The following is a 57671-nucleotide window of genomic DNA, read 5'->3' on the forward strand; positions in this document are numbered from 1 at the left end:
GGCCGCGGACGGCGGCTCCTCCCAGGAGGGGCGGTTCGGATTGCGCCGGCGGGCGGCCACCCGCGCGGGGGGTGCGGTGAGAGTGGTCATTTCCGGTACAGTCCGTCCTCGCCGAAGCGGTGGGCCAGCTTGTTGGCGCCCCAGATCAGCAGCAGCGAGATGACGCTCTTGAAGATGCCCGCGGCAGCGCCGTAGCTGTAGTTCTGGGTCCCGATGCCGTAGTAGAAGGAGAAGGTGTCGAGGACGTCGGCGGCGTCGTGGCCCACGGCGAAGCGCTGGACGAGCAGCTGCTCGAAGCCGACCGACAGCGTGTTGCCGAGCCGCAGGACGAGCATCAGCACGATGACGCTGCGCATGCCGGGCAGCGTGATGTGCCACATCCGCCGCCAGCGGCCCGCGCCGTCGGACGCGGCGGCCTCGTACAGGTTCTGGTCGATGGCCGACAGCGCCGCGAGGAAGACGATGATGCCCCAGCCCGCGTCCTTCCACACCACCTGCGAGGTGACCAGCAGGGAGAAGGTGTGCGGGTTGGTCATCACGTCCCACGTGCCCATGTCGTGCTGGCGCAGGAAGTGGTTGAGCAGGCCCGCGCCGCCCAGCATCTGCTGGAAGAGCGTGACGACCAGCACCCACGAGTAGAAGTGCGGCAGGAAGGTGATGGCCTGGATGACCGACCGCAGGCGGGAGTTGAGGACGGAGTTGAGCAGCAACGCCAGCAGGATCGGGATCGGGAAGAACAGCACGAGCTGCACGGCGCTGATGTAGAGGGTGTTCTCCAGCGCGTGCCAGAACAGCGGGTCGCCGAAGAGCTGGCGGAACTGGTACAGCCCCACCCACTCGCTGTTGCGGATGCCGTCCAGCGGGTCGTAGTACTGGAAGGCGGTGATGGTGCCGAACAGCGGCAGGTAGCTGAAGACGATCAGCAGCGCGATCGCCGGCAGCGTCATCAGGATCAGCGACTTGTCGCGACGCAGCCGGATGCGCCAGGTCAGCCGGTTCTGGTTGGGCAGGGCCGCGAGGGCCTGCCGGGCCTGCCTCCGGGCGGCGCGCCGGGAGGGCTTCCCGGCGCCGCCGCCCTCGGGACCGCCGCCCGGGTGCTGCTGTTCGTCCTCGCCCTGGTCGGCGACGGTCGAGGCCATGGTCGGATTCCCCTTACTGGCCCGTGCCGAGCTTGTCGAGGACGTTCGACTGGTACCAGGCGACCATCGCGTCGCCGCCGCCGCTGCCCTTCCACGTGCTGACCGCGTCCTGGAAGGCCGAGACCGGCTTGATGCCGTGGTAGACGTCCTTGATGGTGTCCTCGACGGCCTGCCCGGCGTCCGCGGTGGCGTAGCGCTGCGGCACGGTGATGTTCATGTTCCAGAACACCGGCTTGTAGGCGTACTTGGCCGCCTCCGCGTTCCAGGCGCAGCGGTCCTTGGTGAGCTGCGGGAAGTCCGGGTTGTTGATGACGTTGACCCCGGTCGCGAGGAAGGGGAACGTCTGCGCCTGGACGTTGGCCAGGCCGGACTTGGTCGGCGTCGGGCCGTTGGCGCCCATCGTGAAGTCGGTGCCCTCGACGCCGAAGTTGACCAGCTGGTATTCCAGCGAGCCGAAGGGCGCCGCGAGGTAGTCGGCGATCCGCAGGCACTCCTCGATCTGCGCCGGCTTGAGCTTGATGTTGAGGTAGCTGAACTCGCCGGCCGAGGCGCTGAGGAAGAGCCGCGGCGCCTTGGTGCCGTCCGCCGAGAAGGGCTTGAACGACCCGCGCCGGTAGTTCTTGTCGGCTGCGACGCCCGCCTGCGCGTCCCCCTCGTTCCAGGCGCCCGTGCCGTCACCGTTGATGAGGGCCTTGCCGGCGTAGAAGCGGGTCTTGGCGTCGTTGTTGTTGCCGGCCAGGGCGTCCGGGTGCATGTAGCCCGACTTGGCGAGCTTGTAGCACCAGTTGAGCGCCTCCAGCAGCTCCGGCTGCTCGTACTTGTGCACCAGCTTGCCGTCGGTGACGACGAACTTCTGCGCGAAGTCGAAGATCTGGAACATGTACGCCCACACGTCGTCGAAGGCCCACACGTTGCCCTTGGCGTTGGTGAGCTCCTTGCCGAGGCTCATGAAGTCGTCGGCCGACTTGACGTCGTCGGGGTTGATGCCCTTGGCCTCGAAGATGTCGGCCCGGTAGAAGAACTGGCCGGGCAGGCCGAAGCCGGTGGAGAAGCTCGGTATGCCGTACAGCTTGTCCTGCCACATGCCGGCCGTCCACGCGCCGGTCGGCAGCGCCGCGAGGTTCGGGTACTTCTTGACCTTGTCGCCCGCGAGGTAGGGCGTGAGGTCCGCGAGCTGGGTGCCGCACAGCTCGCCGACCTTGAAGTTGGAGTTCCACCAGCCAGGCAGCTGAACCCAGTCGGGCAGCTTGCCCGCGGCGGTGAGCGTCGTGATCGTCGTGTCGTACGTGACGCCGTTGGCCGGCTTCATCGTGAGCTTGGCGCCCAGCGCCTCGTTCACGGCCTTGTAGAAGGAGTTGTCCGCCGACGGGATGGTGCCCCACAGCGGGGTCAGCGTGGTGTACTCGCCGCCCGCGCCGGGCTTCACGGCGACGGACTTCGCCGGGCTGGACGGGTACTTGAGGAAGCCCGGGTCCGTGACCGCCCCGGCCGCGCCGGTCGCCGACGGGATGTCGGCCTGGACGGCGTTGTTCGGCACGTACGTCGGAAGGGCCGCGGCGGCGCCCTTCTTGCTGTTCGTGCCGCCCTTGCGCTTGGTCTCGCTGTTCTTGCCCCCGCCACCGCACGCGGCGAGCAGCGGGGACAGCGCGGCGGTTCCGGCGACGGCGACCGCGCCGTTCACAAAGGATCTGCGGTTCAACTCGATGCTCATGATGGGGCGGCCCTTCGCCTGAGAGGTTCCGTGACGAGCGTCGTGCAAGGCAGGTGGGAGAAATCCTGGGCGTCGCAGCGAGAGGGGATGCCGTCCGCATCAATCGAAGCGCTTCGACGTTGCGGCGAGAGTAACGACGGCCTACACGTTCGACAAGTGGTTGTGCAAAAACTTTTTCGCGTTCGCCTCTTCGTCCACGTCAGGACGATTGCGGCTGGTCAAAGCCGGTGAAGCGGGCACAGTAAGGGGTTTCAGAGACTTCGGTGATCAATCCTCGTGACATGGTTGACACGGTCCCGATCCGCATGTCAGCGTCGAAGCGTTTCACTTCGGGTGTGTGTCCGCGTGCTGCCCGGCGCGTGCGCGACGCCCGGCGGTCCGCCCGTCCCGGAGCCGCCCCGGACCGCACACCCGCACGTTCCCTCCCGGTGCTGCCCGCACCCGCACTGCCCACGTACGGCCTGCCCTGTCCTTCTCCAGTCGCGGCCCAACGCCGCACACCGCAAGGGGTTTTCCGCTGTGAGTACCGTCTCCGTGCCCGCCGAGCTGCCCGCCGAGCCGCCCGCGGACCCCGCCGTGCGGCAACTGCCCTTCCGTGACGTGTCGTTGCCGCTCGCCGAGCGGATCGACGACCTGCTCGGCCGGCTCACCCCCGGCGAGCGCATCGCGATGCTGCACCAGTACGCCCCCGGCATCCCGCGGCTGGGCGTGGCCGCCTTCCGCACCGGCACCGAGGCGCTGCACGGCGTGGGCTGGCTCGGCCCCGCGACCGTCTTCCCGCAGTCCGTCGGCCTCGGCGCCACGTGGGACGACGAACTGCTGCACGCGATCGCCACCGCGACCGGCACCGAGCTGCGCGCGTACCACCACCACCGGGCCCCGGCCATCGGCGAGGGCCGTATCAGCCTCCAGGCGTGGGCGCCGGTCGTGAACCTGCTGCGCGACCCCCGCTGGGGCCGCAACGAGGAGGGCTACTCCGAGGACCCGCTGCTCTCCGCGCGGCTCGGCCACGCCTTCTGCCGCGGCCTGGCCGGCGACGACCCGGAGCGGCTGCGCACCGCGCCGGTCCTCAAGCACTTCCTCGCCTACAACAACGAGGACGGCCGCACCACCACCTCCTCCGGCGTACGCCCGCGCGTGCTGCACGAGTACGACCTCGCGGCCTTCCGGCAGCCGGTCGCCGAGGGCTCCGCGACCGGCGTCATGGCCGCGTACAACCTGCTCAACGGCCGCCCCTGCCACGTCACTCCGCTGCTGGAGAGCGAGCTGCGGCGGTGGGCCGAGCCCACGGGGAATGAGCTGTACGTCGTCAGTGACGCCGAGGCGCCGTCCAACCTCGTCGAGGACGAGCACTACTTCGACGACCACGCCGTCTCGCACGCCGCCGCGCTGCTCGCCGGCATCGACAGCTTCACCGACCACGGCGACGACTCCTCCGTGACCGTCGCCCGCGTCACCGAGGCCGTCGACCGCGGGCTGCTCACCGCCGCCGACATCGACCGCGCGGTGCGCCGGCAGCTGTCGATCCGCTTCCGGCTCGGCGAGTTCGACCCGGACGGCGGCCCGTACGCGGACACGCCCTGGTCGGCCGTCGACTCCGCCGAGCACCGCGCGCTCGCCCTGCGGGCCGCGACGGAGGCGGTCGTGCTGCTCAAGAACGCTGCGGGAGAAAGCGGGTCGGGCCCACTGCTGCCGCTGGCGGCGGACGGGAAGCGCGTCGCGGTCGTCGGGCCGCTCGCGGACAGCCTCTTCGAGGACTGGTACAGCGGCACGATGCCGTACCGCGTGACCGCGGCGGACGGGCTGCGCGAGGCCGTCGAGGCGGTCGGCGGCAGCACCGAGGCGATCGAGGGCGTGGACCGCGTCGTGCTGCGGGCGGGCTCGACCGGCGGACTGCTCGGGGCCTTCGGGGCGGATGCCCGGCTGTCGGTCTCTGCCGCCGCCGGAAACGATGACGAGGCGGACGGCGCCGGTGCTTCCGGGGCTGCCGTCGACGCCGCCGGGCCGGACGCGGCGGTGGCCGATGGCGTCGGCGGCGTCTCCGGTGCCGCGCTGTTCGACCTCTTCGACTGGGACCTCGGGGTGCTCACCCTGCGCAACGTGCGCACCGGGCGCTACGCCGGGCTCGTCGACGCGGACGCCTCACTCGCGGCCGACCGCGTCCAGCCCGCGGGGTGGGACGTGCACGAGACCTTCCGCCTGGAACCGGTCGGCGACGGCGGGGCGGTGGCGCTGCGCGCGATCCACGGCGGGCGGTACGCGGTCGTCGACGCGGCGACCGGGGCGGTCGCGATGACCGCCGAACGCGCTGAGGACGCCGAGCACTTCACGCTCACCGTCGTCCGGGACGGGATCGCCCAGGCGGTGGAGGCCGCGGCGCGGGCGGACGTGGCCGTCGTCGTCCTCGGCAACGACCCCATCATCAACGGCCGCGAGACCCAGGACCGCGCCGGGATCACCCTCCCGCCCACGCAGGAGCGGCTGTTGGAGGCCGTCGCCGCCGTGCGGCCGGAGACCGTGCTCGTCGTCATGAGCAGCTACCCGTACGCCGTCGACCGGGCCGAGGCGCACGTCCCGGCCGTGGTGTGGACCTCGCACGCCGGGCAGGAGACGGGGCACGCGCTGGCCGCCGTGCTGCTCGGCGCCGCCGACCCCGCGGGCCGCCTCCCGCAGACCTGGTACCGCTCGGACGACCCGCTGCCCGAACGGCTGGACTACGACATCATCAAGGCGGGCTGGACGTACCAGTACCACCGGGCCGCGCCGCTCCACCCGTTCGGGCACGGGCTGTCCTACACGGACTTCACGCTCTCCGACCTGAGCCTCTCCGCCGACTCCGTCGAGCGCGACGGCACCCTCTCGGCGAGCGTCACCGTCACCAACTCCGGTACGCGCGCGGGCGTCGAGACCGTGCAGCTGTACGTACGGGCGTGCGCCGCCGGGACGTACGAGGCACCGCTCCTGAAGCTCGCCGCGTACGGCAAGGCCCGCCTCGCCGCGGGCGAGTCCGCGCGGCTCACCTTCCCGCTGGCGGCGGCGGAGGCGCTCGCGCACTGGTCCGTACGGGAGGGCGCCTTCGCCGTCGAGCCCGGCGCGTACGAGGTGCTTGCGGGGCGGTCGGCGGGGGTGCTCCCGCTGGGGGCGCCGCTGACCGTCGTCGGGCCGCCGCCCGCACCGCGCACCGTCGTCGGCCGGCGGGTCGCGGCGGTGGACTTCGACGACCACGAGGGGGCTCAGCTCGTGGACGCGACGCGCTCGGCGGGGGACGCGGTCGCGTCCGCGGGGGAGGCCACGCTCGTCTACCGCGCCGCGGACCTGGACGGGGCCCTGACCTTCACCGCGGAGGTCGCGCTGGCCTCCGGCGAGGGGGCCCTGGAGGTGCGGGCTTCCGGGTCGCTCCTGGGGACGCTCACGATCCCCGCGACGGGATCCCGCTACACCTGGACCTCGGTGAGCGTGCCCCTCACCCCGCCGCCGGGCGTCCACGACCTGACCCTCACGATCCGGGGCGGGGCCGGTCTCCGGGGCTTCACCTTCGAGCGGTAACCGCTCGGGGGCCGCGCGTTGCGTGTGCCGCGCGGGTGAGCGTTTTCAGGGGCGCGTGGGAGGTACCCCCACGCGCCCCTGAAGACGCTTGCCCCGCGGTCCAGCCGCACCCTGAAAACGCTCGCCCGGCGGCGCGGGCGCAAGGCCGCTTCCCCCGGCGTGGGGGAAACCGACCGCACCTGGTCAGGACGTGTTCACGTCATGGCCAGCGAGTGCCATGATGCTGGCGCACGGAAATTACCCGCCGGTAGGCGGGGGGTGAGGACGATCCCCGACCGCGTCAGGAGAGTTCGGCATGGCCTCTTACAGCAGGCGCAAGTTCCTCGGTGGTGCCGCGGCGGTCGCCGCGGGGCTGAGCCTCGCGGACAGCCCGTACGCGTCCGCCGCCGCGTACGACCGCGCGCAGGCCACGACCGCCGCACGGGCCGTGCGGGTGGCGGGCACCACGCTGGAGCAGGTCGCGACCCCGGCGGGCGCGGGCCCGTACGTGCGACTGGCGGCAGGGCCGGGGTGGCCGGTCGTGGTGCGGACGGAGCTGGCCGCGGGCGCGGCGGGGCGCGACGACCGCCGCACCGGCCTCGCCTCCTTCGTGCAGTTCACCGACCTGCACCTCGCGGACACCGAGTCCCCCGTGCGGTTCGAGTACCTCGCGCCCTTCATCGACTCGGCGTACCGCCCGCACGAGACCCTGACCGTACGCGGCGCGGCCTCCCTCGTGGACCGGGTCAACGCGCTGGCGGGCGGCCCGTACACAGGTCAGCCCTTCTCGCTCGTGATGGCCACCGGCGACAACACCGACAACCACGAACTGGTCGAGCTGGACTGGTACTTGTCGGTGATGAGCGGCGGCGCGATCACCCCGTCGACCGGCGACACCAGCCGCTACGAGGGTGTGCAGAACTCCAACTCGTCGAACTACTGGAACCCGGAGTCGTCCCTCCAGGACGACTACAAGGCCAAGGGCTTCCCGCAGGTCCCCGGTTTCCTGAGCGCCGCGGGCCGCCCGTTCACCGCGACCGGCCTGCGCACCCCGTGGTACACGACGGTCGGCAACCACGACGACAGCATCGAGGGCACCCTCCCCGACCTCGGCCTGCTGAACTCGCTCTACACCGGCGGCAACAAGATCGAGGGCCTGGACTCCGCGACCGCGGCCAAGCTCGCGGACGCCATCCAGCACGACCCGGCGAGCGCGATCGTGCTGCTCGGCCAGCTCCTCGCGTCCGGCCCGGTCCGCAAGGTCACCCCGGACGCGCGCCGGGCGCCCTTCACTCCCAGGCAGTTCGCTGCCGCGCACCTCAACTCCGCCTACACCGGCTCGGGTCCGTACGGCCACGGCTTCACGCAGTCGGCCGCAGACAGCGGCAAGCTCTACTACACCTTCCCGGTCGCCCCCGGTGTGCTCGGCATCAGCCTGGACACCACCAACCGGGCGGGCTGGGCGGACGGCTCGATCGGCACCGCGCAGCTGAAGTGGCTGGAGTCGGTGCTGCAGGGCAACAGCACGCACTGGTACGACACCGACGGCAACGTGGTGCGGCGCGGCTCGCAGGACCAGTACGTGCTGGTCTTCAGCCACCACACGAGCACGACGATGGGCAACACGCTGCCCGACCCCTACAACCTCTTCGAAGCGCGTCACAGCGGCGCCGAGTTGGTCACCCTGCTCCAGCGCTACCCGAACGTGCTCGGCTGGGTCAACGGCCACACGCACGCCAACCTCATCACCCCGCACGCGCACGCGGTCGCGGAGCGGTCCTTCTGGGAGATCAACACGGCCTCGCACGTGGACTTCCCGCAGCACGCCCGCGTCATCGAGGTGGCCGACAACGGCGACGGGACGCTGTCGCTCTTCACCACGCTCATCGAGTCCGCCGCGCCCTACGCGACCGACTTCGGCGACACCTCCGAGCGGGGCCTCGCGGCGCTCTACCGCGAGCTGTCCTACAACGACCCCTACGCCACGCCCGCCGCCAAGACCGGCGCGGCCGGGGACCACAACACCGAGCTGCTGCTGGCGCGTCCGGGCGCCTGAGCAGCGCGTCGACGTGATCCCGGCGGGGGTTCCGCCATGGCCCCCGCCGGGATCACGGGGGTAGGCTCGCCGCGGCTGGGGAGCTGATGTGGGCAGGGGTTTGCCGTGTACGTGACGCCGGAGCCGTCCTCGCCGGTCTGGTACGACCGCCCGGCCGCGCGCTGGGTCGACGGGCTCCCCGTCGGCAACGGGCGGCTGGGCGCGATGATCTGGGGCCCGCTGCACGACCAGCGGCTCTCCCTCAACGAGGACACCTTCTGGTCCGGTCCGCCGCCCGCCGGCCACCCCGCCGTGCCCGCGGGCCTGCTCGACGACGTCCGCGCCGACCTGCGCGCCGGGCGGCACACCGCCGCGGGGGAGCGGCTCAAGGCGGCGCAGGGCCGCGGCGCGGAGGCGTACCAGCCCGTCGGCGACCTGGTGCTGCGCGTCGCCCGGCAGGGCGGGGGCGGATCAGGGGCCTTCCGCTTCCGCGAGCTGGACCTCGGCCTGGGCGTGGCGCGGCATGTCGCGGACGGGGTCGAACAGACCGTCTTCGCCGACGCCGCCACCGGGCTCCTCGTCATCGGCCTGCACGCCCCCGGCGGCCGCCTCACGGCGGAGCTGAGCTGGCGTACCCCACAACTCCGGCATGACGTACGGGCGGTGGACGGCTGCGGGCTCGCGCTGCTGCTGCACGCCCCCTCGCACGTCGGCGACGACGCCGATCACCGCCCGGTCGTCGAGCACGGCGACGGCGGCATGGCCGCGGCCGCGCTCGCCCACGTGTACTGCCACCCGGGCGAAGGCGACGCGGGCGATGGCGACCCCGGCGACGACGCCGCGGACGGCGGCGGACCAGTTGCCGGCGCGGCGGTCGGCGGCGGGACGGTCGGCGGCGCGGCGGTCGGCGGCGGACCAGTTGCCGGCGCGGCGGTCGGCGGCGGGACGGTCGAGGTCGCGGACGGGAGCCTGCGGGTGCGTGACGCCGCGCGGTGCACGATCCTCGTCGACGTCCGCACGGGCTTCACCGCCTGGAACCGCGCCCCGCGCACCGACCCGGAGGAGTGCCTCGCGCGCGCCGCCGAAGCCGTCGCCCTGGCCCGCGGCCGGGCCGACCTGCTGCCCGCGCACGCGGCCGCGCACGCCGCCGTGATGGGCCGGGTACGGCTGCGGCTCGGCGCCGGCCGGGGAGGCGCGGAGCCGCTCGACGTACGGCTGCGTGCCTCGCAGGCCGGGCCGCGCGACGAGCAACTGGCCGCTGTCCTCTTCGACTTCGGCCGCTACCTGCTGCTGGCGAGTTCACGCCCCGGCACGCAGGCCGCCCATCTCCAGGGGCTGTGGAACGACTCCGTCACCCCGCCCTGGCACTGCGACTACACCGTCAACATCAACACCCAGATGAACTACTGGCCCGCCGAGTCCACGGCGCTGCCCGAATGCCACGGCCCGCTGCTCGACCTGGTCGCCGACCTCGCCGACGCCGGGCGCGGGGTCGCCCGGGAGCTGTACGGGGCGGACGGCTGGACCTGCCACCACAACACCGACCTGTGGCGGGCGACATGGCCCGTCGGTGAGGGCAACGACGACCCTGTGTGGTCCAGTTGGCCGCTCGGCGGAGCGTGGCTCAGCCTCCACCTCGCCGAGCACTGGCGCTACGGCCGCGACCGCCGCTTCCTGCGCGACCGCGCCTGGCCCGCCGCGGCCGAGGCCGCCCGCTTCCTGCTCGGGCTGCTGCACGAGGACCCCGACGACCCCGCGGGCCACCTGATCACCGCCCCCGCCACCTCGCCGGAGAACCGCTTCGCGACCCCGGACGGGCCCGCGTCCGTGGACCGCTCCACCACGATGGACCTCACCCTCGCCCGTGAACTCTTCGGCTTCCTCGCCGAATCCGCCGCCGAGGCCGGCCCCGCCGCCGACCCGGAGCTGGTCGCCGCGGTCACCGCCGCCCTGCGCCGGCTCCGGCCGCCGGGCGTCGGCAGCCGCGGCGAGCTGCTGGAATGGCACACCGAGCACCCCGAGACCGAGCCGCACCACCGGCATGTCTCGCACCTGGTCGGCCTGCACCCCGGCCGCACCCTCACCGACCCGAGGCTGCGCGCCGCCGCCCGCCGCAGCCTGGAGCTGCGCGGCGACGAGGGCACCGGCTGGTCCACCGCCTGGAAGACCGCCCTGTGGGCGCGGCTCGGCGACGGGGCCGCCGCGCACCGGCTGCTCGGGGTGATGCTGCGGCCCGTCGAGGCCGAAAGCGACGGCGGCGGGGTCTACCCCTCGCTGCTGTGCGCCCACCCGCCCTTCCAGATCGACGGCAACTTCGGGGCGACGGCGGCGATCGCCGAGATGCTCGTCCAGTCCCGCGGCTCCGAGCTGCTGCTGCTCCCCGCCGTGCCGCCCGCCTGGCCGGACGGCACGGTCAGCGGGCTACGTGCCCATGGCGCCGTCACCGTGGAGCGGCTGGCCTGGGCGGGCGGCGCCCTGTCGGCGGCGACACTGCGGGCCGCGCGCGACACCACCCTCACCGTCCGCTGGCCCGGCGCCCACCGCACCCTCAGCCTGCGCGCGGGCACCCCGTACGACATCCGCCCGTGAACGCATCACCACGGACGCGGCCTCGGCCACCCGGTCCGAATCGCGGCGACAACTCGCGTACGGTGGGCCCGATGTGACGGATCGGCAGTGACAACGGCGCCGCTGTTCAGCGCGGCCCACCCGGGACAGGCCGGGAGGGGCGGGCGGCGCCCCGCAGCGAAGGGATGCACGCATGTCCGAGGACCTGGCCCGCCCCGACGTCGACGGCGCGGACGGCGAACCGCCCCTGATAGACACGAGCATCGCGCACTCCGCGCGCGTCTACGACTTCATCCTCGGCGGCAAGGACAACTACCAGGTCGACCGCGAGGCGGCCGAGCAGATGCTCGCCGGCTGGCCGAACCTGCGCACCTCCATGCGCGAGAACCGCAAGTTCATGCACCGCGCGGTGCGTTACGCCGCCGAGCAGGGCATCGACCAGTTCCTGGACATCGGCACCGGCATCCCGACGTCGCCCAACCTGCACGAGATCGCACAGGAGGTGAACCCCGCGGCGCGCGTCGTCTACGTCGACAACGACCCGATCGTCTTCGTGCACGCAGCCGCCCGGCTCACCGGCACCCCCGAGGGCAGGATCGCCTACCTGCGCGCGGACATGCACGACCCCGAGGCGATCGTCGCCTCGCCCGAGGTGACCGGGACGCTGGACCTGAGCCGTCCGGTGTCGCTGTCGCTCATCGCCGTCCTCCAGTTCGTCCTGGACAAGGAGGAGGCGTACGCGCTCGTCCGCGGCTACCTCGACCGGCTCGCCCCCGGCAGCATGCTCACCATCACGACGGTGACCACCAACACCGACCCGGACGACGCGAGGACCGTCACCGCCGAATACACCAAGCGCGGCCTGCCGGTCCGCGACAGCACCCGCGCGGACGTAGAACCCTTCTTCGCCGGGCTGGAGTTGACCGAGCCCGGTGTCACCCTCATCCACCGCTGGCTCCCCGAGCCCGGCACGGAGGACTCCGTCCGTGACGACGAGGTGGCGATGTACGCGGGCGTGGCCCGCAAGCCGTAACCGAGCCCGTCCGGCTGCCGTCCGCCCCGCGCCGCACCCCCTGTGCGCGGGGCGTTCGCGCCCCTACCTCTGCGGGATCAGCTCGGCGCCGACGATCCGACCCCCGCACGGGGCCTCGGCGACGTCCCACCGCGCGCAGAGCGCGTCCACGAGCAGCAGCCCGCGCCCGTCCACGTCCCCCGGCCCGGGCTCGCGCCGCTCCGGCCTGTCCGGCGTCCCGCCGTGGTCCTCGACCTCCAGCCGCACGCGTACGCCGTCGAAATGCACCCGGCACTCGAAGACCGGACTCGCGGTGTGCCGCACGGCGTTGGTCGTCAGCTCGCTCACCAGCAGCGCCGCGGTCTCCACGGTGTCGGGGTCGCACCCCGCCCCACCCAGATACGCCCGCACCCGCCGCCGCGCCACGGAAACGGCCTCCCCCCGCGCGGGCAGAGCGAACCCCAGCCCGGCGGTCATCCCGCCCCCCGGCCGGAAAGCGGACGCCGTGGCCGTGCCGGACGATCCGACACCGGACCGCCGCGGGTAGTCGTTGCTCGGTAAGGCCACGGTGTGCGTTCCTCTCAACGGGAGGCGTGCGTGCCAGGCGTTCGGGCGGCGCGCGGTGACGCCACGTCACTATATGCCCACGGGCAACGCAAGTTGGCAAGGAACACTGTGTAATTTGCAGATCCGGAAGTCCACAGACTGTTGCGAGCGGGCCGCTGCGCGGGGATTTCGACGGGGGTGGCCGGAATGCCCGCAGGGACGACCTGCGCTGCGAGCCCGCTGGGGCTGAACTCGGTGCCGTGCCTGATGCGTTGCCGTGCCTTCGGGGTGCGGTCGGGCTGCGTACCCGCCCCGGTCCGGCTGTGCCCGGCCGGTGGTCAGAGGGGTCGGCCGCCGAGCATGATGCACTCGTCCTCGTGCATCCCGGACGAGGTGTCCGAGGCGTCCTTGACCGCGAGGCTCGCGGTGTGCAGCGCAATGGCCGCCGAATGTGCCGCAGGCGCTTGACTTGCCGCTGGCATATGCCTGAGACTTACCACTGTCGGAGTTGAAGGCTCGGGGTTTGCCGCTGTGGCGGCATGGGTCGTGGCGATGGACGCCAGGATGCCGATGGACGCTGCGACGACGATTTTTCTGCGTGCCTTTTGCATGACGTTCCTGGGGTGCTCGTGATCACTTGCGAGTGGATCAATGTACCCCTGTTCTAATCTGCGCGCAAAGCAGTCGAACCCCGATGCTCGTTTGCGGGGTATTGCCCATTTTTGGCGTCGTCGGAAACGCTTCCGTCATGCATGGGTCAATGGGGCAGTCGGTCGCGCAGCTCCATTAATCGATGGCCAATGGCGCTCGTCTCCCGGTGCTTCCTTGCCTGCGCGACATCGAATGCGTGTTGCAATAACGCGTAGGCGTCGGGCAGTGCCCCGGAAGTGCGCCGGACTTCCGCGAGCAGAACATGGGTCTCGACGACCTCGTCCGAATCCTGGGTCCGGGAGGCCAGGGCCAGGGCTGCCTGTGCATGGAAGGCTGCGCCGCCGAGCCGGCCTGCGTCGCAGTCGAGTTGGGCGAGTCCCCGCAGGGCTTGAATTTCCTGGCGTGCTGCGCCGATTTCCTGGGCCAGTCCGAGTGCTTCGGTGAAGTTCGTTTCGGCTTGACGGCTGTCGCCATGAGCCCGGAATGCTCTGCCCATACTGATGAGCGTGCCCGCCCGGCCCTTGCTGTCGGCAAGGGATTCGAATACCGTAAGCGCCGCCCTGCACAGGTCAAGAGCCGCATCCGATTCGCCGAGTTCGGTGAGAACGTCTGCCAGGCCACTGCGGGCGGTCGCTTGTGCGTGCCTGTTCCCGGAACGGTCGAGCCGGGAGACGGCCTCTTCGAATACTTCGCGGGCGTGGTCGAGCTCGCCTTTTCTGCGCAGAAGGTCGCCGATATTGTTGAGCGTCACAGCGTCGTATCCGGTGTTTCCGGTTTCCGCGAATCCCCGTCGAGCCTCCTGGAGGTGGTCGAGCGCGCGGTCGTTGTCGCCCAGGTGCAGCAGTGCAACGCCGAGGTTGTTGTGCAGCCGGGGCATCAGCCACTTGTCGCCGGAGCTCTGTGCGATCGCGTACGCGCGCTGAAGGTGCTCCAGGGCGGTCGTGTGCTCCCCGCGGTACCAGCACAGCGTTCCCACCGCCCGAAGGGCCTCCGCCTCCGCGGCCGTGTCCGCCAGCTCCACCGCCAGGTCGAGTGCACTGCGGGCGGCGTCGGCGGCGCGGTCGTACTGGGCCGTGCTGGCCAGCGCGTCGGACAGGCGCAGGTGCGCGCGGCACAGGTGTGGGGTGGAGGCGTCCGCGGGCCAGTGGGCCACCGCGCAGGTGAGGAGTTCCACGGCGATCGGCCAGTAGCACTCGGCGTTCAGGTATCCCGAGAGGGAGAAGGCGAGTTGGGCTGCAAGGGCGGTATAGCCGCGCGCCAGCGCCATACGCTCGACCGCGAGCACGTTTTCCCGCTCCGCCGCCAGCCAGGCTATTGCTGCGGCGGCGTCGGCGAATCGCGGCAGCGATCCCGCGGCCTCGCCGGATATCCGCGGCTCGCGGCGGTACGCGACCCGGTCCGCCTCGTCCACCGCCTGGACGTAGTAATGGGCCAGACGCAGAACGATGTGCTCGCGCAGCGGCTCGTCGTCCTCGCTCGTCACTAATTGCACGGCGTATTCGTGCAGAAGATCATGAAACGTGCACCGATCTGCCACGGGTTCGCGCAGCATGTGCGCCGAGAGCAGCCCCTCGATCAGGTTTTCCGCCGCCCCCGGTGCGACGTTCAGGATCGCCGCCGCCACCGGGACGGTGATGTCCGGGCCCGGGTGGAGGCTCAGGCGGCGGAAGGCCTGGCGTTGGGGGAGGGGGAGGCCCAGGTAGGAGAGCTGGAAGGCGGGGCGCAGGGCGGTGCCGTCCGTGTCGTGGATCTGGTCGAGGCGGTCGGGGCCGGTGAGGCGGTCGTGGAGGGTGGCCAGGGTCCAGGCGGTGCGGGCCTGGAAGCGGTTGGCCACCAGCTCGATCGCGAGGGGGAGGTAGCCGACGAGGTGGACGATGCGGGCCACCGCGTCGTCGTCGGCCGTGCGGTCGTCGCCCGCGAATCGGCGGAAGAGGGCGGTCGCGTCCGCCGGCGGGAGGACGTCGAGGTGGAGGGCGCGTGCGGCCGGCAGGCCGGTGAGGTGGCGGCGGCTGGTCAGGATGATGAGGGAGGGCGTGCCGTGCGGCAGCAGCGGGCGGACCTGTGCCGCGTCGGCGACGTCGTCGAGGACGATGACTGCCCGCCGCTCCGCCAGCGTCGTACGCCACAACTCGGCCAACTCCCCGACGTCGAGGGGCAGCTCGGCGGACGGTGTGCCGAACTCCCGCAGCAGCCGGGTGAGCGCGTCCGCGGCGGTCATGGGCTCCTGGACGGCGGAGTGGCCGCGCAGGTCGAGGCACACGCAGCCGTCCGGGTAGCTCGCGGCGAGCGCCGCCGCGCTCTGCACCGCGACCGCGGTCTTGCCGATGCCGCCCATGCCGCTCACCGACTCCAGGGCCACCACGGCGCCCGCCGCCGAATTCGCCGGTGTGCCGAACGCGGCGGTGAGCAGCCGGAGTTCGGTCTGCCGTCCGATGAGCGGCGGCTGGTTCGGCAGGCTGCGCGGGACGTGCCGTACCGCGGGCTCGGCGGGTGGCGCGGATGGTCCGGAGGGCGTGGCGGGCGGCGCGGACGCTCCGGAGGGCGTGGTGGCCGGCGGCGCGGGCCGGGGCGCGACCGCCTCCCGTATCAGCTCCTCCACCGGCTTCTGGCGCAGCACGCCCACGTAGATGCGCTTCAGCGCGTCCCCGGGCCGCGTCCCGTACTGCTCCATCAGCACCTGCCGGGCCCGGTCGTAGACGCGGAGGGCGTCGGTGTACCGCTCGCTGCCGTAGTAGGCGAGGGTGAGGAGGCCGAGGAGCGTCTCGTCGTCCGGGTGCTCGGCGACGAGCAGGTCGAGGTCCGGGACGAGGTCGCGGTAGTGCCCCAGGCGCAGGCCCAGGGAGATGCGGGAGGTCGCGGCGGCCAGCCGGCGTTCGCCGAGCGAGCGGCGTACGGTCTCGGCCCAGTGCCCGGTCAGGCCGGTCAGGGCCTCGCCCTGCCAGAGGTCGTCGGCCTCGCGCAGGAGGCGGATCGCGGCGGTGTCGTCGGCCTGGGCGGCGAGGCGCAGCAGGTGCTGGAAGCGGTGCCGGTCGACGGCGCCGGGATCGGCCTCCAGGACGTACGCGTGGTCCCGGCGGGTGATGCGCGGGGCGTCCGGGGTGCGGGCGGCCTTGCCCAGCCGGCCGCGCAGCCGGGACACGTACGAGTGCGTGCTCTCCCGCGCGTGGGCGGGGGCGGCGCCGTCCCAGAGGCGGCCGATGAGGGTGTCTATCGGGACCGGGCGGCCGACGTCGAGGGCCAGCGCGGCGAGGACGGTGCGCTCCTTCGGCGAGCCGAGCGCGAGGCGTTGGCCGCCGGTGTGCACCGCCACCGGACCGAGCAGTCGGAAATCCACCAGCGCCCGCCTTCCCCCGGCTGGCCGTCCTTCAATCCCCGCTGGTCTTCCTTGATGATGAGCATGACACGAACGTGCGAATGGTCACCAGAGACCGTGGACGGGCTGGCCGAATAGCTGCTGCCGGCGGCCCGGGTGTCCGTCTCTTGTGCGCCGCGCGCGCGTTGGGCATATGCGGGACGCACGTGCGTCACGCGGGCCGGATCGCCGGCGGGCCGACAAGGGGGCGCACATGGACCGTTCGCCGTACGAGACCCACCGCAACAGCATCGCGGGAGACGCCCAGCTCGGCGGCCCCGTGGTGCAGGCCAGGGACATCCACGGCGGAGTGCATCTGCACGCACCGGCGCCGCGCGCGGTGCCCCGGCAACTACCGCCTGTTCCCGGCCATTTCGTCAATCGGCGGGCCGAACTCGCCGACCTGGACGCGCTGGTGACCAGGCAGGCCGACGACGCCGCGCCGGCGGTCGCGCTGATCGTGGTCAACGGGCCCGCGGGCGTGGGCAAGACCACGCTCGTCTCCCGCTGGCTCGGCGGCCGGGCCGCCGACTTCCCGGACGGGCTGCTCTACGCCGACCTGCGCGGCCACACCACGGAAGGGGCGGCGGCGCCCGGTGAGGTCCTGGGGCGCTTCCTGCGCGCGCTGGGCGCCGCGGCCGTACCGGCGGACCTCGCCGAGCAGACGACGGAGTGGCGTACCCGCTCCGCGGGCCTGAAGGTCGCCGTACTGCTCGACAACGCCTTCACAGCGGCCCAGATACGCCCGCTGCTGCCGGTGGGCCCCGGCAGTGTCGCCGTCGTCACCAGCCGCAGCCGGCTCACCGGACTCGGCCTGGACGGCGCCGCCTTCCACCGCCTGCACGGCATCGGCCCCGCCGACGGGGTGGAGTTGCTCTCCCGCGGGATCGGCGCCGCGCGTGTCCGCGGGGAACTCGCCGACGTCCGGCGCATCGTGGACCTGTGCGCGGGGCTCCCGCTCGCCGTCTGCCTGGCCGCCGCGCGGCTCGCCTCCCGCCCGCGGCAGCGCGTCGCGGCTCTCGCCGACGCGCTCGCCCCCGACGCGGAAGGGCTCGCCGCCCTGGACATCGAAGGGGAGACCACCGTGCGCAAGGCCCTGGACGCGACCTACGCCACCCTCGGCCCCGAGGCCGCGCTCCTCTACCGCCGGCTCGGCCAGCTCCCGCTCGCCGCCTTCGACCCGCCCACCGCCGCGGCCGCCTGCGCCCGCCCGCAGCGCTGGGCCGAGGACCGCCTCGACCAGCTCACCGAGGCCAATCTGCTGGAGGCGACCGGCTCCGACCACGCCGGGCAGAGCCCCGGCTACCGCTTCCACGACCTCGTGCGGGTCCACGCCGGCGCGCTGGGCGCCGCCGACACCGCGGACGGCGGGCCGGACACCACGCTGCGCCGGGTCTGCGACTGGTACCTGCACTGCGCCAGCGCTGCCGAGGCCCGGGTGAAACCGGCCTACCTGCTCCTGCGGCGCGACTACCTCCACCCGCCCGTCGATCTGCCGCCGCCCTTCACCGACGACCCCGGCTCGATCCGCTGGCTCGACACGCACCGCCACGACCTCATGACCCTGCTGCGGACGGCCGCCGACCGCGGCTGGCACGCCCTCGCCTGGCAGACCGCCGACGCGATGTGGCCGCTGTTCGTCCGCATGCGCCACTACGACCTGTGGATCGAGGCGTACGACATCGGGCTCGCCGCGGCCCGCGCCGACGGGGACCCGCGGGCCGAGCGCCAGATGCTCAACTCCGGTGCCATCGGCCTGAACGCCGCCCGCCGCTTCGACGCCGCCATCGCCCGCTACGAGGAGTCGCGGCGGGCCGCGCACGCCGCGGGCGACCCCCGGGACGAGGGCCAGGCGCTGCTCGGTATCGGCCGCGGCCACCGGGAGGCGGGGCGCCCCGCTGAGGCCGTCCCGTACCTGGAGCGGGCCATCGCGGTGTGGGACGCCTGCGGCTACCTGCGGGGTACGGCGCTGGCCCGTACCGTCCTCGGCGAGATCGCTCTCGCGGCGGGGGACGCGGAGGGCGCCGCGGAGCATTTCGCGCAGGCCCGCGCGGTGCAGACGGCGGTGGGCGACACGCACGAGTGCGCCCGCAACCAGGCGCTGCTGGGCCGGGCCCGCGCGATGGGCGGCGACCACGAGGGCGGCGCGGCCGCGATGGGCGCCGCGCTCGCCGTCTTCACCGCGTCCGGCGCGGCGCACTGGCAGGCGCGCACCCTGGAGATGCTCGGCGACAGCGCCCGCGAGCGCGGCGACCACCGGTCGGCGGCCGATCTGCACGCGCGGGCGCTGGCCTGCTACGAGCTCACCAGCCCGGCGGACGCCGGCCGGCTGCGGGACGCCACGGCCACGGGGCCGCGGCCCGCGGGACCGGACGCGCCCGCGGACGCGACTCCGGACGTGCGCCCGGACGCGGAGCCGGACATCCCGTGACGGTGATCGCCGCCGCCGCGAGGCCGCGCAGCGTCGCACCGGGTACGAGGACGAGGCAGGCGTGCAGGCACGACGGCAGCAGCGGGTGCTGACCGGCGCCCGGCGAGGGGCCGGGCGACGGCGCGCCCAGGACGAGCACGTCCGGGTGGGCCGCCCCCGCTACCGCCCAGCCGCCGCCCGCCAGCGGGACGGCGGCGAGCGCGGCGCCCGGGTACCGCACCAGCGCCTCCGCGAGCCACCCGCGCGCCTCGTCCGCCGCCCGGACCCGGCTGCCGGTGAGCACGTCGGCGTACGCGGCCGCGCACCCGCCGGGGCAGAGGTCGGTGTCGACGGTGAAGTGCTCGTCGAGCACGGCGGGTTGGGGCCATGGGACGCTGCGGCCGCCAGGGGGTGCGCCCACCGCCGGGCGTACGTACGCGGGGGCGCACCCGTCGGGGCTGAGGTCGGTGCCGACGGTGAAGTGCTCATCGGGCAAAGCGGGTTGGGGCCATGGGACGCTGTGCTCGCCGGGAGGTGCGCCCACCGCCGGGCGTACGTACGCGGGGGCGCACCCGCCGCGGCAGAGGTCGGTGTCGACGGTGAAGTGCTCGCCGGGCACGGCGGGTGGGGGGAGTGTGCTGCGGCGCCCGCCGGGGGGTGCGCCCACCGCCGGGCGTACGTACGCGGGGGCGCACCCGCCGCGGCAGAGGTCGGTGCCGATGGTGAAGTGCTCATCGGGCACGGGGGGTTGGGGCCATGGGACGCTGTGCTCGCCGGGGGGCGCCCCCACCGCCGGGTGTACGTACGCGGGCGCGGCCGGACGCTCGTGGGAGGCGGCGGGGCACTCGTCCGGAGCGGCCCTTCCGCCGGGCACCGCCCCGAGCGGACCCGCGGTCCCCGGTACGGCGGTGAGCGAGACCCGTCGCACCCCCCACCGCAGAGTCACCGTCACTCCGGCCGCGTCCGGCGGGAGCGCACCCGGCGGGTGGCGGCGCACCGTCACGAGGCCGGTCATGCCGACCGCCGGCCCGGCCCCACCAGCGCCTGCCACGAGGGCGGCGCCGGCAGCGGCTCGGTCAACGCCGCGTGGGCGGGCTCGCCGAGGCCCAGCAGCCGGTAGAGCAGCGACCGCATGTTGCGGACGAAGCGCCCCGGCTCGGACGTGATCCGTGCCGCGATCGCCGCCCGCTCGGTGCCCCGCCGCTCGGCGGCGGCGTAGGCGATCTGGTCGACGAGCGGGTGGCCCGGCGACAGCGCGGGTACGGTCCGCGCGAGCGCCGCTGCGGGCGAGGCCGGGTTGATCTCCTCGGCGGCGGGCCCGGCGAGCAGCAGTGCCGCCTTCGTCAGGGTTCCGTACAAAGTGACCGATCCGTGGTCGCCGATGATGCAGTCGGCCGCGACGAGCACGCTGCGCCAGTCCGCGTCGGGCGGCACGAGCGCGATGCCCGCCTGCCGGCAGCGGGCCATCCACGAACGCACCTGGTAGGCGCCATGGCCCGAGTACACGTTGGGGTGCACGAGGATCGCCACCCGGTGCGACTCGCGCGGCAGTTCGCCGAGCAGCCGGGGCAGCAGCGCCTCGAAGCGGCTGAAGGAGGACCACGGTCCCCACGTCGACGCGGCCACCACGAGCTTGCGCCCGCCGCTGAGCCCGAGCGCGCGGCGGAAACGCCGGCGCAGCGGCAGGCTCGCGACGATCCGGTCGTGCACCGGGTCGCCGACCACCCGCGCGAGCGGCAGCGCCTCCGGGCACTGCCGCCGCAGGTCGCGCAGGTCGGCGCGGTGCGGAAGGACGACGGCCGCGGGCGGCGTCCCTGCGGCCATCAGGTCCACCCGGCGCAGCCCGGCCACCCCGGGATCGCTCGTCCCGAGCACGCGTTTGAGGTACGCGGCGCCGTGCGGCATCGTCACCAGCGGCGCGCGTATCCCCTCGACACCGATCCGCCCCGCGGCCAGCGCGAGGTCGAACTCCATCTGCAGGGCCTCTTCCCACGGGATGACCGCGCATCCCATGCGGGCGAGCAAGGCCGGTACCTCGTCCCCGAACGGGTGCGGCGGCACGGTGAAGACCACCTGCACCCGGAAGTCCCCGTCGACCACGGACAGCACGTCCATGAGCCGATCGACGTAGGTGACGGTCTGGGCCACCACCAGAATCCTCTTGCACCCGACAACCGTCAGATACTGGCGCGTTGACGCGCCCGGTATCCTCCCGACCGGTCGTAACGCTGACACGAAATCCCCCAGGATTTTGTCTGCCTGTTGCGGGCGGTCCGCCGCCCGCACCTGGTGACGGGATGCCCGGGCGCGTGGACGGAAGTCTGGCGGGAGCCTTGCAGGAAGCTTGCAGAAGCCTGGACGTGCGGCCGGAGTTCCCGTTCGGCGAGCGGCGACCCGCCCGTCGGCCGGATTCGTACGTCTGAACCCCCTATACCTCGTCGGTGAGTTCCGTCCCCGGAGCCCGGTACGCCGGGGTGACGCTCGTGAGGGCGGCATCTGGCATGTGCCGTAAGGAAGTTGCGAGCCCATGGGGGTTGCGATGACGGAACGGTCGGCAATGCGGGCGGGGTTGGACGGACAGGCCGTGCTGGTGGCCGCCGGGGTCGCCGATGTGGCGCTCGGGGCGCTGGGCGCGGCCGTCGGGACGCTGCGGGATCTGCTCGGGCGGGCGGACGGGCCCGAGCTCGCCGAGCAGGCGGGACAGGACCTCGCCGCGCGGGGGCGGCTGGCGCTGGACCGGCACGTGCACGTGCCGCCCGCGCATCTGGAGGTGCTGGCCCGGCAGTCGCGGGCGGCGGCGCGGGGGGCCGGTGGGGGCGGTGCCTGAGCGCGGGCCGGGAGGCGGGCCGGGGCACGGGCCCTGGTCGCAGCGGTGGGAGCCCGCGGCGTTCAAGGCCCGGGTGGACGAGGTGCTGCACGACTTCGTGGGGCCGGAGGCGAGCCAACTGGCCGCCATCGACCCGCAGCTGGCGCCCGTCGCCGAGCAGGTCGCGGCCGCCGCGGTGGACGGCAAGCGGCTGCGCGCCGCCTTCTGCTACTGGGGCTGGCGCGCCGCCGGGCAGCCGGAGAGCGACGCGCTGCTGCGCGCCGCGGCGTCCATGGAACTCGTGCACGCCGCCGCCGTCGTGCACGACGACCTCATCGACGACAGCCCGCTGCGGCACGGCCGCCCCACCGCGCACCTCGCGCTGCGCGGCGCCGTCCGCGGCCGGCCCGGCGCGCCGGCTGCCGCTCGCTCGCTCGCGATGCTGGTCGGTGACCTGCTCATGGCGCTGGCCGGGCAGATGTTCGCCACCAGCGGGCTGCCCGCCGCCTACCTCGCGCGGGCCCGCCCGCTGTGGTCGGTGATGGCGCGCGAGCTGATCGCCGGCGAGTGCCTGGAGATCCTGCGCACCGGCGCCGCAGCCGACACCGAGGCGTCGCTGAAGGTCGTGCGCTACAAGACCGCCAAGTACACCGTCGAGCACCCGCTGCTGATCGGCGGCGCCCTCGCCGGCGCGGGCGGCCGGCTGCGCGCGGGCTACTCCGCGTACGCGCTGCCGCTCGGCGAGGCCTTCCAGCTGCGCGACGACCTGCTCGGCATCTTCGGCGACCCGGACCGTACGGGCAAGAACGGCGCCGACGACATACGCGGCCGCCGCCCCACCGCGCTGCTCGCCCAGACCTGGCAGCTCGCGGGCACCACCGACCGGGCCACCCTGCGCGCCGCACTCGGCCGCCGCGGGCGCGACGCGGGCGCCGCCGCGCTGGAGGCCGTCCGCGAGGTCATGCGGCGGCTCCGGGCACCCGAACGCGTCGAGGACATGATCACCGCGCGGGTCGCCGCGTCGCTGGAGGCGCTGCACGGCCTGGACGTCCCGGCGTACGCGGCGGGCGCGCTGACCGCGCTGGCCCGCTCGGCGACCGTACGCACGGCCTGACCGCCCGCCGGGCGCCCGGAGGCACGGCCTGACCACCCGTGTGGCGGCTGGACGCACCGTCCGACCGCCCGCCGAGCGCCCGGACGCACGGACCGACCGTGCGCCGAGCGCCCGTACACACGGCCTGACCACCCGTGTGGTGACTGGACGCACCGTCCGACCGCCCGCCGGGCGACCGGACGCACGGCCTGACCGCGGCGCTCGGCGCACGCCCGTCCGCGTATCGGCCCCGCCCGCCTGCGCGGGGCCCGCCGCCGTACCCGACCACGACGACTCCGCCGCGTAGGACCCGCGCGTGCGATCCGCGCGCCAAGCCGAGGAGCCCCGCCATGACCGCCAACGACGACGACACCTCCATGGACGCCCTGCTGCACGCCGGCGACGAGCTGGCCGACGCCACCGTCGCCGCACTTTTCGAACGCGGCGAGGTCGGCACCTTCAACACCCTCATGCGGTACGTCTCCACCGCCGGGTCACCGCTGCCCGACGGGCTCCCGGACGTCGCGCGCGACTACCTGGAGGCCACCCGCGTACCGCCGTCGTGGGTGGACTGGGGCGAGATGGAGCGGGCGCGGCTCTTCTTCATCGACAACAACGTCCACATCTCCACCGCCCTCTCCTTCGCCTCCATGCCCGCGTGCTACGTCGTGCCGCGCGTCGCCCGGCTGCTGTCCATGACGCACGGGCTCAGTTACCCGTCCAAACGCATGGCGGAGACCGGGCAGTTCACCGTCCACCTGATGCAGCCCGACGCCTTCGAGGCGGGCGGCAGGTTCGTCCCCGCCGCGCAGAAGGTGCGGCTGCTGCACGCGTCCATCCGGCACCACCTCAGGCGGGACGGCCACTGGGACGCCGCCGAACTCGGCACGCCCATCTGCCAGCTGGACATGATCGGCGGGCAGATGTTCTTCTCGCTGCTCGTGCTCGACAGCCTGCACCGGCTCGGCGTCCACATGACGCAGGAGGGCGCGGAGGCGTACTACTACGCATGGCGCGTCGTCGGCGCGATGCTCGGCGTCGACCAGGAGGCGGTGCCCAAGTCCCTTGACGACGCGCGGCTGTTCCTCGACCGCTACATGGTCGCGAACATGGGCCCTTCCGAGCAGGGCGCCCATCTCACCCGGCAACTGATCGACCTGTACGAGGAAGTGGTGCCCGGCACCCTCTTCGACCCGCTCGTCTCCGCCCTCATCCGCTACCTCGTCGGCGACACCTGCGGCGACTGGCTGCACGTCCCGCGCACCGCCTGGGACACCGTCGTGCGCACCGTCCCGCACCTGCTGAACGTCCTGGAGACGATCGAGGACCGCTCGCCGCTCGGCGCCTGGGCGCTGGACCGGCTCGGCCACCTCACCACCGCCCTGGAGCTGTCCTCCCTCACCCGCGGCCGCGTCATGCACTACGCCATCCCCGAGCAGCTCCGGAAGGACTACGGCGTGTCCGACGCCGTCCCCCGCACCCGCCGCTGGACGCCGCCGCCCGCATCGGTGGGGTGAACGGGTCAGGAGCCGGTGGAACGGCGGGGTGCGGGCCCGGCACCGGCCCCGCTCCCCGCCCCGCGCGCTCACGCCCCCGTACGGTCCCGGCGCAGCAGTGCGGTGGCGGCGGCCGCGCCCACCAGGCCGATGGCCGCGGCGGTCGCGATTCCCGCGCGGTAGCCGTGGATCAGGCCCGCCGTGCCCGGACCGGTCGCGGCAGCGGCGACCGTGGCAAGGATCGCGGTGCCGAGGCCCGAACCGATCTGCTGCGCCGTGATGTTGACCGCGCCGGCGACCCCGTGACGGGCGGGCTCGACGCCGGTCAGGGCGGCCGACATCATCGCGGTGTACGCGAGGGTCTGGCCGAAGGACATGACGACCAGCCCGGGCAGCAGCACGGTGAAGTAGCTCGTGCCGGTGCCGATGAGGGTCCACGCGGCGAGACCGGCGGCCATGACCGCGAAGCCCGCGGCGAGCGTGCGGCGCTGCCCGAAGCGGCTGACGGCGGCGGCCGCGACCGGCGTGCTCGCCGCGACGGTCAGCCCCATCGGCGCGACGGCGAGCCCGCTCAGCAGCGGGCTGTAGCCGCGGACGCCCTGGAGGTACAGCGGCGCGAAGAAGAGCAGGCCGACCATGGTGGTGTAGAAGACCACGCCGGACACGGTCGCGGCCCGCACCGTACGCAGCCGCAACAGCCCCAGCGGCAGCAGCGGTTCGGCCGCGAGGCGCTCGCGTACGACGAAGGCGGCGAGCAGCGCGGCCGCGGCGGTGACCGGCCCCAGCACCGACAGGCTCCCGAACGGGGCGTGTTCGGCCTGGCTCACCCCGTAGACCAGGGCCATGAGCCCGGCGGTGATGAGCGCGGCGCCCGGCAGGTCGAGGCTGCCCGGCGTGCGGGCGCTGTCGCGCGGCAGCACCTTCGCGCCGACCAGGCCCACCGACGAGGCCACCGCCAGCAGTGCGAGGAAGGGCGTGCGCCATCCGGCCGCGGAGGTCAGGACGCCGCCGACGACCAGGGCGCCCGCGAAGCTGGAGGCGCTGATCGCGACGAACACCCCCATCGCGCGCGCCCGTTCGCGGGTGTCCGTGAAGATCGCCGCGACCAGCGCGAGCGCGGGGGGCCCGCTCAGCGCCGCCCCGACGCCCTGCAGCGCCCGGCCCGCGACGAGCACGCCCCCGGCGGGGGCGAAGGCGGCGACGGCCGCGCCCGCCGCGTAGACCGCGACGCCGCCGAGCAGCATCCGGCGGCGGCCCAGGACGTCGGCGGCACGCCCGCCGAAGAGCAGGAAGCCGGCGAAGGCGAGCGCGTACGCCGTCATGACCCACGGCAGCAGCGCCGGGCCCATGCGCAGCGAGCGGTCGAGGTCGGGCAGCGCGGTGTTGGCGATGGCGAACCCGGCGGAGTCGAGGGCGTTGACGGCGGAGACGACCGCGAGGGCCACCCACCGCGCGCGTCCCGGCCGTGGCACGCCGGTATCGCCCTCCCGCCGCCGGGCGTGCACGAGCGGAGAGCGGGCGGCGGGGGCGGCGGTGTGAGGCGTGGCGGTGCGGGTGCCGGTGTCGGGTTCGGATCCGGTCCCGGGTTCGGATCCGGTTCCGGGCATGGCGAGGCCGAGAGGCATGAGGTGTCCTTACGGGAGTGGTGGTTCGGGCCGACGCCCAGCTGCCGTGCCCGGCAGCGGAGTTGGACGGTCCCGGCGGAAGGAGGAGCTGCGCGGCCCCTCGCCCGAAAGCCTCGCCCCGCACGCCCGGCGGCGTCCAAGACCGGCCGCTCATCGCCCCATAGACCGCGTCTATCGGCCCACGTAGAGTGGCTTTCATGGAGCTGCGGGAGCTGCGCTACTTCGTCGCCGTCGCGGACGAGCGGCACATGGGCCGGGCCGCAGGGAAGCTCTTCATCAGCCAGCCCTCCCTCAGCCACACCGTCCGCCGCCTCGAACACGACCTGGGCGTCGCGCTGTTCACCCGCCATCCGCAGGGCATGGAGCCCACCGCCGCCGGGCTCGCGCTGCTGGAGCACGCCCGCCGGGTGCTGCGCGCGGCGGAGGCCTTCGGCGAGGTCGCCCGCGCGTACGCGACCGGCGACGCGGGCCGCCTGCGGCTCGGCTTCGAGGCCAGCGGCGCCGGGACACTCGGCCCCCGGATCCGCGCCCGCTTCGCGGCCCTGCGCCCCGGCGCCGAGCTGGAGCTCAAGCGCTACAACTGGGGCGGTGAGGTGCCCGCCCTGCGCGCGGGCGAGGTGGACGTCGCGTACGTGTGGCTGCCGGGCGACCTGACGGGCCTTGCCCGGCTGCCGCTCGCCGAGGAGGGCCGGGTCATCGCGCTGCCCGTCGGCCACCCGCTCGCCGGGCGGGCCGCGTTGACGCTCGCCGAGATCCGTGACGTGCCGCTCGCCTGGACGCGGGCGGCGCCGCGCGGCTGGGTGCGGTGGTGGGCGGTCGACCCGCGGCCGGACGGCAGCGCGGTCCGCTGGGGTGCGGAGAACCGCAACGCGGAGGAGATGCTGGAGAACGTCGCCGCGGGCCAGGGCGCGTCGATCGCCCCGGCCTCGATGGCCGCGTTCTACGCCCGCCCGGACATCGTGTGGGTGCCGCTGACCGACACCGAGCCGCTGCGCATCGAACTCGCCTGGGACCCGTCGACCGCGGGCCCGCTCGTCACCGCCTTCGTCGGCGCCGCCCGCGACGTGCTCGCCGCGCGGGGCTGAACGTCCGCTCCGGGCCGCGACGTGCACGCCGCCCGCGGCTGAACGGGCGCTCCGGACACGGAGTTGCCCGCCGGGCGGGGCCGAACACCGCTGCCCGAAAGCCGGTTTCAGCAGCCGTCGTGGTCCGGCACGAAGGTCATCCGGTCGCCGCTGTCGAGGCCCTGGGCGTCGATGTAGACGTTCCTCTTGACGCGGTACCAGACGTCGTCCCGCGACTCCTTGCCGCCGACGTCGTCCAGCCTGACGCACCACCGTTCCGGGCTGTCGACGTGCCGGTAGGACTCCGTACCGTGCTGCACGCTGGAGCACACGCTGGTGTCCTCGTCGGTGTACCAGGTGCGCTTGCTGCTGCCGCGGCCCGAGGTGTGCTTGACCCGCTTGGTGCCGGGGTGGCAGCTCTTCACCATGTGCGGGCGCTTGCGGAGGCTGGTCGCCTCCGCGACGTGCCGGGTGGTGTCGAGCCGGCCCGACACCTTGCGCGGCCCGTCGCAGGCCGCGAGCCCCGCCGCGACCGCGAGGAATGCCACCGCGAGCGCGGCCCGGCGTATGTGGTGCTGCATGTCTCCCCCTCGTTCCCCGTACCCGTCCCCCAACGGGCGCTCGAATCCCGTGAATTATGGCGGAGGGGAAGTGCGCTTCCTCGCACGGGTGTACGCGTGGGCGCGGGTGGTGCGCGGGCCCGGAGCCGGTCGGGATCCGGGCCCGCGACGACCGCCGGCCCGCGGGGGTCAGCGGACGGGCGGGGTTTCGGCGGACGGGCGGGGCCGCGGCGGCGGGGATCAGCCCGCCGGCTGCCGCCCGGGGACGTTGACGCAGCAGCCGCTGCCCTGGGTGTCCTCGCTGAACGCGACGTCCACCGGCGGGGCTTCGGTCAGGAACTCGCGGGCCGCGTTCTGCCCGAGCACGCCGACGTCGAGCGTGCACGCCTCCAGCAGGGTGACGTCCTTCACCCCGACCTGGCGGCAGATCGTGAGGGCCTTGTCGTGCAGCTCCTGCGGGAGTTGCTTCTCCCAGAACGGCGCCGCCGGGTCGGCCGCCTGCGTCTTGTCGCCGCAGACCGCGACCAGCGACTGCCCGTCGGGTACCCGCCAGCTGTCCCCGTACAGGCTGTAGAGCGTCTTGAAGTCGAGCGGGATGGGCAGCACCGTGCCCGTGCTCGTCCGCAACTTGTCATTCGTGCCAGGGGCGTTGGCCAGCAGGCCGACGACCGGTTGCGGATACGAGCCGAGGCCGACGTGGACGTCCACGTAACCGGGGTTGACGGTCGCCGCCATCGAGTCGCCCTGCGGGTCGGTCACGACGTACTGGCTGCCGGTGCGCACGATCCGGTCGCCGGAGGGCAGGGTGATCGAGGCGCCGTCGGCGAGGGAGGTGCCGGAACCGTTCACGACCAGGCCCTTGGCCGCGCACACCGCGACCGTGTCCGCCCCCATCTGCGTCGCGACACCGCTGTTGACGGACGCGCCGGGCCAGCCGAGCGGGGCGCCGGAGACCTGGTTGGACTGCACGGTCATCGCCGAGGAGCGGGCGAGCGTGAAGGTGCCCTCGGCCTGGAAGTCGTAGTAGGTCCCGCCGAAGGTCTGCAGGTGCGTGTCGCCGGTGCCCTGCGCCGAGGCGCACGAGGGCGGCGAGACCGTGAGGTTGCTCTGGTTGCTGCGCAGCGAGGGCGAGGCGCCGATCCCGTAGGCGGGCGTGCCGACGAGGTTGAGGTTGTTGGTCTCGCCGGTGTAACCGGTCATCAGGCAACTGGGCGCGTTCGTCGTGCCGTTGTGGGTGACCGTCTGCACGGTGAGTGAGGAGCCGGCGTTGAAGTTCGCCGACGAGCCGCCGCCGTTGCCGCCGACCATGAACTCCACGGCGTTCCAGCCCGCCGACAGGCTCAGCATGCTGTCGGCCGTCGACGCGCTCAGGGTGCCGGCGCCGGTGTCCATGACCACGGTGTCCAGCGCGCTCGTGACGTTGCCGGACAGCTTCAGGCTGCCGAGGTGGGTGATCGGCTGCGAAGGGACCGCGACCGCGGAGCCGTTGGTGTAGCAGTGCACGGAGTACGTCCACCAGCCGGCCGGGCAGGTGGCGGCGTAGTTCAGGATCCAGAACTGGATGAAGGCCGAACCCGATCCGGCGCCGGGGTTGGCGAAGATGAACTGCTCCCAGCCCTGGCAGCCCGGGTGCCCGGCGCACACCGGGCTGGTGAAGGGCGCGCTGTTGAGCTGCAGCGAGTACGCGTTGGCGACGCCGCCGCTGCTCTCGCTCGTCACACCGCTCACGGTCGGGAAGGAGCCGGTCGCCCCGTTGAGCAGGCCGCTCACCCCGGCGGAGAAGTCGATGCCGTTGCCGACGGTGTACGGGGTGCCGCCCGTGCCGACGGCTCCGGCGGGCGCGTTCGCGGCGGCGGGCAGGTGCGGCCCGGCGTTGCCCGCGGCGGCCGGCACGTTCGGGACGTACGGCCGCGGCGGGGCCGTCGTGCAGCCGGTGCTGTGCCACGACAGCGTCGGGTAGTCCGCGGTGTAGCAGCCCCTGGACGGCGTCGTGAGCTGCGCCATGGCACTGTGCCACTGCTGCGCGGTCAGCGGCCCGGGGGACGCGGAGCCCGCGGCCGTACCGGACGGGACGAGGAACACCGCGACGAGCGTGGCGATCGCGGTGACGACGGCCCCGGCGATCCGCCGGAGCCGTCTGTGCGCGGGTAAGGAAGGCCTCTCGGTCGAGGGTCTGGCAACGGGCATGTGTACGCCTCACCTTCTTGCGGGGTGGCCCCCGCATTTCGGCGCATCGTAAGCACTTGCCCATGAGTCGTCGATGTCGTAAACAAGGCATTCTCGGGTGTGAATGTCTGAAATCTGACTACTCGCCGGACTCGCACGAAGGGTTCACAAGTCACTCGCCGTTGCCGGCCACCACAGGCCCGACGTAGGTCCCGGGGTGCGTGGCACCGCTCTGGTCCATGACGTCGGCGAAGCCGTCCCACTTCAGCGTGGTGGAGTGGGTCTCGTCGGGCGGGGTCACCAGGATGCTCGCGGCGTGGAACGCCACGGAGCCGCCGGAGTTGCCGGCGTCGAAGGGCAGGTAGGTGATCTCGAAGGAGGCCGCCGAGCCGGGCTTGAGCGTCACCTTGCCCGTGCTCTTGGCCTGCCGGGTCAGCGACCAGTGCGTGCCGCTCGCGCTGACGATGTCGACCCCCGGGAAGCCCTTCAGGGAGCAGGTGCCGCTGCCCTTGTTGGTCATCACCACGCCGATCCCACCCGGGCTGCCCACCGCCTGGGCCCCGCTGTCGGGACCGAAGGAGAACCCGAGGTCCGCGGTCCGGCAGCGCGCCGCGGCGTCGGACGAGCCTGCGCTGTCGCCGGTCCCGCCGTTGCCGGCCTTCGTGGCAGGGGCGGACGCGGGAGCCGACGTCGGGGTGGCGGCGGTGTCGCTGCCGGCGGTCGGGGTGGCCCCCGCGTCCGCGCTCGTCACCGTGGCGGACGGCGCCGCGTCGCTCTTGTCCCCGTCCTTCCCCGACGAGCAACCGGTGAGGGCGACACCCGCCGCCAGCACCACGCCCACGGCCGCCGCCATCCGTACGTTGCGCAGCTGCGAGATCATCAGAAGTCCTCCCGAGGGGCCGATGCGGTACTTCCGCCGCTTTGACCGGCCCTACATGATCTCCTCACGACTCCCTCGGGCGTCCGGTTGCCCCAGTGTCACGCCTGTGACACTGGTGACCGAACGGTTGCCCCGGAGGACCGTTCCCGGCCGGGTGCGGCCCGTACCGGTCCCCGGAGACGTTCGGCGAAACGCAGACGTGCGACGGCCCGCAGCGTCATGCGGGAGGAGTGGCCGTGGTGGGGGTGGTCGGGCCCGCGGCGAGGGTGGCCGCCACGTCGGCACGTACCGCCTCCATGTCCATGGTCTTGTCGGGGGCAGCACGACCCGGGTCCCATTTGTCCTTGGACCACTCGGCGTGTGCGATGACCGACCGGGCCGTCCAGCCGTGGTGGGCGAGGATCCCCCCGCTCACCCGCAACGCCGTCCGGTACTGCTCCGGCGACATGGGCTGGGACCCGGAGTACTGGATCTCCATGCCGTAGAAGGGCGCGTTGCCGTCGACCCCGGTCTTGTTGCCGAAGAGCGGGTGGAGCTGGCTGGTGTAGTCCTCGGCGACGACATGGGCGAGCGTGGCCGGATCCCCGCCGCCCGCATGGTTCGTCCGGCCCCAGCCGACGAGGTACACCATGCCGTCGAGGCCGACGGACAGGTGGCACAGCGGCCCGGGCAGGTCCGGCCTGCCGTTGTAGAGGGTGCCCTTGGCGTAGGCGGCGCCGTCCGCGGCGGAGAGCGTGACACCGGTGTGGTGCCAGACGAATCCGTGCACCGGTCCCCAGGCGCCGACGGAGTTGCGGTTGTGCGTGCGCCAGTGGGACACCTCCGTGTACGTGAGACCCCACTCCTCCAGTCCCGCGACCAACTGGTCGGCTGTCATCGGAGCGGCCATGACGCCTCCATGGTGTGAACGGCCCCGGACCGCTGGGCCGCGGGGCCTGCGAGGGGTGATCAGAGGGCGGGGCGGCGTCGCCCCGGTCCACAGGGGCGGATCCCCCTGTCCGGACCGGGCTCCGACGTCCCGCCGACGGGGTGAGGCGTGGGGCCCGGGGGAGGGCCTGCGGTGCCTCGCCTGCCCGTACCACCTGAATTGTTCCCATTCATAACACTTGGCATGCCTGCGCGCCCGGCGATCAGCCGGTGCCACGCGCTGCCGGCCGGGGCAGCCCGGATGCCGCCGCCGGCTCTCCCCGGCTCTCCCTCTCCCCGGCTCTGACGCGGCCTGACGTGCCGGTCACCGGTCGGACGTCCCTCGGCGTCCGCAGGGTCGGCGTCGGCCCCGCAGGATTGGGCCGAACGGGTGAAGATCGCGCGCTCGGCCGACCCCGCCACGTCGTGCCCTTCGTCGGCATCCGCTCGGGTTGTGCGGGGTCACGTCTGCAGGCGTCGGCGATCTCGTCGACGGGCGCGGGGTGACGGCGGAGACGGTGCCGGCGGCGGCGCGCGTCGAATCGGCTGCGGAAGCCATGCAACGATCCACCGGCAAGTGGTGCTCTCCAGCGGTATGAGTATCCGTGGCGAAGGAGAACGATGAGCGCCGAGGCCGACGGCCACGACGCCGAGTTCCGGGAGTTCATGCTGGGCCGCTGGCCGTCCCTGGTCCGGTTCGCCTACGGGCTGACCGGTGACCGCGGCCACGCCGAGGATCTGGCGCAGACAGCACTGGCAAAGGCGTACGCCAGCTGGTCCCGGGTCCGTAGGGCCGACGATCCGGACGCCTACGTGCGCCGGATCCTGATCAACGCCAACCACGGCCGCTTCCGCAAGCGCCGCGTCACCGAGCACGACTGGGACCAGCTCCCGGAGCCCGCGGTCGCCGACGCGACCGGCGACCTCGACCAGCGCACGGCACTGGTGGCGGCCCTGATGGAGCTGCCGCCCAAGCAGCGCGCGGTCGTCGTGCTGCGCTACTGGGACGGCCTGACCGAGAACCAGGCCGCGGCGATTCTCGGCTGCTCGGTCGGCAACGTGAAGAGCCAGGCGTCGCGGGCGATGGCGAAGCTTCGGACCAGCGCACAGTTTCAGGACGGGAGCCTGTCATGGTGAACGACGAGGACATCATCACTGAGCATCTCGGCACGGACATCGGCCGCGTCGAGCCCGGCCCCGCGCCGGTGGACGCGGTGATCGGACAGGGCAAGGCGATCAAGGCCAGGCGGCGGGCGATGGCCGGGAGCGGGCTCGCTGTCGCCGCGGTGCTGGGGGTCGGCCTCCCGCTCGCGCTCAGCGGTCACCAGGCCGGGGTGCCGTCAGCCGGGACCGGCCACCGGGTGACCGTCGACGCTCCGCACAAGGACGCCAAGGGCACGACCGTCTTCTCCGGCAGCATCGACGGCCACGCATGGAACGCCCCGGTCGAGGTACTCCACCGGGGCGGAGGGGCAGCCTGCATCATGTCGTTCGGCAACTGCGCTTCCGGCTTCCCGGTGACGACCGATCCGGCGGCCCTTTCGGCGAGCAGCGGCACCGGGCAGCCCGATCAGTACACCGTGGACTTCCGCGCGGACGTGAAGCGGGTGGAGATCGCCCTGCAGAACGGCCAGACGCTGCCCCTGGACCCCATGCCGGTCAGCGACCACCGGCTCGCCCTCTTCGAACTCCCGAGCGGTCTGCGCATCAGCCGGGTCACCGCCTACGGGGCCGATGGCAACGGGGTCGGATTCGCGATCCCGTTCCAGCAGCCTGGCGGGGCGAGCACCACCGTCACCTGGAACGCCCCCGACGCGACGCCCGACCTGTCGGAAGCCTCGGCGCGGATCGCGTCCGGTGTGACGCCCGGCATGACGGGCGAGGAGAAGTGGTCCGTCACCGCTTACGTCGGCCCGTACGGCCAGTGCGTCGTCCAGTCGGCGAGCCGGAGCGGCACGGTGTCACGGTGCGTCAACCGCGATACGAAGCCGCCCACGTCGCTTGCGTTTACCCGCGTCAAGGCGAACGGCATGCCGTACTGGCTGCAATCGGAGATCGACACTTCCGTGGATCACCTGGACGTCGCCTACTCCGACGGCTCCACCAAGCGCCTCACCCCGACCCGCCTCGCGGGCCACGCCTTCGTCGGGCTCGTCGTTCCGGTCGGCCTGGAAGTGGAAAGCGTGACCACCTTCGACAGCGCGGGCCGACAACTCGGCCTCGACACCGGCGACGCTGCCCCGACCAAGTAGGCGGTGCCTCGGCTCCCCGCGGGCCGAGGACACCGAGATCTTCGAGGCTCTGCCGTTCCTGTCCCTGGACCTTGCCCGGTCAGGCCATGTCCCCGCGGCGCGGGGGCCTGGCCCGGGGCGTCCGCTCCGGCGCCCCGCCGCTCGCGCCCTTCGGCTTCTGCCGCAACTGCTGCCCGAGCGGGCGCCCTTCGGCGGAGCCGTCAGGTCCGGTCGGTGACGCACGGTCACGAACCGCGGCGGGCATCCTGCACGGGCGCCCACGCCGGCGCGGCGCTGCGGCCGTCAGCCGGACGGGGTGCTCTCGCCCTGGGTGCAGACGACCCACATCGTGAGGTCCGCCGGGCCGCCGTGGCCCGCGTGGCGGTCCCGCCGGTCAGGGGCGAGGTCTTTGCGCACGGCGATGACCCACCCGGTGGCGTCCTCGGTGGGGCGGCTCTGCACCAGGTCCGCGGGGACAGTGCCGAGGCGGCGGCCTGCGGGGGCCGACAGGGCGAATCCGCCGCTGAGGACGTTCTCCTCCGGAGGGCACATCAACGTCCGCGGGCTGCCGTCGGCGCCGCCTGTGACGACGCCGCCCTGCACCGCCTGCGGCTGAACCGTGGTCTGCGCCACGGCTGTCGCTCCGCCGCCGGCCGTGACGACGAGCATCGAGACGCCCACGGCCGCAGCGGCGCGATTGAGGGTCCTGCTGAACACTGAACGTGCTCCTTCCAGCCGTCCTCGCGCTTCCACAGAAGCGGTTTCGGTCATTGCAGCACGCCCGCGGACGGATCCTGCGCCGGACACTCGCAGTGACCACGATCGAGTGATCGTGCGGGATTCGATGCTGTGTCCACCCTCAGGAAGCAACTTATCGTGCTGAAATCGCGACTGTCCGTTACCATGCGCGCGGCGTCACGGCCCCGCGTATGTCGCACGCCGTCCGTCCCGACCGCCCCTGCGGCGGGGCCGAGGAGTCCGATGTCACCGAACAGATCACGTATGCGGCCGCGCGCCGGGCGGCCGGGAGCGCGGGCGGCCTGGGGGGCCGTGCTCGCGCTGGGCACGACCGCCGCCCTGACCGCACCTCTGACCACGGCGTCGGCCGCGTCCGGCCCGGGGACCGGGGACCGCGACGTGCGCGCCGTCCAGACCGAGTACCCGCAGACCACCCGCACCCTGCGCCTGAAGATGCTCACCGAGACGCAGGCGCGGGACAATGCGAAGTTCGACCCGGCGAAGTTCGGAAAGTTCACCGACTACTTCTCCAGCCCCGACTTCGCCGCCCATGTGGCGCTGCTGCCGACCGGCAAGGTCCTGCTGTTCTCCTTCGAGAGCGTCGAGGACAACCCGCAGAAGGAGCCGGCGCCCACCGACGTCATCGGCAGCCGCAACGCGGGCCGCGCCTACGTCTGGGACCCGGCCGCCGGCGAGGGACCGGGGGCCTTCAAGGCCGTGCCGCCGCCGGTGGTGGACATGCCGGACGGGACGAACCAGCCGCGCCCCGCCCCGTTCTTCTGCGCGGGCCACTCCTACCTGCCCAACGGCATGGTCGGCGTCTTCGGCGGCAACCTGGGCGGCAACGGCGGCACCGGCGCCAAGCTCGCGCTGGTCTTCGACCCGTGGACCGAGACCTGGCACCAGCAGAAGGACCTCTCGGTCGGCCGCTGGTACCCGACCGTGGTCACCGACGCCGAGGGCCGCCAGGTCATCATGTCCGGCCAGTCCGAGCTGGGCTGGGGCACCCCCACCCCGGTCATCGAGCAGTTCCCGGCGAAGGGCACCCCCGTCCCGCTGGACAAGGGGCAGGTGCCCGACGGCGTCGCCGCCGAACAGTGGAACACCGAGGCGCCCTACCGGATGGACTACCCGCACCTGTTCTCGCTGAACGACGGAAAGATCTACGGCTTCGGCCGCGACGCCGACCAGGAGTGGCGCTTCGACCCGGCCACCCAGGCCCGCACGCAGCTGCCCGACCGTCCCGACGGCGGCCTGCGCAACTACGGTTCCGCCATCGCGCTGCCCAACGGCACCCATGGCCCCGACTCGGTCCTGATCCTCGGCGGCAACCGCAACGACCCCAACACCTACCGCTTCTCCGGCGGCGCCTGGCACAAGGACACCCCGCGCGCGTTCGGCCGTACCCAGGACGACACGCTGATCCTCCCCGACGGCACCCTGCTGACGGTCAACGGCTCGTACGACATCCGCAACTACGGCAACGGCGACTACAACCCCAACGCCGACCTGAAGTACCGCCAGATCGAGCTGCGCGACGCCAGTGGCAAGTGGACGCTCGGACCCTCCCAGCGGCTGCCTCGCGGCTACCACTCCAACGCCGTCATCCTCCCCGACGGCCGCATCATGGTCACCGGCGACGAACTCCAGCAGATCGCGAACAATCCGGACATCACGTCCGGCATGAACGGCACCATCGAGATCTACGAGCCCGCCTACCTGCACCAGGGCGCGCGTCCCACCCTCACCCGGGTGCCCACGGGGCCGGTCCGCTACGACAGCTCGATGAGGGTCACCACCACCACGCCCGGCCGGGTCAGCCGGGCCGTCCTGGTGGCACCGATCACCTCGACCCACGCGGTGGACACCAGCCAACGGCACCTGGACCTCCAGATCACCGGCCGTTCGGGCAACCAGCTCACCTTGAAGGCCCCGCCGTCCGCCAATGCCGCTCCCCCCGGCTATTACATGCTCTTCCTGCTCGACGACAAGGGCGTTCCCAGCGTCGCCAAGTGGGTCCAGCTGACCCCCGGTTCCTGACCGGGGGCCGCCGCGTCCCCGAGGACGACACGTCCGCTGGGGGACGCGGCGGCCCGTCAACGAGGCGCCGGCGCCATCGTCGGCGCCGCAGTGGCCGCGGGTTGTGTGTCCGCGCGAGGGCCCATGCTCCGGCGGGGGGTGCCGGGCGTGCAGGGTTTTGTGGTGCCCCGACGGGACGCCGCGGAACCCTACACGTCGGCTGCGCCTTTCGGCGACGGTCGAGGTGCCTCGTCGGCGCAGGGGCGGGGCGAGCGGCTCGGGGGAGGGCTTGCGGTGAGCGCGTCCGACCTCTGGGTGCGGTGTGCGTGCGTGCGCGGTCGTCGTTGCGGGGGTTGCGGCGGTTGCGGCGGTTGCGGCGGTCGCGGCGTACGCCTCGTACGAGCACCGGCGGACCTTGGCGCTTCACGGCGGCGCGGACCCGGCGGGGGCGTCGTTGTGGCCGCTGTCCGGCGACGGCCTGCTGGTGCCGGCGACCATCGGACTGCTGAAGCCCCAGGCCCCGGGGCGTCGGCGTAGCCGGTGCGCGGTCCGATTGGCGTTCGGATTGGGCACAGCGGCCGCATCAGCGGGGCACCGCCGCTCGCGCGGAGAGGACGAATTCGGGAAGCGGCGAGCAGCCGTCCGGGCTGCTGGCCGGCAGCCCGACCCACGTGAGGCCCGCATCGCCCGGCTGCGTGATCTCAACCAGCGGCTCACCGGCAGAGTCGCCCGAACCCCACACCGGGCTCGCCCGAACCCCACACCGGGCTCGCCCGAACCCCACACCGGGCTCGCCCGCGCTCTCCCGGCGCCGAAGGTGGCGGGCTTGACGGCTAACGCTGTTAGCCATATCTTTCTGGCTAACGACGTTAGCCGACGAGGGGGAGCCCATGACCGCCACCGCTGCAACCGCCACCGCTGCAACCGCCCGCGCCGGCCACCGGATCCGACGCGCCGCCTGGCTCACCAACGCCGTCTTCTGGACCGCCTTCGCCGTCCTCGAGGGCGTCAACCACGGCGCCCTCGCGGCCGCCTTCGCCGTCGCGTTCCTTTTTGCCCCGGACCTGACTTTCCTCGTCGGCATCCGGGACACGGCCCGCGTGCAGCGCGGCCAGCTTCAGCCCCGCGCCGTGCCGTACTACAACGCCGCCCACCGGGCCCTTGTCCCGCTCGCCCTGATGGTCGCCTTCCCCTTCTCGCCGATCACCTGGGCGCCGATCTTCGCGGCGCTGTGCGGCTGGATGGGCCACATCTCCTACGACCGCGCCCTGGGCTACGGTCTGCGCACCAAGGAGGGCTTCCAGCGTGGCTGACAGCAGGCACAGTGCCCACAGCCCGCGCGCCCGGCAGATCGTCGGTGCCGCCCGCGAACTACTCGAGAAGGAGGGCGCGGACGCACTGACGATGCGTCACCTTGCTGACCGCATCGGGATCAAGGCGCCGTCGCTCTACAAGCACTTCCGCGACAAGGCGGCCGTGGAGGCCGAACTCACAGCGCTCATGCTGGCCGAGCTGGCCGAGACCCTGGAGGCGGCGGAGGCCGAAGCACCCGGTTCCCTCGCCGCGCTGCTCGGCGCCTACCGCGCGTACGCCCTGGAGCACCCCAACCTCTACCGCCTCTCCACCCAGAAGCCGCTCCCTCGCGGCGTGCTGCCGCCCGGCCTCGAGGACCGGGCCGCGGCCCCGCTCTTCCGCCACGTCCGGATGGACGAGCACACCGCCCGCGCCGCCTGGGCCTTCGCGCACGGCATGGTGGTCCTCGAACTCGACGGCCGCTTCCCCGACGACTCCGACCTGGCGGCGGCGTGGCGCACCGGCGCCGACGCCTTCTCCCCCTGACGGCCCGGCTCCCCGCCGGGTACAGATTCCGTGACCCGTCAACTGGCGAAGCACGCGGAGAAGCCGGTGGGCCCGTGGACGCTCGACCGGGGTTCAGGCAGTGATCTCCGGTCTCCCCGACCGATTCAGGGCCGGCGGTTCGCCGAGCTTCGGCTGCGGGCTCCCGTCAGGGAGAGGTCTTCGGCCTCGCAACGCGAGGATCAACGAGCCCTACCTCTCGGCGGTATGCGTTACCCCCGACCGGCAGTCGGCCCCCGCCCCGGTGCTCGGCACCGGGCCTGCGTCCCTGATCCCCACCGGGAGCGAGGCCTCCGCCGTCAATCCGGTCGCCGCCGCGGCCGGGCGCTGCGCGATCGCCCAACTCCTGCAGGTGCGCGTGGTCGCGGTGCCGGTGCCGGTGGTGACCGCGGCCGCCGAGTTGCTCGGCCTGCTGGCTGGACACCCGTACCCGCGGGCACAGGCAGCCGTCGAGGCGGTGCCGGCCCGGCTGCACGCCGCTGTCGACGGCGCTGGAACCGGGTTAAAGCTTGGCTGAATCGGTCACTAGCTCAGACCTCAGCCCGCTCCTACGCTTGGCAGCCAGTCGGGGCGCCGGGCTCTCCGATGTCCTCATGCGGAGGGGATATGCGTATCAGCACCAAGCGCCGAGGTATCAATCTGGCAGTTGTCAGCGCAGTCGCCGCTTGCGGCTTGATCTTCTCCACGACCAACGCGTCGGCTGCTACAGGCGAAGTCGGAACGGCCTACTGCGACGCCTGGATCGTTGGCGTGAACGGCGTGCACTGGGGTGCCGCTGATCTCGACGGCTCCTCGAACTGCGAAGTACAGCTGTGGCAGACCAATATCAACACCGGGGGGTGGACCAACACCGGCTGGAGCGTCGGCCCCGGCTGGACCACACCCCTCTACCACGGCGATGGCGTCCACGAGCTTCAGATCGAGGTCTACGACCCCAACACGAATCAGACCGTCTGGGGCCCCATGGTCTACTGACCATCCCGGCCGTCACTCTGCCGCACTGCGGCAGGGCACCCGCACCGATCGCCTCTTGGTGACGGCCGCGCCGCCATGCCAGGAACACGCGCGCAGCACAGGCCGAACTCGCCCTCTACGACAACCCCAACGCCATCGAGGACGACACCTTCTGAACTCGCGGTCAACTTCGATGAGACACGTCAAACCTGGCCCTGAATCTGGCGGGAGCGCCGGAACGTCTTCTCCGGCCGCTGTTCGAGATCGTCGGGCCCCGGGTCAAGCTGCATCTCGACTCCGGCGCGGTGACGATCAGCGTCACCCTGCCCGCCCGGGCCTTGCCGGACCTGGCGTCGGCCGCCGGAAGGATCGAGGAGAGTGCGCCCGCACCCGGGCGAGATGCCGGGCGTGCAGGGTTTTGTGGTGCCCCCAACGGGATTCGAACCCGTGCTACCGCCTTGAAAGGGCGGCGTCCTGGGCCACTAGACGATGAGGGCTGAGGGCCTGCCGACGGGGCCTCGCGGCGCACGTCGGGGACGTCAGAAGCTTAGGGGATGGGCGGGGGGTTAGCCAAAACCCTTTCGGTGCGGCGGGGAGAGGGCGGGGGCGCGGGTGGGCGGGAGAATGGGCGGGTGCTGGAGATGAGCCGTGAGGAGTTCGAGGAGCTGGTCGGGGAAGCCCTCGACCGCATCCCCGTCGAGCTGACCCGCCTGATGGACAACGTCGCCGTCTTCGTCGAGGACGAGCCCGCCGCCGGGGACCCGGACCTGCTGGGGCTGTACGAGGGCACGCCGCTCACCGAGCGCGGGGAGTGGTACGCCGGGGTCCTCCCTGACCGCATCACCATCTACCGCGGGCCGACCCTGCGGATGTGCGCGTCGCGGGAGGAGGTCGTGGAGGAGACGGAGATCACCGTCGTCCACGAGATCGCCCACCACTTCGGCATCGACGACCGGCGACTGCACGAGCTGGGCTACGGGTAGGGGCGGCGGGTTACGGGGCGAGCCCCGGCCCCGGCCCCGGGCGGGCCCGCGGCCCCGGCTCCGGCCCTGCCTCGTCCCCGGGCGGGCCCGCGGCCCCGGCTCCGGCCCTGCCTCGTCCCCGGGCGGGCCCGCGGCCCCGGCTCCGGCCCTGCCCCGGCCCCGGGCGGGCCCCCCGCCCCCCGGCTCGCACCGGGTCTCCGAGCGGGCGACGGACCGGGCTCCGGCCGGGCCGCTCCGAGGCCGCCCCAAGGCCGCGCCGACGCGGAAACGCCGGCCCGCGTGTCCTGGCGGGCGCCACGGCGTTGGACACGGCGTCGTACGCCCGCAGCCCGCGTGCGCCGTCCCGCACCCGAGCCGAGCAGAGGTCCGTGCCCGATGCCCGCAGCGCCCCCGCCCGAGCTCCCACCCCCGCCCCCACCTCCGTATCCGTACCGCAGGGGCGCCGCGTCCGTGCGGTCCGCCGTGCTGGTCGCGCTCCTCGCCGTCGGTGTCGCGGCGTGCGTGAGCGCGGGGGGTGAGCAAAGTCACCCCGCGCCGGTCACCGCGACCGGGAGCGCGGCCGTACGCGTCGGCGGGCATGCCGCGCCCGCGGAGGAGGCGCCGGGGCGCGGGCCCGTCGCGGAGGCGCCGTCCCGGGAGGCGGCGGGGGAGGGCTCGCCGTCGGCCCCCGCGAAGCCCGGCGGCCCCCGTACGCCCGCCCACCACCCCGTACCGCCCCGGGACGGCGCCTCCGAGCCGCAGCCCACCGCCGGGACCCCGCCCACCGCGGAGCCGCCGTCGAGTGCGGAGCCCCCGGTGGACGGGACGACCGCCGCGCCGCCCCCCGACGATCCGCCGTCCACGACCGCGCTGCCGGGCGGGTCCGGCGAGGACGCGCCCCAGCCCTGAGCGCCCTGAGCGCGAACCGCCCGCGTCCCGTATCCTTGGCCTGGATACGCAGGTCGGCAGCCCTCCTCGAAAGGGATTCGCGAAAGCGGTGCGGCATGCGTATGCTGGTAGATCGTTTGATCCCCTGATCCCATTGCCTGGCGCCTGATCCGTAACGCGCCGCGTGGCGCGTTCCTCATCTCCTGTGGCTGACCGCATCGAGGCGGTCGTAAGCAAACCTGTGGAGCTGGCGCGTGCCGTAAGTCTCCGAGAGGTTTTGCTTTCGCATGTCCCTTGACAATGCCGACCGTTCCGCCATGCCCGAGTACGCCGCCGACGCGGCCGAGGTCACAGAAGAGGTCACCGGAGCGGTGGCCGCAGCGGTCACCGAAGCGGTGGAGCCCACCGGGCCCGCCGAGGCCGCCGAGTCCGGCGACCAGGCCGCCGACCAGCCCGCCGAGCCCGGCGTCACCTTCGCCGACCTCGGCCTGCCGGACGACATCGTCCGCAAGCTGACCCAGAACGGCGTGGTCACCCCCTTCCCGATCCAGGCCGCGACGATCCCGGACGCCCTCGCCGGCCGCGACATCCTGGGCCGCGGCCGCACCGGCTCCGGCAAGACGCTGTCCTTCGGCCTGCCGCTGCTGACCCAGCTGGCCGGCGGCCGCACCGAGAAGCGCCACCCGCGCGGCGTCATCCTCACCCCGACCCGCGAGCTGGCCATGCAGGTCGCCGACGCGCTCCAGCCGTACGGCGACGTCCTCGGCCTGAAGATGAAGGTCGTCTGCGGCGGCACGTCCATGCAGAACCAGATCTACGCCCTGGAGCGCGGCGTCGACGTCCTCGTCGCCACGCCCGGCCGGCTGCGCGACCTGATCAACCGCGGCGCGGCGATCCTCGACCAGGTGCGGATCGCCGTCCTGGACGAGGCCGACCAGATGTCCGACATGGGCTTCCTGCCCGAGGTCACCGAGATCCTCGACCTCGTCCCGGCCGGCGGCCAGCGGCTGCTGTTCTCCGCGACGCTGGAGAACGAGATCGACACCCTCGTCAAGCGCTACCTGGTGAGCCCGGTCACGCACGAGGTCGATGCCGCCCAGGGCGCGGTCACCACCATGACCCACCACGTGCTGGTCGTGAAGCCCAAGGACAAGGCCCCGGTCACCGCCGCGATCGCCGCCCGCAAGGGCCGCACCATCATCTTCGTCCGCACCCAGATGGGCGCCGACCGCGTCGCCGAGCAGCTCATCGAGTCCGGCGTGCGCGCCGACGCGCTGCACGGCGGCATGACCCAGGGCGCGCGCACCCGCACCCTGGAGGACTTCAAGCACGGGCAGGTCAACGTCCTGGTCGCGACCGACGTCGCCGCGCGCGGCATCCACGTCGACGGCATCGACCTGGTGCTGAACGTCGACCCGGCCGGCGACCACAAGGACTACCTGCACCGCAGCGGCCGCACCGCGCGCGCCGGGCGCTCCGGCACCGTCGTGTCGCTGGCCCTGCCGCACCAGCGCAAGCAGATCTTCCGGCTGATGGAGGACGCGGGCGTCGACGCCTCGCGGCACATCATCGGCGGCGCGGGCGTCTTCGACGAGGACGTGGCCAAGATCACCGGCGCCCGCTCGCTGACCGACGTCCAGGCCGACGCCGTCCACAGCGCCGCCGCCCAGGCCGAGCGCGAGGTCGCCGACCTCACCCGGCAGCTGGAGCGCGTCCAGCGCCGCGCCGCGGAACTGCGCGAGGAGGCCGACCGCCTCACCGCCCGCTCCGCCCGCGAGCGCGGCGAGGACCCGGACGAGGCGATCGCGGCGAAGGCCGCCGAGGCCGCGGAGGCGCTGGCCGCCGCGACGGTTCCCGAGCCGCAGCCCGCTCCGGCGTACCAGCGCCGCGACGACCGCGGCAACTTCGACCGCCGCCGCGACGACCGCCGCGACGATCGGCGTGACGACCGCCGCGACGACCGCCGTCCGTCCTCGTCCTCGTACGAGCGGCGTGACTCCCGTCCGTCCTCGTCCTCCTACGAGCGCCGCGACTCCCGTCCGTCGTCCTCGTCCTCGTACGAGCGCCGGGACGCGCGTCCCGCGTACGGCAACCGTGACGACCGCCGTCCGTCGTCGTCCTCGTACGAGCGCCGGGACGCGCGTCCCGCGTACGGCAACCGTGACGACCGCCGGGACTCCCGTCCGTCCTACGGCAACCGTGACGACCGCCGCCCGGCCTACGGCCGCCGCGACGACTCCCGCCCGTCGTACGGCAACCGTGACGACCGCCGTCCGTCCTCCTACGACCGCGACCGGCGCGACGACCGCCGCCCGTCCTCGTCGCCGTCGTCCTCGTACGACCGCCGCGACGACTCCCGCCCCACCTACACCCGCGACGACCGCAAGCCCCGCTGGAAGCGCAACGGCTGACCCCACCCCACCGCCGGGTGCCGGGGCCCCGCCCCGACACCCGGTAACCCTGCTGAGCCGCCCCGGCGACCCGGTTATGCTGTCGGGTGCGGGCCGTTAGCTCAATTGGCAGAGCAGTGGACTTTTAATCCATTGGTTGTGGGTTCGAGTCCCACACGGCCTACCGATGGGCCCCAGGTCAGAGCACAAGTGACCTGGGGCCTTCGGCGTTTCCAGGGCCCTAGAGATCAACTGCTGGCCCGCTGCTGGCCCGAGAGGTCGGCGATCATGCCCGGCCTCCTCCTACCAACGAAAGCCGGAGTAAGCCCTCATAGAGCCCCGCTGCCGCCGTCCACCGAGCCCTGGAGCGGCGTCTGCCCTGCTCCCAGGGCGTGCTGTCGCGCCCAGCACGAGCCCGCCGAAGGGGTGGAGAGACGGGGCCGACCGGGCCTCGCGTCGCGAGAGGAGTACCACCATGATCATGTGCACGGCCTGCCGCCACGAGACGGTTGCCCACGCCCAGATCGACGGTCACTGCGAGATGTGCCCTACCTGCACGGCCGAGAGGGAGCAGCAGGCGAAGGCCAGCAAGTAGCACCCCGGGCATGACGAAGGCCCCGGTCGCCGCGGTGTTCGCGGCGGCCGGGGCCGGGTGCTGCTGGGTCAGCGGCTGCTGGTTGGGGCGGTGAGGATGAAGCCCCGCACGGGGCGGTCGTCGCCCTGCCGCAGCCGCTCCAGCCGGGCCTGCTCAAGCCGCTTCATCAGGTCCCCGTACCTGGGGTCGATCCACTCCACGGGGCGCCCTCCTTCCTGCTCAGACCAGGGCCGACAGGGCAATGCTCGGCTGGGGCTCGATCGGACCGCATTTCGGCGAGTGCCCACAGCTCGCCGCCACCGGCACGCTCGTGTCCGACGGGGGCATCCACAGCTCCGCATCCGGGACGAACCCCTCCGCGAGCATGAGCACCACCGTCCGCTCGATGACGTCGGGCCCCTGCCGGGCCGTGTCCGGGCGCTCCGGGTAGTGGTGCACGAACACCCCCAGGCGGTCGCACAGCCGCGCGTACACCGCGGTGTGGAGGACCAGGGCGTGCCAGCCCTCGTCGACCGTCCGGGACGGCGCGATCGGCACGAGCGGGTTGCGGGCCGCGGTCGCGACGAACGCGAGCGCCTGGTCCACGATCCGGCCGGCCGTGTCCTCGGCCATGCCCGGGTTGTTGTCGAGCACCGTGGCGGTGACGGCCGCACGTTCCTCCGGTGGCAGCAGGGCGGCCGGGTCCGCTACGAGCATGTTCTTCTCCTCAGGGTGTGGTGGCTTCGTGCAGTTGGGGCTGGGTGACGGCTACATGAACACCTTGTGCGACGGCAGCCGCGGGGCGGGTTCTTGCGGTTCCGGGGCTGGCTCCGGATCGGCCGCGGGCTCGTCGGGCTGCGCCGGGGCGGGCGCGGGTTCGGCCATGCTCGTCTCCTCGTGTGGGTGGGCGGGGTGCCTGCGCAGCCCGGCGCGGGGGTCCGGGCCGCGCAGGCGAGGGGCCCGGCGGCCGCTGACCCGCCGGGCCCCGTCTCAGGTGGTGCGCCGGACGTGCGGCGCCGGGCCGCAGTCGCTCGCGCTCCGGTGCCACAGCACGTCGGGGCTCGCGCTCGTGCCGTGGTCGACGGGGATGTGCAGCGCGCCGCCGCGCGCGACCGGCCGGCCGCAGCGGTGACACCGGGGCTGCGCCGTCGAGGCACGCTCTGCGGCCATCACGCGCGCCCCAGGGCAGCCGACTCGGCTACCTCATGCGCACGGAGGCACTCCTCAGCGTCGCGGCACCAGAGCATCCTGGTCTGCCGCCCGTCGTCGTCGACCCCCACGGAGACAGTCCAGTCCGTCGTCTCCCGCCCGCACAACACGCACTCGCGGGGCTCCGGCTTGGCCAGCGCTGCGCCGGACGGCTCCGGCGTGCCGGTCATGACACGGCCTCCGGTAGCAACTGCACCAGGCGGCGGACCACGGCGACCGGGAGCGGGGGGACGTAGACGTACTCCTCCGACTCGCTCCAGTTCGTCCAGCGTGTGATCCGGCGCAGAAGGTCGGGGTCAGTGTCGAGGGCGGCGAGCAGGTCTTGGAGATCGGCTGCGGCTTGACGACCGGCCGTCACCTCAATGCTGTCGGACTGTAAGGTCTCCACTGCTGCGCCCCTTCCGGCGTGGCCTCGCCCCGGGCCTGGACCGCCGCGGGGCACTTCTGTGCCCGCCCCCATCGGCGCGAGGGCGGGCGCCTCCTCGACGCTAGGCAGCGCGGGTTCGCACGCGCCATCAACTAGCACGAACTTGCACGGCAATTGGCCAACCACCTGTGCGCCGGTAGTGCGCCCTTGACCCGCTCACCCGCACGAACGAACGTGCTGCAAGTACGTGTTAGCAGCGGCGTATTGGAGAGGCCATGAAGCTACGGTTCATCGGAATCGACCCGAACACCGACGGTGCGAACTGCCCGCGGGTCTGGGTCAACGACGAGGCGCAGGAGTTCGTCTTCCAAGGATGGGAGGCCGACGAGGAGCTGACCGACAAGGTCAGGTCGACCGGCCCCCTCCCGGACGGCGAGACTGTCGTCCGCATCCCCATGAGGATGGTGCGCATTCTGAGGGAGGCATGTGATGCAGCCGAAGGCCTGGACATTCGATGACCTGCTGGCCGGCGCCACCACGTCGGCCGTGCACCTGGAGATGCGCGACGTCTACTACTCCAACCCCCGGTTCGAGGAGTGGCGCAACGGTGCTCTGGTCGACTGGGACAACCGCGGCTCTTGGTGGCGTCCCTTTCACCAGGACATCGCCGATGCCGTCGCCCGCGGTGTCACGGTCCGCCGCGCTCGGGTGATCTCGGAGCCGGTCACCGAGTACATCCGGTGGGAGCACTACGTCACCGAGGCGAACGTCCGCGCAGGCGAGCAGGTGCGGTGGCTGCCCCGCGAGCAGACCGCCGACCTGCTCATGCCCGGTCGCGACTTCTGGGTTTTCGACAACCAGGTCATCCGGCTCGGATCCTTCGCGGGCAACGGCGACTTCCTCGGCGACGACTACAGCGACGACCCAGCGCTCGTCGAACTGAACGCCGCGGCGTTCGAGCGGGTATGGGAACGCGCCATCCCCCACCAGGACTACAAGATCAAGTAGCGGACACTAAGCACCATGCCGCCGACCTCCCCGTCTTCGAGCGTCCAAGCCGCCCGCCAGAACCTCGCGGAACGCCTCCGCGAGATCCGGCTCGACGCGGGCATCACGAAACGGGAGGTCGCGGCACGGTGCGGGTGGAGCGAGGCCAAGAGCGGCCGCATCGAGAACGCCCGCACCGCGCCCTCCGACGAGGACGTCCGCCGCTGGTGCCACGCCTGCGGCGCCGCAGGCCTCGCCCCCGACCTGATCGCCGCCAACCGAGCCGCCGACTCGCTGTATGTGCAGTGGCGGCGCCTACAGCGCACCGGGCTGAAGCAGCTGCAGGATTCGCACCGACCCCTCTTCGAGCGCACCACCCATTTCAAGGTGTACTGCTCCAACGTCGTGCCCGGGTTCCTGCAGACCCCCGGCTACGCCACCGCACTGCTCCGGTCGATCGCCACATTCCGGAACCTGCCCGACGACGTCGAGGCCGCGGTCGCCGCGCGCATCGACCGCTCCCGGATCATCCATGAGGGCCGTGCCCGCTTCGCGATACTCATCGAGGAAGCGGTGCTGCGGTACCGGCTCGGGGACTTCAGCGTGATGGCCAGCCAGCTCGGGGCGCTGCTGTCCGCGATGGACCTGCCAGCGGTGTCCTTGGGCATCATCCCGGCCGCGGCGCAGCGGACGATGTGGGCCGTCGAGTCGTTCACGGTCTTCGACGACATCCGCGTGGATCACGAACCGCTGTCGGCCTCGGTGAAGATCACAGCTCCCGACGAAGTGGGCGTCTACCTCAAGGCGTTCCTCGCGCTGCAGCAGCACGCCGTGTACGGGGCGGAGGCGCGGGCCCTGGTAGCAAAGGCGATCGGCGAGTTGAGCTGACCCCCGGCACAGCAAAGCGCCCCCGCCGGCACGTGGCCTGCGGGGGCGCGTTGGTTCAGGTGCGGCGGCGGTCGAGCAGCGCGGCCGGCGGTGTGGTCGTGGGCGTGGTCGGTGCGGGGGCGCCGTCACGGCGGCAGACCAGCGCGGCAGGGTCGTCGACCGCGGGCTGGAGGCTGTACCCGTCTGGGCACGTCTGGCCGGGCGGCCCGGCGGGGCCCTGCGGCCCGGCAGGACCAGCCGGACCCGGATCGCCCGCCGGGCCGGCAGGACCCGCAGGCCCGGCGACGCCGTCCGTACCCGCCGCCCCGTCGGCACCCGGGACGCCCGTTGCGGAGGCGCCCGCCGGGCCGGTCGGCCCCGGCGTGCCCGGCGGACCGGACGGGCCGGCAGGACCCTCGGGCCCCGGCGGGCCGGACGGACCGGTCGCGCCCTGCGCGCCGGAGCCCCCCGGCGTACCCGGGGCGCCACGGCTCCCCGGCGGCCCCGCAACCGGCGTCGCACCCAGCTGCTGCACCTGCTGCGCCAGCTGGTCGCGCGCCTGGTTGGCGGTATTCAGGTCGTGGGCCAGGCCGCGGACGCTCACCAGGACCCACGCGAGCAGCGCCCCGATCGCGACGGCGAGGGCGACCGCCGCAGCGTCCCCCCACCGTTCCCGCGGCTCCCGTGGGAGCTGAGCCGGATCGGTCATGATCCTCCCTTCGTGAGCACGTAGGCCAGCAGCACAGCGACCAGCGGCACGACGACCGCGCCGATCAGCCACCGGCGGGTACCCGCGACGCGCGCGGCGTCCTGTGTCCGCAGTGTCTCCAGCGCGGTGAGTCGCGCGAGCACCGCCTCGTGCTGCACCTGGTAGACGTCCTGCGCGACCCGCCCGTCAACGCGGCGGCCGATGGCAGCGATGTCGTCCCGGACGTCCGCGATCCGGTCGTCCAGGCGGCGGCCCAGCTCGCCGAGGGTCAGGTCGTCGGCCACGTGGTGCTCCTACGGTCAGGCCCCCGGCGTCACGGACGGCGGGACGACGGTCGCTGCGGTGCTCTTCCCGGCGGGGTACTGCGGCGGCCGGGCCAGCCCGAGCAGCCACCCCCACCGCGCGGAGACGTGCGCCTCCAGGACGCGGAAGAGGGCGTAGTAGGCGGCGCTGAACGCGCTGCCGAGCCACATGGTCGCGGCCGCCGAGTCGATGCCGATCCCGGCGTGCGCGAGGGCCGCGACGAGCGCGCCCACGATCATCGGGACCACGGTGCGCCACAGGGACGCGAGGGTGTCGTACACGGTCATGGTGAAGATCCGTTTCTGCTGGAGGTGACAGGTCAGGCGACGACGGTGAAGCCGTGCCGCGCGCCGAGCGCGGTCAGCGAGGCCTTGCCGGGGATGCCGTCCGCGTCGTGGCCGGTGTAGCCGAGGTGCCGCTGCCACGCGGCGTAGGCCGCGACGGTGACGGTGCCGAAGCTCCCGTCACCGGCGTACTTGGCAGTCAGCAGCCCCTCGGCCTTGAGAGCGGCTTCCACCAGGCGCACATCCGGAGCGTGAGTCAGATGCCCCTGCTTGCCCCGCGAGTCCGCCGTGGCGGCGGCGATGAGGTTGGACAGGTCCACTCTCGGCTTGGGCTTGCCTGCGGCACCCGCCCAGGCCGCGAGCGCGGCCCGGTCGGCGAAGGCTCCCGCGTTGCGGTCGAGGTTGCCGGCGTCGCTGTACTGGTGGAAGAGCCAGGGGTGCTCGACGCGGGGGTGGCCCTTGGGCGCCGAGGGGTCGGCGATCCACAGGCCGTCTGCGGCGTACGAGGTGGTGTCGTGGTGCAGCCAGAAGTCGCGGTTGCAGTACAGGATCACGCGGTGCCCGGGGGCCTTGGCCTTGACGTACCGGAGCCAGGCGTCCTTGTCGGCGCACGAGACGCCGGCGTCCTCCCAGTCGAAGGCCAGGAAGTCGCCGGCCTTCGCCCCGGCGTGCGCGAGAAAGTAGTCGGCCTGTGCGGTGACCGAGCCGGGCCGGGCGAAGTGGTAGTGGCCCACGACCAGGCCGTGCGCGCGGGCTGTGGCGACCTGCCCGGCGTGCTCCGGGTTCGTGTAGCCCGTGCCCTCGGTGGCCTTGACCACGACGAAGTCCAGGCCCGAGGTGCTGTAGTTGGTCGGCTGGTATCTGGCGACGTCCACGCCGTTGACGGTCATGCTGGTGCCCTCCGGGCATACGAAAGCCCCGGCCAGCAGGCACGGGGCGGGGCGGACTTGCGGGTCAGACCACTTCGTAGATCGTCACGATCAGGGACGTGTTCGTACCCTGAATGGTCTGGGATGCGCTGGGGCTGCCCACGAGCTTGAACGTGTGGGACCCCGCGCTCGCGAGGACGCCGGTGTACTGCTGCGGGATCGTGCTGCGGTTGCCGGACGCCTGCGCGGAGAACGTGCCGAGGGGCGCCACGGTGGTGCCATCCACGGACAGCCGCACCGTGAGCAGGCTCGTGGTTGCGCCAGTCAGCTGCACGTCCCACACGCACGTCACGCCGTAGGCGGCGCCCGCCGTCGCCGTGGTCAACGTGACGGCCGCCCCCGGAACGTCCGCATTGGTGGCGGCGCCGACCAGCGGCCCGGTGCCCGTCGCCGAGTACACCGCTGGCTTGAGCCGGTTGAGCATGGCCGCGGTGACCGTCTGGCCCGCCAGGATCGTCACGTGCGCCTCCTACAGGGCGAGGGTCATCGGATGGGCGAGACGCATGCCCGTGCCCGCATTCCACGCGCGGCTGATGCCGTTGCGGGCCCGGGTGACGGCCATGGTCTGCGGGCTGGACTGTGCTCCGGCCACCGGCATGATGCGGACGCCCCACGCCATCCACACGGCGGACGCCGCTGGGGTGCCGCCGTGGCGGGCGCGGACCTGCGCCGTGGATGCGGAGGCGGGCGCGACGAGGATCTGCGAGAGGAAAACCCACTGCCCAGCCGGGACGGCGAATCCGCTGCCGAGGCTGCTCGACAAGAATGTCGCCGTCGAGCTGTACCAGTCCACGGCGGGTCGTAGATCGCTGTGGCCGCCGGGGCTGTACGCCCACATGCACACGGTGTAGGACGCGCCCGGGGTGATGCTGCCGACCGCGGTGCGGTCGACCGCGATAGCGCCGCCCGACGCCGAGGTGCCGTTCGGGGTGATCTGGAGGACTGGCCCCGTGATCCCATCCGGGCGCGGCATCGCCACCGGCGCCACGGTGGCGGTGGTGCCCATCGCTGCCCAGCCCGCGATCCCGAAGTCCATCCACGGGTTCACGTTGAGGACAGTCGCGCCGACTGCCTCAACTCGCATGATCTCGCCGCCGACCCGAATGTCCCACGGGGCCTCGGCAGGGTCGGCCGTCCACAGCGGCCCGGGCGAGGACGCCACGGACAACGTGGTGCCCGACGCGGTAACGCCCGTGGCCAGCGACGACCCGTCCGTATCGGCACGGCCGAGTACGGGGTCACCGACCACGCCGACCGTCCACGGCGCGCCAGGCGCACCGTTGAAGGTGATGTCCCAGTCGTAGAGGCCGATCGTCTCGGTGTAGCCCTCGGCGAGCAGGTCGAGCACGTCGCCGACACCTCCGCACTCGGGCGGCGGGTGCGCGATGGTCATGCGGTCACCGACGTCGACCGCCTTGGCGGCCTCGATGAGCCCGGGGGCGGCGGACAGGTCGATGTGCACCGACGGGTAGCGGGAGGCGTCCTGCGTGCCGAGGTGCAGCTGCCAGCCGGCCATGTCCGGCAACTGGTCGTCGGACTGCACGTTGTAGGTGCCGCCACCCGGGACCGGGCCGATTCCGTCCGGAGGAAGCTGGACCGACAGGGGCCCGTCCGGTTGCGTCACGCGGGCGCTCGACCCGTTCACCCGGGACACCGTGATGTCGTTGCGCGCGGCCTGGTCGTCGTCGACCGGCTCCAGCGGCGGCGCGATGTGGCCGTCCACGGCGTAGTCAAGTGCCAGCCGGACGGGCTGGTTGTACATCGAGGTGCGGCGCCGGTAGACGAGGTACGCGGCTTCCCGGGCCTCGTGGAGCACGCCCATGTCGGCGTCGGCGCACTCGTTGAGCAGGTCGAGCAGGGGCGCGGGCCGCTGCGGGCCCATGGCGGTGGTCGGGCCGGTCCCGGCCGGGAAGGCGACGGGCATGCCTTGCTCGCGGCACAGGCGCTCGATGCGGGCGTGGGCCTGCTCGCCGTTGAATCCTCGGTCGGCGTCGTTGAAGATCGTCGTCTCCTGAGCGGCGAACACGGCGAGGTGGCCGATCCTCAGGCCCTCGATCGCTGCCCCGTAGGTGGCGGACAGCGCGGTGACACTGCCGATCTTTCCCGTGAGGGTTGCGGAGTCGACGCCGTAGGCGGTGCCGCCGATGGTGATGACGCCGAAGTGGAACGACATGGTGGTGGCGGTGAGCTGCCGTGAGTACAGGACGAGCCGGTTCCACGTGCCGATCGAGTTGGGCGCGGGCAGGGTGCTGGTGTCGTCGGCCGTGACGCCGTCCGCGTAGACGAACGTCACGGTGAAGGACGAGCCGGTGAGGCTGATACGGATGCTCGCGAACAGGCCGCCGGCCAGCCGGATCGTGAGCACCTCGGATGACGTCGCCGGAGCGGTGTCGACCCGGTACACGCACTCGACGTGCCACCCGGCCGGTGTGCCTGCCGGGGCGGGCACGGGCATGCTGAGCATGGCCGCGGACCCGGTGGCCGGCAGCGCGGCCGATCCCGGCAGCGAGTCGTCCGCCGCCCAGGTGAACCCCGTCAGCCGGGCCGGTGATCCTCCGGGCAGCCCTGACGCGGCCTGGGTCGCCGTGGTGCCGTCCTCACAGGGCACATAGGCCAGGACGTCGGGGTCGCTGGGGATTCTCCGCCGCAGGGTGGACTGCAGGGGGTTGGTGCCGGTGCCGTAGCGGCGCAGCGGGCCCGCGGCCTCGACGGGCACGTACCGGTCGTTGCCGCTGGTGTCCCATTTCGGGGGCCAGTTGCTGACCTCGGCGTGCAGGCGGTAGTCGCGGTCGCTGATCTCGGCGCCGCCGGACGTCGTCCAGGTACGGCCCGCGGCGTCGGTGTAGGGGCTCGTGCCGGCCGCAGGGGTGGAGAAGACGGGGTTGGCCACCACGGGGCCGTCGATGCCATTGCGGACCTCGACGGCGTGGATGCGGCCGACGGGCGGAAGGCCGGCGGTGGTGCCGCGGACGTCGCCGACGTCGAGCGGCGCGGTCGAGGCGAAGACGCTGGTCGTGCCGGGGATCGAGAACGTGCCGAACGCGGTCCAGGGCCCGGCGGTGCCGGGCGTGAGGCTGTAGTAGAACGAGGCGACGTTCGCGCCCGCCCCGTTGTTGACGTCGAGGGTGACGCGGAAGGAGATCCGCCCGCTGCTGGGCACGGGCAGCAGGTCGTCGGGCCAGTTGGCCAGGATGCTGGCCTCGGTCCCGTCCGGGCTCCAGGCGATGTACGGGCGCCCCTCGGGGTCGAGGGAGACGCGCCAGGAGAACGCGCCCGCCCCCGCCCACTTCCCGATGAGGTCGACGTAGTCGTTGCCGGTGTCCCAGGCCAGCAGCGTGGCGTCCACGCGGACGTCGAGGTCGCCGGTGATGTCGAGCGCGGCGACGTCCGGTGTGCTGGCCCGTGCGCCGGACAGGCCGGGCAGCCGCAGGTACCGCGCGGCCGCGGGCACCGACACCCGGACGGGGGTGTTGCGGCCGATCAGCCCGTATAGGTCGCTCATCGCGTTGCGCGGCGAGTAGCGGCCGTTGCGGTTGTTGAAGGTGATGGTGGCCCGGCAGTGGTCGGGGCGGGTCGCCTCGTCCGAGCGGCCGCGGCTGATGGTGATCAGGTCGCGCAGCAGGACGTCGCCGGACACGTCCGTCCAGATCCCACCGATCTGCAGCTCGGTGCGCACGTCCAGGGGATCGGCGGGGAACGCCATGGGATGACCTCCTACGTGCCGTTGCCGAAGGCGATGTTGACGTTGCCGCGCCCGTGGACGCGGACGAGCTTGCGGTTGGCGCGCAGCAGGTCGGACTCGCCGGGCAGCCGGACCTCGACGATGACGTGGCCGCCGATGCCGCCGCGGGTCAGCGGCGCGACGGTGGCGCCCGCAGGCAGTTGCAGCATCTCGGGCCCGTTCTCGCCGACGATCGCTGCGCCGCCGCCGAGGATGTGACCGCCCTTGGCCAGGTAGGGGATGTTCGGCGTGCCCAGGGTGAACCCGCCGACCTTGCCCACACCGGGGATGTGCGTATTGACGCCGGGGATGGAGAAGGCCAGGCCGTTCCACTTGCCGATGATCCAGTTGATCGCCGACTTGAAGGCGCCCTTCACCCCGTCGAACATGCCCGTCGCCGCCTTGGAGATGCGGCCGGGCAGCTTCTGGACGTATCCGACGACCTGGTCCCAGTGCTTGTACACGTAGGCCGTGGCGAGGCCGATCGGCCCGGTGAGAATGCCCAAGATGTACGGCCAGTTCTTCTTGATCCAGTTCCACGTAATCTGTGCCGCGCCCTTGATCAGGCCCCAAGACGCCTGCCAGGCCGTCTGGAACCACGTCGTCTTCGTCGCGATCACCACGATCACCGCGATCAAGGCGAGGATGCCGAGGACGATCAACGTGACCGGGTTCGCGGCGAGCGCGGCGTTGAAGAGCCACTGCACGCCGGTCGCGATGGTCGTCACCGCGGTCCAGGCGGTCGTGGCCGCGGTCCAGGCGATCTGGCCCAGCCGGATGGCCAGGATCACCGCGGCGACGGCACCGAGCCCGATCGCGAGGGGCTTGATGTACTGCTGGTTGGCCATCGCGAAGTTGATGAAGTGCCCGGAGACCTCGGCCAGCTTCATCTGCGCCTCCCTCTTGAACTTCTCCAGGGCGGCCCCGGGATTGTCGCCGACGGTCTTGGCCATCTTGTCGGCGGCCCCGCCGACCTGGCCGAGGGCCTGCACAGCGGTCGAGGGGTCGAGGGAGTACAGGGCTTTGCCGAGGTCTTCGGCCTGCGTGCCGAACAGCTGGGTGGCGACTTGGGCCTGCTTGACGGGGTCCTTGATGCCCCGCAGCCGGTCGAGGACGGTGTCGAGGCCGTCTGTAGCGTCCTTGCCGCCGTGGCCGATCTGCTCGGCCATCCCACGGGCGTTCAGCCCGAGGGCCTTGAAGCCCTGTGCCGTGGTCGTGCTGCCGTCCACGGCCCGGATCGAGAACTCCTTGATCGCGTCGGCGACCAGGTCGGCGTCTCGCGCGCCGCCCTTGAGTCCCTGGCTGAGCAGGCCCGTTGCCATCTGCCCGTCGATGCCGAACTTTCGGAACTGCGTCCCGTACTCGTTCATCGTGTCGAGCAGGTCGTCGGCCTTGTTCGCCCCGGACTGGAAGCCCTTGGTCAGGATGTCCAGGGCCTCACCGGCGTTCTTCGCCAGCCCGGTTTTGATCATCTGGCCGACCGCGTTGGTGACGCCCCCCAGGTCCTGGTCGAAGGTCTGCGCGAGGGCCATGACGTCGGTGGTGACCCCCTGAAGGCCGCCCTTCACCTTGGAGACGTCGCCGATCTGCTGGTAGACGCCCTTGACCGCCTCGTCGACCTCGCCCACGGACTCGCCCCAGTTCTGGGCGTAGACCTTCGCCGCGGTCTTCGACAGCTCAGCGGCCTTGGCCGGGCCGATGCCGAGCTGAGCCTGAAGCTTGCCGCTGGCCGCCGACATGTCCAGCGACGCGGCCACGCCCACGCCGAAGGCCCCGGCGACACCGGCCGAGACGGCGGTGGCTGCGGTGGTGAACTTCTCCTTCATCCGCCCGACGGTCTCGGACGCGCGGTCGCGCGCGACGAGGTTGAACACCAGCGACGTATCCGACGCCACGGCCAGTCACCCGCCCTTCAGCTTGGCTTCCTGCTCGGCGATGTCCTTGGCGTAGGCGTCGAGCCAGTCCAAGAGGTGGTCGGTCTCCTCGACCGTGTAGGCCGCCCAGTCGTCGGGGCGCACGCCCAGCAGGTGGGACGCGTTGCCCAGCTGGCTCAGACGACGACTGGCGGCAGGACTTTTCCCTCCTGCTCCGGGTCGTCCTCGGCGGTCTCCATCTCCGCCTGCAGGCCCTGCAGGGTCTGCTCCAGCTGCTCGCCGCTGAGGTTGTCCCGGGCATCGCGCATCATCTGCGCGTACTCCTGCTTGCTGAACTCCAGCCGCAGCTCGTCCCACGCGAAGTCGACGTCGCCGTACTTCGTCGTCGGGTGGTCGCGCTTGAGCATCACCCACAGCAGCGCCCGCCGGCAGACCGAGCTGCCCTTCATGACGTCCTGGGTGAACTCGGCGAAGGGCCGGTCGGTGTGCTTCTCGATGGCCTCCCGCTCCGCGGACATGAGCTTGCGCGGGTCGTAGCGCCAGCGGGTCGGCTCCTCGGAGCCCTCGGGCTGATACACCAGGTACACGGGGGTGCTCTCCTACTCTCCGGCGCGGTCGGCAATCCGCTGCGCCATGGCTTCCATCGCTTCGTGGACGGCCCGTTTGTAGACCTCGTTGCGGCCGGCCATCGCGCGGTCGAACCAGTCGAATTTGCCGACCTGAACGCGCCAGTTCCCGTTCCAGTCCTTGGTCCGGAAGCCGCCGATCTTCTGGGTCCGCTTGGGGGCGTTGGGGAAGCCGCGGATGTTCGGGGTCTTCTTGGCCTTGACCCGGGCGCCGGTCCACCGGCCGCCCAGTTTCACCTCGGGCTTGACCTTTTTGGCGATGGCCTGCCGCAGCCCGGGTCCGCCGCCGGCGCCGTGGTCGGACCGCATCGACATGATCCCGGACTTGGCCATGTCCGCAGCCGGGTTCAGCGCGGCCCGCAGGTTCGCCGCAAGCTCCTTGCGCAGCTGTTTGCCGTCCGCTTCCGCGGACAGCGCCCGGCCGAGAGCTTGGATGCCCTCGACGGACACCGACATCTCGATCGGGGACGGATCGGCCATCAGACGGTCGCCCGGGTCACCACGCCCGACGTCGGGTAGCTCACGGACACGGACGCCTCGTCGCCGACCGACCCGGTGATCGGGTTCCACGCCTTGATCAGCAGGTTCCCGGTGTACTTCGGGTTCGACGTGCTTACCGCGCCCTGGTCGGCGCGGAACTCAAAGGGGACGACCGTGCCGAGCAGGGGCCACATGATCGAGTCGAGTTTCGTCGCGGCGAAGTCCTGCTTGAACTCCAGGGCGACGCTGCCCGACTTCAGGCCGCCGAGGACTTCCTTCCATCCCAGGCTGCCGTAGGTGGTGACGTCCTTCTCCTCGACCTCGACCGTGATCTCGGCCTTGTTGGCGTAGGTCGACAGGTCGTTGCTGTTGATGCTGACGTACTCGGCCAGCAGGACCATCTTGGGCATCTGGTGCCTCCCTTATGCGATGCCGAGTGCGGCGGTGAACAGGAACGAGGGGGTGGTGCCGGAGATCGTCCAGGCGATCCGGAACCAGTCGTCGGCGATCGCCGTACCGTCGGTGCGCAGGATCTGCCCACCGGGTGCGGTGGCGGCGGCGAAGGTCAGCTTCGTGGCGGCCGAGGTGAAGCCGGTGTTGTCGTCGGACTCGACCCGGGCCGTGATGGACGGGGTGCCGGTGCCGGCCACCGACAGGACGTGCACCGCGGCGTACAGCCGCTTCCCGGCCGGGATCGCGCCCAGCTGGATCGACGTGCCCGTACCCGTGGCGGTGCGCGCGGTGCCCGGCGGGTGCGCGATCTGACCGCGCGCGACCGGCCACGACCCGGACGCCTTGCCGGTCCACGGGGCGACCTCGCCGACGGCGTCGCCCAGCTTGTAGCTGGACCGCAGGGCGTTGGTGAAGTACGCGAGCGTGCCGACCGTGGCATCGGTCGGGCAGACCGTCCACGGGGCGGTCCCGCCGAGCTGCGCCCACGAACTGTCGTCGACCTTGCCAGGGTCACCGGCCTCCCACTGCCCTTCGGCGTTGATGGTGCTGGACGCCAGCCCTGCGAGGACTTCCTTCCAGCCGCCGCTGCGGTAGTTCGTGGCGTCCTTGTCCTCGAACTCCGCGGCGATCTCGGCCTTGGCGGTGTTGCCCGACAGGTCGGCGCCGCCAGCGAACAGCCGCACGTCCAGCAGGATCTGCTTCAC

Annotated in this window: 51 protein-coding genes, 2 tRNA genes and 1 pseudogene (2 of these 54 only partly in view); 24 read left to right on the top strand and 30 right to left on the bottom strand. The window is 72.7% G+C overall.

The genetic code is table 11. From position 1 onward, the window contains the following. The 3 genes in view from IH54_RS0114470 to IH54_RS0114480 are tightly spaced (at most 13 nt apart) and all read right to left on the bottom strand, a layout consistent with a single transcriptional unit that may run on beyond the window. Positions 1-90, bottom strand: partial view of a carbohydrate ABC transporter permease gene (locus tag IH54_RS0114470; protein WP_031516680.1) — the start only. Its footprint begins 861 nt before the window's first position; only the first 90 of its 951 coding nucleotides appear in the window; it begins with the start codon at positions 88-90; its stop codon lies beyond the left edge, outside the window. Beyond that, positions 87-1139 carry an ABC transporter permease gene (locus tag IH54_RS0114475; RefSeq protein WP_107060174.1) on the bottom strand — a complete coding sequence of 351 codons (1053 nt, stop codon included), beginning with the start codon at positions 1137-1139 and terminating at the stop codon, positions 87-89. The genes IH54_RS0114470 and IH54_RS0114475 overlap by 4 nt, the downstream gene beginning before the upstream one ends. Before the next feature lie 13 nt (positions 1140-1152). Continuing rightward, the gene (locus tag IH54_RS0114480) at positions 1153-2850 is read right to left on the bottom strand and encodes a hypothetical protein (protein ID WP_063762297.1); all 1698 of its coding nucleotides are present in this window, start codon (positions 2848-2850) and stop codon (positions 1153-1155) included. A gap of 519 nt (positions 2851-3369) precedes the next feature. Between IH54_RS0114480 and IH54_RS0114485 the strand changes: the two genes are divergently transcribed. The 4 genes from IH54_RS0114485 (at position 3370) to IH54_RS0114500 (ending at position 12011) form a co-directional block, all read left to right on the top strand. Then, positions 3370-6396: a glycoside hydrolase family 3 C-terminal domain-containing protein gene (locus IH54_RS0114485; protein WP_420711750.1), complete on the top strand. Its 3027-nt coding sequence runs from the start codon at positions 3370-3372 to the stop codon at positions 6394-6396. Positions 6397-6691: 295 nt separating this feature from the next. Then, positions 6692-8431 carry a TIGR03767 family metallophosphoesterase gene (locus IH54_RS0114490; protein WP_031516688.1) on the top strand — a complete coding sequence of 580 codons (1740 nt, stop codon included), beginning with the start codon at positions 6692-6694 and terminating at the stop codon, positions 8429-8431. Between the two features lie 105 nt (positions 8432-8536). Next, positions 8537-10999 carry a glycosyl hydrolase family 95 catalytic domain-containing protein gene (locus IH54_RS46160; RefSeq protein WP_052397428.1) on the top strand — a complete coding sequence of 821 codons (2463 nt, stop codon included), beginning with the start codon at positions 8537-8539 and terminating at the stop codon, positions 10997-10999. A 172-nt stretch (positions 11000-11171) separates the two neighbouring features. Next, on the top strand, positions 11172-12011 hold the full coding sequence (locus IH54_RS0114500; protein ID WP_031516692.1) for an SAM-dependent methyltransferase: 840 nt from the start codon (positions 11172-11174) through the stop codon (positions 12009-12011). A gap of 63 nt (positions 12012-12074) precedes the next feature. On the opposite strand, the gene IH54_RS0114505 is transcribed toward IH54_RS0114500, so the two are convergent. The 3 genes from IH54_RS0114505 to IH54_RS0114515 all read right to left on the bottom strand — a co-directional run bounded on the left by IH54_RS0114505 (position 12075) and on the right by IH54_RS0114515 (position 16521). Then, positions 12075-12557, bottom strand: a complete 483-nt coding sequence (locus tag IH54_RS0114505; RefSeq protein WP_052397429.1) for an ATP-binding protein — start codon at positions 12555-12557, stop codon at positions 12075-12077. Positions 12558-12874: 317 nt separating this feature from the next. Further along, entirely contained in the window at positions 12875-13018 is a 144-nt protein-coding gene (locus IH54_RS45510) for a hypothetical protein (protein ID WP_159011834.1), read from the bottom strand. Between the two features lie 275 nt (positions 13019-13293). Beyond that, a complete protein-coding gene (locus IH54_RS0114515; RefSeq protein WP_031516697.1) occupies positions 13294-16521 on the bottom strand; it encodes an AfsR/SARP family transcriptional regulator in 3228 nt (1075 codons plus the stop codon). A 232-nt stretch (positions 16522-16753) separates the two neighbouring features. On the opposite strand from IH54_RS0114515, the gene IH54_RS0114520 reads away from it, so the two are divergent. Beyond that, positions 16754-18970: an ATP-binding protein gene (locus IH54_RS0114520; RefSeq protein WP_063762299.1), complete on the top strand. Its 2217-nt coding sequence runs from the start codon at positions 16754-16756 to the stop codon at positions 18968-18970. Positions 18971-19960: 990 nt separating this feature from the next. On the opposite strand, the gene IH54_RS0114530 is transcribed toward IH54_RS0114520, so the two are convergent. Further along, positions 19961-21097 (bottom strand): hypothetical protein, encoded by a 1137-nt coding sequence (locus IH54_RS0114530; RefSeq protein WP_234343521.1) that lies wholly within the window; start codon positions 21095-21097, stop codon positions 19961-19963. A gap of 391 nt (positions 21098-21488) precedes the next feature. Here IH54_RS0114530 and IH54_RS0114535 point away from each other — a divergent pair, with 391 nt between their 5' ends. The 3 genes from IH54_RS0114535 to IH54_RS0114545 all read left to right on the top strand — a co-directional run bounded on the left by IH54_RS0114535 (position 21489) and on the right by IH54_RS0114545 (position 24365). Next, positions 21489-21776 (top strand): hypothetical protein, encoded by a 288-nt coding sequence (locus IH54_RS0114535; RefSeq protein WP_031516705.1) that lies wholly within the window; start codon positions 21489-21491, stop codon positions 21774-21776. After that, on the top strand, positions 21769-22869 hold the full coding sequence (locus IH54_RS0114540; protein ID WP_052397431.1) for a polyprenyl synthetase family protein: 1101 nt from the start codon (positions 21769-21771) through the stop codon (positions 22867-22869). Before IH54_RS0114535 ends, IH54_RS0114540 begins: the two co-directional genes overlap by 8 nt. 329 nt (positions 22870-23198) lie before the next feature. Continuing rightward, positions 23199-24365 (top strand): oxygenase MpaB family protein, encoded by a 1167-nt coding sequence (locus IH54_RS0114545; RefSeq protein ID WP_031516709.1) that lies wholly within the window; start codon positions 23199-23201, stop codon positions 24363-24365. 68 nt (positions 24366-24433) lie between these two features. Here IH54_RS0114545 and IH54_RS0114550 read toward each other — a convergent pair whose 3' ends face one another. After that, positions 24434-25969, bottom strand: coding sequence for an MFS transporter (locus IH54_RS0114550; RefSeq protein ID WP_052397432.1), 1536 nt, complete (start codon positions 25967-25969; stop codon positions 24434-24436). A gap of 197 nt (positions 25970-26166) precedes the next feature. Here IH54_RS0114550 and IH54_RS0114555 point away from each other — a divergent pair, with 197 nt between their 5' ends. Then, positions 26167-27054, top strand: a complete 888-nt coding sequence (locus IH54_RS0114555; protein WP_031516714.1) for a LysR family transcriptional regulator — start codon at positions 26167-26169, stop codon at positions 27052-27054. Positions 27055-27161: 107 nt separating this feature from the next. On the opposite strand, the gene IH54_RS39710 is transcribed toward IH54_RS0114555, so the two are convergent. The 4 genes from IH54_RS39710 to IH54_RS0114575 form a co-directional block, all read right to left on the bottom strand. Further along, entirely contained in the window at positions 27162-27614 is a 453-nt protein-coding gene (locus IH54_RS39710) for a hypothetical protein (RefSeq protein WP_043180873.1), read from the bottom strand. Positions 27615-27833: 219 nt separating this feature from the next. Next, entirely contained in the window at positions 27834-29780 is a 1947-nt protein-coding gene (locus tag IH54_RS41590) for a hypothetical protein (protein ID WP_052397433.1), read from the bottom strand. A gap of 151 nt (positions 29781-29931) precedes the next feature. After that, complete coding sequence (locus tag IH54_RS0114570; protein WP_031516720.1) at positions 29932-30639, bottom strand: DUF4232 domain-containing protein; 708 nt, start codon at positions 30637-30639, stop codon at positions 29932-29934. 217 nt (positions 30640-30856) lie between these two features. Continuing rightward, positions 30857-31528 carry an N-acetylmuramoyl-L-alanine amidase gene (locus tag IH54_RS0114575; RefSeq protein WP_052397434.1) on the bottom strand — a complete coding sequence of 224 codons (672 nt, stop codon included), beginning with the start codon at positions 31526-31528 and terminating at the stop codon, positions 30857-30859. A gap of 638 nt (positions 31529-32166) precedes the next feature. On the opposite strand from IH54_RS0114575, the gene IH54_RS0114580 reads away from it, so the two are divergent. Together IH54_RS0114580 and IH54_RS0114585 are read left to right on the top strand one after the other, a co-directional pair. Then, positions 32167-32682: a SigE family RNA polymerase sigma factor gene (locus IH54_RS0114580; RefSeq protein ID WP_031516723.1), complete on the top strand. Its 516-nt coding sequence runs from the start codon at positions 32167-32169 to the stop codon at positions 32680-32682. After that, complete coding sequence (locus IH54_RS0114585) at positions 32676-33797, top strand: hypothetical protein (RefSeq protein WP_031516725.1); 1122 nt, start codon at positions 32676-32678, stop codon at positions 33795-33797. The genes IH54_RS0114580 and IH54_RS0114585 overlap by 7 nt, the downstream gene beginning before the upstream one ends. 282 nt (positions 33798-34079) lie before the next feature. Here the strand turns inward: IH54_RS0114585 and IH54_RS0114590 are convergent, their stop codons facing one another. Then, entirely contained in the window at positions 34080-34493 is a 414-nt protein-coding gene (locus IH54_RS0114590; protein WP_031516727.1) for a hypothetical protein, read from the bottom strand. A gap of 264 nt (positions 34494-34757) precedes the next feature. On the opposite strand from IH54_RS0114590, the gene IH54_RS0114595 reads away from it, so the two are divergent. The 6 genes and pseudogenes from IH54_RS0114595 (at position 34758) to IH54_RS42450 (ending at position 39365) form a co-directional block, all read left to right on the top strand. Beyond that, positions 34758-36554, top strand: a complete 1797-nt coding sequence (locus IH54_RS0114595; RefSeq protein WP_078862202.1) for a galactose oxidase early set domain-containing protein — start codon at positions 34758-34760, stop codon at positions 36552-36554. 301 nt (positions 36555-36855) lie between these two features. Further along, positions 36856-37110, top strand: a pseudogene (locus IH54_RS43125) (DUF2637 domain-containing protein); the annotation flags it as partial. Positions 37111-37423: 313 nt separating this feature from the next. Next, complete coding sequence (locus IH54_RS0114600) at positions 37424-37846, top strand: DUF4260 family protein (RefSeq protein ID WP_031516732.1); 423 nt, start codon at positions 37424-37426, stop codon at positions 37844-37846. Beyond that, on the top strand, positions 37839-38372 hold the full coding sequence (locus IH54_RS0114605) for a TetR/AcrR family transcriptional regulator (RefSeq protein WP_031516734.1): 534 nt from the start codon (positions 37839-37841) through the stop codon (positions 38370-38372). Before IH54_RS0114600 ends, IH54_RS0114605 begins: the two co-directional genes overlap by 8 nt. Positions 38373-38634: 262 nt before the next feature. Then, positions 38635-38907 (top strand): hypothetical protein, encoded by a 273-nt coding sequence (locus IH54_RS0114610; protein ID WP_031516735.1) that lies wholly within the window; start codon positions 38635-38637, stop codon positions 38905-38907. Between the two features lie 89 nt (positions 38908-38996). Further along, positions 38997-39365 (top strand): hypothetical protein, encoded by a 369-nt coding sequence (locus IH54_RS42450; RefSeq protein WP_031516736.1) that lies wholly within the window; start codon positions 38997-38999, stop codon positions 39363-39365. 400 nt (positions 39366-39765) lie between these two features. Here IH54_RS42450 and IH54_RS0114625 read toward each other — a convergent pair. After that, positions 39766-39841: transfer RNA gene (locus IH54_RS0114625), tRNA-Glu, on the bottom strand. A 135-nt stretch (positions 39842-39976) separates the two neighbouring features. On the opposite strand from IH54_RS0114625, the gene IH54_RS0114630 reads away from it, so the two are divergent. From IH54_RS0114630 to IH54_RS0114645, 4 genes are all read left to right on the top strand, one after another. Further along, the gene (locus tag IH54_RS0114630; protein WP_031516737.1) at positions 39977-40327 is read left to right on the top strand and encodes a metallopeptidase family protein; all 351 of its coding nucleotides are present in this window, start codon (positions 39977-39979) and stop codon (positions 40325-40327) included. A 450-nt stretch (positions 40328-40777) separates the two neighbouring features. After that, on the top strand, positions 40778-41215 hold the full coding sequence (locus IH54_RS0114635) for a hypothetical protein (protein WP_159011836.1): 438 nt from the start codon (positions 40778-40780) through the stop codon (positions 41213-41215). A gap of 266 nt (positions 41216-41481) precedes the next feature. Next, entirely contained in the window at positions 41482-43605 is a 2124-nt protein-coding gene (locus IH54_RS0114640; RefSeq protein WP_031516741.1) for a DEAD/DEAH box helicase, read from the top strand. A gap of 90 nt (positions 43606-43695) precedes the next feature. Beyond that, positions 43696-43768, top strand: a tRNA-Lys gene (locus IH54_RS0114645). Between the two features lie 479 nt (positions 43769-44247). On the opposite strand, the gene IH54_RS47670 is transcribed toward IH54_RS0114645, so the two are convergent. The 4 genes from IH54_RS47670 to IH54_RS0114680 form a co-directional block, all read right to left on the bottom strand. Next, a complete protein-coding gene (locus IH54_RS47670; protein ID WP_267965188.1) occupies positions 44248-44379 on the bottom strand; it encodes a hypothetical protein in 132 nt (43 codons plus the stop codon). A gap of 19 nt (positions 44380-44398) precedes the next feature. Continuing rightward, positions 44399-44875, bottom strand: a complete 477-nt coding sequence (locus IH54_RS0114660; RefSeq protein WP_043180878.1) for a glycine-rich domain-containing protein — start codon at positions 44873-44875, stop codon at positions 44399-44401. Positions 44876-45148: 273 nt separating this feature from the next. Beyond that, positions 45149-45328, bottom strand: a complete 180-nt coding sequence (locus tag IH54_RS0114670) for a hypothetical protein (RefSeq protein WP_031516745.1) — start codon at positions 45326-45328, stop codon at positions 45149-45151. A 205-nt stretch (positions 45329-45533) separates the two neighbouring features. Next, positions 45534-45755: a hypothetical protein gene (locus IH54_RS0114680; protein WP_031516749.1), complete on the bottom strand. Its 222-nt coding sequence runs from the start codon at positions 45753-45755 to the stop codon at positions 45534-45536. Between the two features lie 254 nt (positions 45756-46009). Between IH54_RS0114680 and IH54_RS0114685 the strand changes: the two genes are divergently transcribed. The 3 genes from IH54_RS0114685 to IH54_RS0114695 are packed head-to-tail and all read left to right on the top strand — an operon-like array spanning position 46010 to position 47609. Beyond that, positions 46010-46252 (top strand): hypothetical protein, encoded by a 243-nt coding sequence (locus IH54_RS0114685; protein ID WP_031516752.1) that lies wholly within the window; start codon positions 46010-46012, stop codon positions 46250-46252. After that, positions 46224-46742, top strand: coding sequence for a DUF6879 family protein (locus IH54_RS0114690; RefSeq protein ID WP_031516754.1), 519 nt, complete (start codon positions 46224-46226; stop codon positions 46740-46742). The genes IH54_RS0114685 and IH54_RS0114690 overlap by 29 nt, the downstream gene beginning before the upstream one ends. A 15-nt stretch (positions 46743-46757) precedes the next feature. Then, complete coding sequence (locus IH54_RS0114695; protein WP_031516756.1) at positions 46758-47609, top strand: helix-turn-helix domain-containing protein; 852 nt, start codon at positions 46758-46760, stop codon at positions 47607-47609. A gap of 55 nt (positions 47610-47664) precedes the next feature. On the opposite strand, the gene IH54_RS0114700 is transcribed toward IH54_RS0114695, so the two are convergent. Next, positions 47665-48297, bottom strand: a complete 633-nt coding sequence (locus tag IH54_RS0114700) for a hypothetical protein (RefSeq protein ID WP_052397437.1) — start codon at positions 48295-48297, stop codon at positions 47665-47667. Beyond that, positions 48294-48581, bottom strand: a complete 288-nt coding sequence (locus IH54_RS0114705; protein ID WP_031516760.1) for a hypothetical protein — start codon at positions 48579-48581, stop codon at positions 48294-48296. The genes IH54_RS0114700 and IH54_RS0114705 overlap by 4 nt, the downstream gene beginning before the upstream one ends. 15 nt (positions 48582-48596) lie before the next feature. Further along, positions 48597-48887 (bottom strand): hypothetical protein, encoded by a 291-nt coding sequence (locus IH54_RS39715; protein WP_031516763.1) that lies wholly within the window; start codon positions 48885-48887, stop codon positions 48597-48599. Between the two features lie 32 nt (positions 48888-48919). After that, positions 48920-49774, bottom strand: coding sequence for a GH25 family lysozyme (locus tag IH54_RS42455; protein WP_063762300.1), 855 nt, complete (start codon positions 49772-49774; stop codon positions 48920-48922). 64 nt (positions 49775-49838) lie between these two features. Continuing rightward, a complete protein-coding gene (locus IH54_RS0114720; RefSeq protein WP_031516766.1) occupies positions 49839-50273 on the bottom strand; it encodes a hypothetical protein in 435 nt (144 codons plus the stop codon). 9 nt (positions 50274-50282) lie between these two features. Continuing rightward, positions 50283-53516, bottom strand: a complete 3234-nt coding sequence (locus IH54_RS0114725; RefSeq protein WP_052397438.1) for a hypothetical protein — start codon at positions 53514-53516, stop codon at positions 50283-50285. 11 nt (positions 53517-53527) lie between these two features. After that, on the bottom strand, positions 53528-55429 hold the full coding sequence (locus IH54_RS0114730; RefSeq protein WP_052397439.1) for a phage tail tape measure protein: 1902 nt from the start codon (positions 55427-55429) through the stop codon (positions 53528-53530). 155 nt (positions 55430-55584) lie between these two features. Next, entirely contained in the window at positions 55585-55995 is a 411-nt protein-coding gene (locus tag IH54_RS0114740; protein WP_031516772.1) for a hypothetical protein, read from the bottom strand. A gap of 12 nt (positions 55996-56007) precedes the next feature. Further along, positions 56008-56514, bottom strand: a complete 507-nt coding sequence (locus IH54_RS0114745) for a hypothetical protein (protein WP_052397440.1) — start codon at positions 56512-56514, stop codon at positions 56008-56010. Next, the gene (locus IH54_RS0114750; protein WP_031516776.1) at positions 56514-56924 is read right to left on the bottom strand and encodes a phage tail tube protein; all 411 of its coding nucleotides are present in this window, start codon (positions 56922-56924) and stop codon (positions 56514-56516) included. The genes IH54_RS0114745 and IH54_RS0114750 overlap by 1 nt, the downstream gene beginning before the upstream one ends. Before the next feature lie 12 nt (positions 56925-56936). Continuing rightward, a complete protein-coding gene (locus tag IH54_RS0114755) occupies positions 56937-57671 on the bottom strand; it encodes a hypothetical protein (RefSeq protein WP_052397441.1) in 735 nt (244 codons plus the stop codon). Further along, positions 57668-57671, bottom strand: the final stretch of a protein-coding gene (locus IH54_RS0114760; protein WP_031516780.1) for a hypothetical protein. The gene runs 449 nt beyond the window's last position; 4 of the gene's 453 nt are visible here — the last part of the coding sequence; its start codon lies off the right edge, out of view — the gene reads right to left on this strand; the stop codon is at positions 57668-57670. The genes IH54_RS0114755 and IH54_RS0114760 overlap by 4 nt, the downstream gene beginning before the upstream one ends.

The organism is Streptomyces sp. NRRL F-5123 (genome assembly GCF_000721495.1).
Classification (GTDB): Bacteria; Actinomycetota; Actinomycetes; order Streptomycetales; family Streptomycetaceae; genus Actinacidiphila.

Excerpts from the sequence above, each read along its gene's own strand:
- IH54_RS0114475 (WP_107060174.1), bottom strand. The coding sequence starts at position 1,139 with ATGGCCTCGACCGTCGCCGACCAGGGCGAGGACGAACAGCAGCACCCG.
- IH54_RS0114480 (WP_063762297.1), bottom strand. The coding sequence starts at position 2,850 with ATGAGCATCGAGTTGAACCGCAGATCCTTTGTGAACGGCGCGGTCGCC.
- IH54_RS0114490 (WP_031516688.1), top strand. The coding sequence starts at position 6,692 with ATGGCCTCTTACAGCAGGCGCAAGTTCCTCGGTGGTGCCGCGGCGGTC.
- IH54_RS0114500 (WP_031516692.1), top strand. The coding sequence starts at position 11,172 with ATGTCCGAGGACCTGGCCCGCCCCGACGTCGACGGCGCGGACGGCGAA.
- IH54_RS45510 (WP_159011834.1), bottom strand. The coding sequence starts at position 13,018 with ATGCCAGCGGCAAGTCAAGCGCCTGCGGCACATTCGGCGGCCATTGCG.
- IH54_RS0114520 (WP_063762299.1), top strand. The coding sequence starts at position 16,754 with ATGGACCGTTCGCCGTACGAGACCCACCGCAACAGCATCGCGGGAGAC.
- IH54_RS0114535 (WP_031516705.1), top strand. The coding sequence starts at position 21,489 with ATGACGGAACGGTCGGCAATGCGGGCGGGGTTGGACGGACAGGCCGTG.
- IH54_RS0114545 (WP_031516709.1), top strand. The coding sequence starts at position 23,199 with ATGACCGCCAACGACGACGACACCTCCATGGACGCCCTGCTGCACGCC.
- IH54_RS0114550 (WP_052397432.1), bottom strand. The coding sequence starts at position 25,969 with ATGCCTCTCGGCCTCGCCATGCCCGGAACCGGATCCGAACCCGGGACC.
- IH54_RS0114555 (WP_031516714.1), top strand. The coding sequence starts at position 26,167 with ATGGAGCTGCGGGAGCTGCGCTACTTCGTCGCCGTCGCGGACGAGCGG.
- IH54_RS39710 (WP_043180873.1), bottom strand. The coding sequence starts at position 27,614 with ATGCAGCACCACATACGCCGGGCCGCGCTCGCGGTGGCATTCCTCGCG.
- IH54_RS41590 (WP_052397433.1), bottom strand. The coding sequence starts at position 29,780 with ATGCCCGTTGCCAGACCCTCGACCGAGAGGCCTTCCTTACCCGCGCAC.
- IH54_RS0114570 (WP_031516720.1), bottom strand. The coding sequence starts at position 30,639 with ATGATCTCGCAGCTGCGCAACGTACGGATGGCGGCGGCCGTGGGCGTG.
- IH54_RS0114575 (WP_052397434.1), bottom strand. The coding sequence starts at position 31,528 with ATGGCCGCTCCGATGACAGCCGACCAGTTGGTCGCGGGACTGGAGGAG.
- IH54_RS0114580 (WP_031516723.1), top strand. The coding sequence starts at position 32,167 with ATGAGCGCCGAGGCCGACGGCCACGACGCCGAGTTCCGGGAGTTCATG.
- IH54_RS0114585 (WP_031516725.1), top strand. The coding sequence starts at position 32,676 with ATGGTGAACGACGAGGACATCATCACTGAGCATCTCGGCACGGACATC.
- IH54_RS0114595 (WP_078862202.1), top strand. The coding sequence starts at position 34,758 with ATGTCACCGAACAGATCACGTATGCGGCCGCGCGCCGGGCGGCCGGGA.
- IH54_RS0114600 (WP_031516732.1), top strand. The coding sequence starts at position 37,424 with ATGACCGCCACCGCTGCAACCGCCACCGCTGCAACCGCCCGCGCCGGC.
- IH54_RS42450 (WP_031516736.1), top strand. The coding sequence starts at position 38,997 with ATGCGTATCAGCACCAAGCGCCGAGGTATCAATCTGGCAGTTGTCAGC.
- IH54_RS0114640 (WP_031516741.1), top strand. The coding sequence starts at position 41,482 with ATGTCCCTTGACAATGCCGACCGTTCCGCCATGCCCGAGTACGCCGCC.
- IH54_RS0114660 (WP_043180878.1), bottom strand. The coding sequence starts at position 44,875 with ATGCTCGTAGCGGACCCGGCCGCCCTGCTGCCACCGGAGGAACGTGCG.
- IH54_RS0114670 (WP_031516745.1), bottom strand. The coding sequence starts at position 45,328 with ATGGCCGCAGAGCGTGCCTCGACGGCGCAGCCCCGGTGTCACCGCTGC.
- IH54_RS0114685 (WP_031516752.1), top strand. The coding sequence starts at position 46,010 with ATGAAGCTACGGTTCATCGGAATCGACCCGAACACCGACGGTGCGAAC.
- IH54_RS0114690 (WP_031516754.1), top strand. The coding sequence starts at position 46,224 with ATGCAGCCGAAGGCCTGGACATTCGATGACCTGCTGGCCGGCGCCACC.
- IH54_RS0114695 (WP_031516756.1), top strand. The coding sequence starts at position 46,758 with ATGCCGCCGACCTCCCCGTCTTCGAGCGTCCAAGCCGCCCGCCAGAAC.
- IH54_RS0114700 (WP_052397437.1), bottom strand. The coding sequence starts at position 48,297 with ATGACCGATCCGGCTCAGCTCCCACGGGAGCCGCGGGAACGGTGGGGG.
- IH54_RS39715 (WP_031516763.1), bottom strand. The coding sequence starts at position 48,887 with ATGACCGTGTACGACACCCTCGCGTCCCTGTGGCGCACCGTGGTCCCG.
- IH54_RS42455 (WP_063762300.1), bottom strand. The coding sequence starts at position 49,774 with ATGACCGTCAACGGCGTGGACGTCGCCAGATACCAGCCGACCAACTAC.
- IH54_RS0114725 (WP_052397438.1), bottom strand. The coding sequence starts at position 53,516 with ATGGCGTTCCCCGCCGATCCCCTGGACGTGCGCACCGAGCTGCAGATC.
- IH54_RS0114745 (WP_052397440.1), bottom strand. The coding sequence starts at position 56,514 with ATGGCCGATCCGTCCCCGATCGAGATGTCGGTGTCCGTCGAGGGCATC.
- IH54_RS0114750 (WP_031516776.1), bottom strand. The coding sequence starts at position 56,924 with ATGCCCAAGATGGTCCTGCTGGCCGAGTACGTCAGCATCAACAGCAAC.